Origin of the sequence: Actinacidiphila yeochonensis CN732, from assembly GCF_000745345.1 — a bacterium.
GTDB lineage: Bacteria > Actinomycetota > Actinomycetes > Streptomycetales > Streptomycetaceae > Actinacidiphila > Actinacidiphila yeochonensis.
The window spans coordinates 1-54,211 of record NZ_JQNR01000002.1; the positions used below are offsets into that span (position 1 = coordinate 1).

At 73.0% G+C, this 54,211-nt stretch carries 73 protein-coding genes and 2 tRNA genes (1 of these 75 cut by a window edge); 50 read left to right on the forward strand and 25 right to left on the reverse strand.

What is annotated here, in order from left to right; all coding sequences use genetic code 11:
* The coding region (locus BS72_RS00260) for a transcriptional regulator (protein ID WP_232792163.1) at positions 1-752 on the reverse strand (752 nt) is incomplete at its 3' end.
* 515 nt (positions 753-1,267) lie between these two features.
* Between BS72_RS00260 and BS72_RS00265 the strand changes: the two genes are divergently transcribed.
* The 10 genes from BS72_RS00265 (at position 1,268) to BS72_RS00310 (ending at position 6,846) form a co-directional block, all read left to right on the forward strand.
* Positions 1,268-1,666 (forward strand): hypothetical protein, encoded by a 399-nt coding sequence (locus tag BS72_RS00265; protein ID WP_037905094.1) that lies wholly within the window; start codon positions 1,268-1,270, stop codon positions 1,664-1,666.
* Between the two features lie 17 nt (positions 1,667-1,683).
* Positions 1,684-1,923, forward strand: a complete 240-nt coding sequence (locus BS72_RS00270; RefSeq protein WP_037905097.1) for a hypothetical protein — start codon at positions 1,684-1,686, stop codon at positions 1,921-1,923.
* 104 nt (positions 1,924-2,027) lie between these two features.
* The gene (locus BS72_RS33400) at positions 2,028-2,525 is read left to right on the forward strand and encodes a hypothetical protein (protein WP_051950316.1); all 498 of its coding nucleotides are present in this window, start codon (positions 2,028-2,030) and stop codon (positions 2,523-2,525) included.
* A 294-nt stretch (positions 2,526-2,819) separates the two neighbouring features.
* On the forward strand, positions 2,820-3,227 hold the full coding sequence (locus BS72_RS00280) for a hypothetical protein (protein WP_037905099.1): 408 nt from the start codon (positions 2,820-2,822) through the stop codon (positions 3,225-3,227).
* Between the two features lie 115 nt (positions 3,228-3,342).
* Positions 3,343-3,537: a hypothetical protein gene (locus BS72_RS00285; protein WP_037905102.1), complete on the forward strand. Its 195-nt coding sequence runs from the start codon at positions 3,343-3,345 to the stop codon at positions 3,535-3,537.
* Positions 3,538-3,644: 107 nt separating this feature from the next.
* The gene (locus tag BS72_RS00290) at positions 3,645-3,914 is read left to right on the forward strand and encodes a hypothetical protein (RefSeq protein ID WP_037905104.1); all 270 of its coding nucleotides are present in this window, start codon (positions 3,645-3,647) and stop codon (positions 3,912-3,914) included.
* Between the two features lie 107 nt (positions 3,915-4,021).
* Positions 4,022-4,387, forward strand: coding sequence for a hypothetical protein (locus BS72_RS00295; protein ID WP_037905107.1), 366 nt, complete (start codon positions 4,022-4,024; stop codon positions 4,385-4,387).
* A gap of 224 nt (positions 4,388-4,611) precedes the next feature.
* Complete coding sequence (locus BS72_RS00300) at positions 4,612-5,307, forward strand: hypothetical protein (protein ID WP_037905109.1); 696 nt, start codon at positions 4,612-4,614, stop codon at positions 5,305-5,307.
* Between the two features lie 379 nt (positions 5,308-5,686).
* On the forward strand, positions 5,687-5,935 hold the full coding sequence (locus BS72_RS35030) for a hypothetical protein (RefSeq protein WP_037905111.1): 249 nt from the start codon (positions 5,687-5,689) through the stop codon (positions 5,933-5,935).
* Positions 5,932-6,846, forward strand: a complete 915-nt coding sequence (locus BS72_RS00310) for a hypothetical protein (protein ID WP_037905113.1) — start codon at positions 5,932-5,934, stop codon at positions 6,844-6,846. The genes BS72_RS35030 and BS72_RS00310 overlap by 4 nt, the downstream gene beginning before the upstream one ends.
* Positions 6,847-6,943: 97 nt before the next feature.
* Here the strand turns inward: BS72_RS00310 and BS72_RS00315 are convergent, their stop codons facing one another.
* The 10 genes from BS72_RS00315 to BS72_RS00355 all read right to left on the reverse strand — a co-directional run bounded on the left by BS72_RS00315 (position 6,944) and on the right by BS72_RS00355 (position 16,609).
* Complete coding sequence (locus tag BS72_RS00315; RefSeq protein WP_157856093.1) at positions 6,944-7,171, reverse strand: hypothetical protein; 228 nt, start codon at positions 7,169-7,171, stop codon at positions 6,944-6,946.
* A gap of 5 nt (positions 7,172-7,176) precedes the next feature.
* Positions 7,177-7,719 carry a hypothetical protein gene (locus BS72_RS00320; protein WP_157856094.1) on the reverse strand — a complete coding sequence of 181 codons (543 nt, stop codon included), beginning with the start codon at positions 7,717-7,719 and terminating at the stop codon, positions 7,177-7,179.
* A 434-nt stretch (positions 7,720-8,153) separates the two neighbouring features.
* The gene (locus BS72_RS36950) at positions 8,154-8,987 is read right to left on the reverse strand and encodes an endonuclease domain-containing protein (protein WP_198545726.1); all 834 of its coding nucleotides are present in this window, start codon (positions 8,985-8,987) and stop codon (positions 8,154-8,156) included.
* A 137-nt stretch (positions 8,988-9,124) separates the two neighbouring features.
* Positions 9,125-10,357, reverse strand: coding sequence for a hypothetical protein (locus BS72_RS36955; RefSeq protein WP_157856128.1), 1,233 nt, complete (start codon positions 10,355-10,357; stop codon positions 9,125-9,127).
* Positions 10,358-10,465: 108 nt separating this feature from the next.
* A complete protein-coding gene (locus BS72_RS00335; RefSeq protein ID WP_037905125.1) occupies positions 10,466-10,702 on the reverse strand; it encodes a hypothetical protein in 237 nt (78 codons plus the stop codon).
* Between the two features lie 279 nt (positions 10,703-10,981).
* Complete coding sequence (locus BS72_RS00340; protein ID WP_037905128.1) at positions 10,982-11,191, reverse strand: helix-turn-helix domain-containing protein; 210 nt, start codon at positions 11,189-11,191, stop codon at positions 10,982-10,984.
* 47 nt (positions 11,192-11,238) lie between these two features.
* A complete protein-coding gene (locus BS72_RS37605; RefSeq protein ID WP_232792164.1) occupies positions 11,239-11,772 on the reverse strand; it encodes a hypothetical protein in 534 nt (177 codons plus the stop codon).
* A 201-nt stretch (positions 11,773-11,973) separates the two neighbouring features.
* Positions 11,974-14,490, reverse strand: a complete 2,517-nt coding sequence (locus BS72_RS36960) for a hypothetical protein (RefSeq protein WP_232792165.1) — start codon at positions 14,488-14,490, stop codon at positions 11,974-11,976.
* Positions 14,491-15,593: 1,103 nt separating this feature from the next.
* Positions 15,594-15,884: a hypothetical protein gene (locus BS72_RS00350; protein ID WP_037905131.1), complete on the reverse strand. Its 291-nt coding sequence runs from the start codon at positions 15,882-15,884 to the stop codon at positions 15,594-15,596.
* 134 nt (positions 15,885-16,018) lie between these two features.
* A complete protein-coding gene (locus tag BS72_RS00355; protein WP_037905134.1) occupies positions 16,019-16,609 on the reverse strand; it encodes a hypothetical protein in 591 nt (196 codons plus the stop codon).
* 355 nt (positions 16,610-16,964) lie between these two features.
* On the opposite strand from BS72_RS00355, the gene BS72_RS36130 reads away from it, so the two are divergent.
* Complete coding sequence (locus BS72_RS36130; protein WP_157856096.1) at positions 16,965-17,102, forward strand: hypothetical protein; 138 nt, start codon at positions 16,965-16,967, stop codon at positions 17,100-17,102.
* A gap of 109 nt (positions 17,103-17,211) precedes the next feature.
* On the opposite strand, the gene BS72_RS36135 is transcribed toward BS72_RS36130, so the two are convergent.
* The 9 genes from BS72_RS36135 to BS72_RS31805 form a co-directional block, all read right to left on the reverse strand.
* Positions 17,212-17,481, reverse strand: a complete 270-nt coding sequence (locus BS72_RS36135; RefSeq protein ID WP_157856097.1) for a hypothetical protein — start codon at positions 17,479-17,481, stop codon at positions 17,212-17,214.
* 686 nt (positions 17,482-18,167) lie between these two features.
* Positions 18,168-18,755, reverse strand: coding sequence for a hypothetical protein (locus tag BS72_RS00360; RefSeq protein WP_037905137.1), 588 nt, complete (start codon positions 18,753-18,755; stop codon positions 18,168-18,170).
* A gap of 39 nt (positions 18,756-18,794) precedes the next feature.
* Positions 18,795-19,319, reverse strand: a complete 525-nt coding sequence (locus tag BS72_RS00365) for a hypothetical protein (protein ID WP_037905139.1) — start codon at positions 19,317-19,319, stop codon at positions 18,795-18,797.
* 205 nt (positions 19,320-19,524) lie between these two features.
* Entirely contained in the window at positions 19,525-19,869 is a 345-nt protein-coding gene (locus tag BS72_RS00370; RefSeq protein WP_037905142.1) for a hypothetical protein, read from the reverse strand.
* A 50-nt stretch (positions 19,870-19,919) separates the two neighbouring features.
* On the reverse strand, positions 19,920-20,216 hold the full coding sequence (locus BS72_RS00375) for a hypothetical protein (protein ID WP_051950320.1): 297 nt from the start codon (positions 20,214-20,216) through the stop codon (positions 19,920-19,922).
* Between the two features lie 727 nt (positions 20,217-20,943).
* Positions 20,944-21,019, reverse strand: a tRNA-Glu gene (locus BS72_RS00380).
* 174 nt (positions 21,020-21,193) lie between these two features.
* Positions 21,194-21,262, reverse strand: a tRNA-OTHER gene (locus BS72_RS00385).
* Positions 21,263-21,556: 294 nt separating this feature from the next.
* Positions 21,557-21,847 (reverse strand): hypothetical protein, encoded by a 291-nt coding sequence (locus tag BS72_RS00390; protein ID WP_037905143.1) that lies wholly within the window; start codon positions 21,845-21,847, stop codon positions 21,557-21,559.
* Between the two features lie 130 nt (positions 21,848-21,977).
* Positions 21,978-22,406: a hypothetical protein gene (locus tag BS72_RS31805; protein WP_051950323.1), complete on the reverse strand. Its 429-nt coding sequence runs from the start codon at positions 22,404-22,406 to the stop codon at positions 21,978-21,980.
* Between the two features lie 312 nt (positions 22,407-22,718).
* Here BS72_RS31805 and BS72_RS31810 point away from each other — a divergent pair, with 312 nt between their 5' ends.
* From BS72_RS31810 to BS72_RS00425, 6 genes are all read left to right on the forward strand, one after another.
* Positions 22,719-23,453 (forward strand): hypothetical protein, encoded by a 735-nt coding sequence (locus BS72_RS31810; RefSeq protein WP_051950325.1) that lies wholly within the window; start codon positions 22,719-22,721, stop codon positions 23,451-23,453.
* 97 nt (positions 23,454-23,550) lie between these two features.
* Positions 23,551-23,916, forward strand: coding sequence for a hypothetical protein (locus BS72_RS00405; protein WP_157856098.1), 366 nt, complete (start codon positions 23,551-23,553; stop codon positions 23,914-23,916).
* A 55-nt stretch (positions 23,917-23,971) separates the two neighbouring features.
* Entirely contained in the window at positions 23,972-24,331 is a 360-nt protein-coding gene (locus BS72_RS00410) for a hypothetical protein (RefSeq protein ID WP_157856099.1), read from the forward strand.
* A gap of 93 nt (positions 24,332-24,424) precedes the next feature.
* Positions 24,425-24,694 (forward strand): hypothetical protein, encoded by a 270-nt coding sequence (locus tag BS72_RS00415; protein ID WP_037905150.1) that lies wholly within the window; start codon positions 24,425-24,427, stop codon positions 24,692-24,694.
* Positions 24,695-24,899: 205 nt separating this feature from the next.
* Entirely contained in the window at positions 24,900-25,490 is a 591-nt protein-coding gene (locus BS72_RS35045; protein ID WP_037905153.1) for an LPD29 domain-containing protein, read from the forward strand.
* Positions 25,491-25,585: 95 nt separating this feature from the next.
* Positions 25,586-25,975 carry a hypothetical protein gene (locus BS72_RS00425; protein ID WP_037905157.1) on the forward strand — a complete coding sequence of 130 codons (390 nt, stop codon included), beginning with the start codon at positions 25,586-25,588 and terminating at the stop codon, positions 25,973-25,975.
* A 272-nt stretch (positions 25,976-26,247) separates the two neighbouring features.
* Here BS72_RS00425 and BS72_RS00430 read toward each other — a convergent pair whose 3' ends face one another.
* Genes BS72_RS00430 through BS72_RS00435 form a run of 3 tightly spaced genes read right to left on the reverse strand, consistent with a single transcriptional unit; the run spans position 26,248 to position 27,153 of the window.
* A complete protein-coding gene (locus tag BS72_RS00430) occupies positions 26,248-26,688 on the reverse strand; it encodes a hypothetical protein (RefSeq protein ID WP_037905160.1) in 441 nt (146 codons plus the stop codon).
* 56 nt (positions 26,689-26,744) lie between these two features.
* A complete protein-coding gene (locus BS72_RS36140; RefSeq protein ID WP_157856100.1) occupies positions 26,745-26,918 on the reverse strand; it encodes a hypothetical protein in 174 nt (57 codons plus the stop codon).
* A gap of 28 nt (positions 26,919-26,946) precedes the next feature.
* On the reverse strand, positions 26,947-27,153 hold the full coding sequence (locus BS72_RS00435; RefSeq protein WP_037905162.1) for a hypothetical protein: 207 nt from the start codon (positions 27,151-27,153) through the stop codon (positions 26,947-26,949).
* A gap of 269 nt (positions 27,154-27,422) precedes the next feature.
* Here BS72_RS00435 and BS72_RS00440 point away from each other — a divergent pair, with 269 nt between their 5' ends.
* The 16 genes from BS72_RS00440 (at position 27,423) to BS72_RS00515 (ending at position 37,565) form a co-directional block, all read left to right on the forward strand.
* Positions 27,423-27,689, forward strand: a complete 267-nt coding sequence (locus BS72_RS00440; protein ID WP_232792166.1) for a hypothetical protein — start codon at positions 27,423-27,425, stop codon at positions 27,687-27,689.
* Positions 27,690-27,760: 71 nt separating this feature from the next.
* Positions 27,761-28,021, forward strand: coding sequence for a hypothetical protein (locus tag BS72_RS00445; RefSeq protein WP_051950327.1), 261 nt, complete (start codon positions 27,761-27,763; stop codon positions 28,019-28,021).
* A gap of 170 nt (positions 28,022-28,191) precedes the next feature.
* The gene (locus BS72_RS00450; RefSeq protein ID WP_037905166.1) at positions 28,192-28,623 is read left to right on the forward strand and encodes a hypothetical protein; all 432 of its coding nucleotides are present in this window, start codon (positions 28,192-28,194) and stop codon (positions 28,621-28,623) included.
* Positions 28,624-28,759: 136 nt separating this feature from the next.
* Positions 28,760-29,020: a hypothetical protein gene (locus BS72_RS00455; protein ID WP_037905169.1), complete on the forward strand. Its 261-nt coding sequence runs from the start codon at positions 28,760-28,762 to the stop codon at positions 29,018-29,020.
* A 77-nt stretch (positions 29,021-29,097) separates the two neighbouring features.
* Positions 29,098-29,508 carry a hypothetical protein gene (locus tag BS72_RS36145; protein ID WP_037905171.1) on the forward strand — a complete coding sequence of 137 codons (411 nt, stop codon included), beginning with the start codon at positions 29,098-29,100 and terminating at the stop codon, positions 29,506-29,508.
* A gap of 63 nt (positions 29,509-29,571) precedes the next feature.
* On the forward strand, positions 29,572-30,057 hold the full coding sequence (locus tag BS72_RS36150; RefSeq protein WP_037905174.1) for a hypothetical protein: 486 nt from the start codon (positions 29,572-29,574) through the stop codon (positions 30,055-30,057).
* A gap of 26 nt (positions 30,058-30,083) precedes the next feature.
* The gene (locus BS72_RS00470) at positions 30,084-30,338 is read left to right on the forward strand and encodes a hypothetical protein (RefSeq protein WP_037905177.1); all 255 of its coding nucleotides are present in this window, start codon (positions 30,084-30,086) and stop codon (positions 30,336-30,338) included.
* Positions 30,339-30,461: 123 nt separating this feature from the next.
* The gene (locus tag BS72_RS00475; RefSeq protein ID WP_051950329.1) at positions 30,462-30,746 is read left to right on the forward strand and encodes a hypothetical protein; all 285 of its coding nucleotides are present in this window, start codon (positions 30,462-30,464) and stop codon (positions 30,744-30,746) included.
* Positions 30,747-30,900: 154 nt separating this feature from the next.
* A complete protein-coding gene (locus BS72_RS00480) occupies positions 30,901-31,410 on the forward strand; it encodes a hypothetical protein (protein ID WP_037905181.1) in 510 nt (169 codons plus the stop codon).
* 1,733 nt (positions 31,411-33,143) lie between these two features.
* The gene (locus BS72_RS00485) at positions 33,144-33,344 is read left to right on the forward strand and encodes a hypothetical protein (RefSeq protein WP_037905183.1); all 201 of its coding nucleotides are present in this window, start codon (positions 33,144-33,146) and stop codon (positions 33,342-33,344) included.
* Between the two features lie 47 nt (positions 33,345-33,391).
* On the forward strand, positions 33,392-33,610 hold the full coding sequence (locus BS72_RS00490) for a hypothetical protein (RefSeq protein WP_037905188.1): 219 nt from the start codon (positions 33,392-33,394) through the stop codon (positions 33,608-33,610).
* Positions 33,611-33,617: 7 nt separating this feature from the next.
* Positions 33,618-33,878: a hypothetical protein gene (locus BS72_RS00495; RefSeq protein ID WP_037905190.1), complete on the forward strand. Its 261-nt coding sequence runs from the start codon at positions 33,618-33,620 to the stop codon at positions 33,876-33,878.
* A 262-nt stretch (positions 33,879-34,140) separates the two neighbouring features.
* A complete protein-coding gene (locus tag BS72_RS31815; RefSeq protein WP_051950330.1) occupies positions 34,141-34,998 on the forward strand; it encodes a DUF4097 family beta strand repeat-containing protein in 858 nt (285 codons plus the stop codon).
* 83 nt (positions 34,999-35,081) lie between these two features.
* Positions 35,082-35,930: a hypothetical protein gene (locus BS72_RS31820; RefSeq protein WP_051950333.1), complete on the forward strand. Its 849-nt coding sequence runs from the start codon at positions 35,082-35,084 to the stop codon at positions 35,928-35,930.
* Positions 35,931-35,973: 43 nt separating this feature from the next.
* Positions 35,974-36,531 (forward strand): hypothetical protein, encoded by a 558-nt coding sequence (locus BS72_RS31825; RefSeq protein WP_051950335.1) that lies wholly within the window; start codon positions 35,974-35,976, stop codon positions 36,529-36,531.
* A gap of 125 nt (positions 36,532-36,656) precedes the next feature.
* The gene (locus BS72_RS00515; RefSeq protein ID WP_037905193.1) at positions 36,657-37,565 is read left to right on the forward strand and encodes a hypothetical protein; all 909 of its coding nucleotides are present in this window, start codon (positions 36,657-36,659) and stop codon (positions 37,563-37,565) included.
* 179 nt (positions 37,566-37,744) lie between these two features.
* On the opposite strand, the gene BS72_RS00520 is transcribed toward BS72_RS00515, so the two are convergent.
* A complete protein-coding gene (locus BS72_RS00520) occupies positions 37,745-37,969 on the reverse strand; it encodes a hypothetical protein (protein WP_037905196.1) in 225 nt (74 codons plus the stop codon).
* Between the two features lie 183 nt (positions 37,970-38,152).
* On the opposite strand from BS72_RS00520, the gene BS72_RS00525 reads away from it, so the two are divergent.
* The 16 genes from BS72_RS00525 to BS72_RS00600 all read left to right on the forward strand — a co-directional run bounded on the left by BS72_RS00525 (position 38,153) and on the right by BS72_RS00600 (position 51,186).
* Positions 38,153-39,157 carry a DUF932 domain-containing protein gene (locus BS72_RS00525; RefSeq protein ID WP_037905199.1) on the forward strand — a complete coding sequence of 335 codons (1,005 nt, stop codon included), beginning with the start codon at positions 38,153-38,155 and terminating at the stop codon, positions 39,155-39,157.
* A gap of 77 nt (positions 39,158-39,234) precedes the next feature.
* Positions 39,235-39,585 (forward strand): hypothetical protein, encoded by a 351-nt coding sequence (locus BS72_RS00530; protein ID WP_037905202.1) that lies wholly within the window; start codon positions 39,235-39,237, stop codon positions 39,583-39,585.
* 25 nt (positions 39,586-39,610) lie between these two features.
* Positions 39,611-40,306, forward strand: coding sequence for a hypothetical protein (locus BS72_RS00535; protein WP_037905206.1), 696 nt, complete (start codon positions 39,611-39,613; stop codon positions 40,304-40,306).
* A 128-nt stretch (positions 40,307-40,434) separates the two neighbouring features.
* Positions 40,435-40,890: a hypothetical protein gene (locus BS72_RS31830; RefSeq protein ID WP_051950337.1), complete on the forward strand. Its 456-nt coding sequence runs from the start codon at positions 40,435-40,437 to the stop codon at positions 40,888-40,890.
* A 44-nt stretch (positions 40,891-40,934) separates the two neighbouring features.
* Positions 40,935-41,420, forward strand: a complete 486-nt coding sequence (locus BS72_RS00545) for a hypothetical protein (protein ID WP_051950339.1) — start codon at positions 40,935-40,937, stop codon at positions 41,418-41,420.
* Positions 41,417-41,686 carry a hypothetical protein gene (locus BS72_RS00550; protein WP_037905211.1) on the forward strand — a complete coding sequence of 90 codons (270 nt, stop codon included), beginning with the start codon at positions 41,417-41,419 and terminating at the stop codon, positions 41,684-41,686. Before BS72_RS00545 ends, BS72_RS00550 begins: the two co-directional genes overlap by 4 nt.
* A 95-nt stretch (positions 41,687-41,781) precedes the next feature.
* On the forward strand, positions 41,782-43,062 hold the full coding sequence (locus BS72_RS39060) for a DNA polymerase III subunit beta (protein ID WP_037905214.1): 1,281 nt from the start codon (positions 41,782-41,784) through the stop codon (positions 43,060-43,062).
* A gap of 74 nt (positions 43,063-43,136) precedes the next feature.
* Entirely contained in the window at positions 43,137-43,490 is a 354-nt protein-coding gene (locus tag BS72_RS00560) for a hypothetical protein (RefSeq protein ID WP_037905228.1), read from the forward strand.
* A 51-nt stretch (positions 43,491-43,541) separates the two neighbouring features.
* Complete coding sequence (ligA, locus tag BS72_RS00565) at positions 43,542-45,575, forward strand: NAD-dependent DNA ligase LigA (protein ID WP_037905230.1); 2,034 nt, start codon at positions 43,542-43,544, stop codon at positions 45,573-45,575.
* A 169-nt stretch (positions 45,576-45,744) separates the two neighbouring features.
* Complete coding sequence (locus BS72_RS00570; protein ID WP_037905233.1) at positions 45,745-46,545, forward strand: hypothetical protein; 801 nt, start codon at positions 45,745-45,747, stop codon at positions 46,543-46,545.
* A 105-nt stretch (positions 46,546-46,650) separates the two neighbouring features.
* Positions 46,651-47,484, forward strand: coding sequence for a toxin glutamine deamidase domain-containing protein (locus tag BS72_RS00575; protein WP_157856101.1), 834 nt, complete (start codon positions 46,651-46,653; stop codon positions 47,482-47,484).
* A gap of 95 nt (positions 47,485-47,579) precedes the next feature.
* The gene (locus tag BS72_RS00580) at positions 47,580-47,873 is read left to right on the forward strand and encodes a hypothetical protein (protein ID WP_037905238.1); all 294 of its coding nucleotides are present in this window, start codon (positions 47,580-47,582) and stop codon (positions 47,871-47,873) included.
* A 171-nt stretch (positions 47,874-48,044) separates the two neighbouring features.
* Entirely contained in the window at positions 48,045-49,463 is a 1,419-nt protein-coding gene (locus BS72_RS00585) for a hypothetical protein (RefSeq protein WP_037905241.1), read from the forward strand.
* An 84-nt stretch (positions 49,464-49,547) separates the two neighbouring features.
* Positions 49,548-49,859, forward strand: coding sequence for a hypothetical protein (locus tag BS72_RS00590; protein WP_037905244.1), 312 nt, complete (start codon positions 49,548-49,550; stop codon positions 49,857-49,859).
* Between the two features lie 240 nt (positions 49,860-50,099).
* Positions 50,100-50,519 (forward strand): hypothetical protein, encoded by a 420-nt coding sequence (locus BS72_RS00595; RefSeq protein ID WP_051950341.1) that lies wholly within the window; start codon positions 50,100-50,102, stop codon positions 50,517-50,519.
* A 325-nt stretch (positions 50,520-50,844) separates the two neighbouring features.
* Positions 50,845-51,186, forward strand: a complete 342-nt coding sequence (locus tag BS72_RS00600) for a hypothetical protein (protein WP_037905246.1) — start codon at positions 50,845-50,847, stop codon at positions 51,184-51,186.
* Between the two features lie 138 nt (positions 51,187-51,324).
* On the opposite strand, the gene BS72_RS00605 is transcribed toward BS72_RS00600, so the two are convergent.
* Positions 51,325-53,337 carry a hypothetical protein gene (locus BS72_RS00605; protein ID WP_037905248.1) on the reverse strand — a complete coding sequence of 671 codons (2,013 nt, stop codon included), beginning with the start codon at positions 53,335-53,337 and terminating at the stop codon, positions 51,325-51,327.
* A gap of 317 nt (positions 53,338-53,654) precedes the next feature.
* Here BS72_RS00605 and BS72_RS00610 point away from each other — a divergent pair, with 317 nt between their 5' ends.
* Positions 53,655-54,211, forward strand: the 5' portion of a protein-coding gene (locus BS72_RS00610) for a hypothetical protein (RefSeq protein ID WP_037905250.1). The gene runs 136 nt beyond the window's last position; 557 of the gene's 693 nt are visible here — the first part of the coding sequence; its start codon is at positions 53,655-53,657; its stop codon lies beyond the right edge, outside the window.

Genomic DNA, 54,211 nt, shown 5'->3' on the forward strand with positions numbered 1-54,211 from the left:
GTCGGTGGCGGCGCGGGCCGGCGCTCGGCGGTGGGCAGCAGGGCGGGGCGCAGCCGGCGGGCGTGGGCGAGGGCGGTGTCGAGGTCGCCGAGGTGGCGGTGGATCCCGATCCGGTACAGGGCGCACTGAACCGCGGTCAGCTCCCGTCGGGGGCCGGCGGCATCGGGGCGGCGGGCGAGGTGGTGGGTGATCTCCTCGGCCTGGGCCGCGAACTCGTAGGCGGTGGCGGGCCGGTGGGCCTGGGCGGCGGTGTAGGCGGCGGTGAGCGCCGCCATGCCCGCTGCTTCCAGGCCGGCCGTGGTGGGCCGGGAGCCGGCCGTCAGGTGGGCGCGGGCCTCTTCCAGCAGGTGCAGGGCCTCGTCGGTGCGGCCGGTACGGCGCAGCGGGGTCGCGGCAGCGCGGGCCGCGGCAGCGAGCGCCACCGGGTCCCCGGAGCGGCGGGCCGCGGCGCCGGCCCGTTCCGCGTAAGTGCCGGCGGGCTCGGTGCGTCCCTGCTTGACGGCGAGCTGGGAGGCCAGCACCCCCTGGGCGGCACCGGCCGGGCCCTGCTCGGCGCTGCGGGCGGCGGCGGCCAGGAGCAGCGGCAGCACCTCGCCGAGCCGCGCGTAGGCGCTGGCGGCGAACAGCCGGCGGGCCGCGGCGACGTCGCCGGCGGACAGCCCCGGTACGGGAGCAGCCCACGCTGCCGCGGGCGCGGCGAAGGCGCCGGCCCCCAGCCCAACTCCGGCCATCAGTACGCTCCGTCGCTCCACTCGGGCCTCCTTCACCTCCTGGCGCAGCGGCGCGGCGCCGCAACGACGCTACGGCCGGGCGGGCGGTGCGGAACAGGGCGCACGCCGCTGGCCGCGCGCGCTCCGCGGCGGCGCTCCAGCGGCGCCCGGGGGCTCCGTGGTGCCGAGACGGCCGAGGCGGCCGGGAGCGGCTCACCGGCTCGCGTGGCCTGCGCGTGGAAGAGCCGGAACGTGTCGTTTTCGCAGTTCAGAGGGGGGACACCACGGGGGGCGACGGGGCGGTGCGCGTCCTTCGGACTCGGGCGTGGCCGTGCTGGGCTGGCTCCGCGCTCCGCGGCCATCCCGCCGGCTGAACGGGCGCCGGGATGGCCGCACTTGGACGGCTCGGCAGCGAGGCGAGCACCACCGCATGACACATAAAACTTGACCGCGGCGACAGTCTGGAGGTAGACTAATGAATACATCGGCGGGGGTGTCCGGCCCGAGCGCCACCCCGACCCGCCCGCCGCGAAGCAGCCATCCCCCCGGAGGTTCACGTGCCCCTGTTCTCCCAGGCCGAGATCGACGCCGCTCGTGAGCGGGAAGCCGCACGCAACGCCTCCCTGCGCGCCACCACCGCCGGGGAACTGCGCACCTGGCTCACCGCCCAGGACGACGTCGCCGACGCCGTGATCCGCCCCGCCGCCCCCGGCACCGTCGCCGTACGGCTGGCCGACGGCCTGCTGGCCGCCGTCACCGTCTCCACCGGCGACGTCCTCCCGCCCGCCACCGCGTCCGGCGCTGCGGCGCACCAGGCGCTCGCCGAGCGGATCCGTGCCTGGCTCACCGGCGAGGCGGGCATCGGCCAGACCTGGCTCATCCCCAGCACCGCCGCCCTCGGCGTCGAGCTCGAAGACGGCACCGACTTCACCATCACCGTCAGCCCCCGCACCTGACCTGCCTGGAGACTCCCGTGCTGAACCCCGGCCCCAACTTCCGCCGGATCACCTGCCCCGACTGCCAGAAGGGCACGATCGTCCTCGCCTCCACCACGGCGCGGTTCCAGTGCAGCCGCCTGCGCCAGGTGATCGACGGCTTCAAGGTCGGCAACTGCGACTTCGCGACGCGCGACCGCGCCGAGATCCCCGTCGAGCCCAGCGAGCAGGTCGTCGTCGTGGACTTCACGCCCTTCGCCAAGCTCACCACTCCCTGAGACCCGCCGCGCGCGTCGGCGCCGGATCGCCCGGCACGGCCGGCTTCCGGCACCGAGCACCACGACCCGCCGGGGACGTCCCCTACGAGAGCGAGGAGCGCACCATGTCCGTCACCTTCACCGCCGCCCACGTCGCCGGCTCGGCATTCATCATCAGCTGCGTCTGCCCGGCGGCGAAGGCGGCCGCGTTCCCGTACGCCACGTACGACGCGGCCCAGGCGGCCTACCCGGCGGAGCCCCTCCTGGTCGAACTCCCCGGCTGCGAGTACCCGGGCCGCTGCCGCCCGTTCATCCTCAGTCTCGACCCGGCCGGGGACGACATCCCCGAGATCAATCTCTCCAACAGCAACGCGCGCCGCATTCTCGACGCACTCGGCCTGAACAGCGACGACCTGTCCGGCAGTGGAATGGCCGAAGACTTCCTCGGCCGCTGCCTGATCGCCCTGGCCCTTGAGCCCGCCGACGCAGGAGTACCGCCCGTGCAGGACGGCAACGTCATCGACTGCGGCCGCCCGGCCGGATACCTCCAGACCCGCCTCACCGAACTCCACGCCCTGGCCGTGTGGTGCGCGGGCCAGGGGCGCGCCGTGTCCTGGGCCTGAAGCCAGCCCCGCGAAGTGCCGGCCGAGCTTCGAGAGGGGCACCGAAGGAGTCGGTGTTTCCGCACTTCAGCAGCATGGACGCCGCGGATGGCAGACGGTTCGGCCGCGGACTGGGGGCGCGGCCGAGGTTCGGTCCGCGTTCCATGGTCGTGACCCACACCCCGAATGACACATAAAACTTGCCTTCGAACATCCCGTGAGGTAGAATAATGAATATAGCGGCAAGGACGGACACCCGGTCTGACAACCGCCAAGTCCCCACCGGCCAGCACCTACTTCCAGCAAGGAGCAGCCATGCCCCGCACCACCGCCCGCCCGGTCGACATCGCCAAGCTCGTAGAAATGCTGGAGACGGCGCGCGAAACGGTGGCGCGCGGCTCCGACGCGGACTACTACCCGCGCCACCACTCCGAGCGCGGCGAGATCGACGTCGTGTTCGACGAGCTCGTCGAGTGGGCACGCGGACACCTGGCGCAGGACGAGCTGCGCAAGACGGCCAAGCCGATCTCGGACCCGGACCTCCAGCCCGGAGACCTCGTCCTGGTGGACGACGTTGCCGTGACCGTCCGTGAGATCCACTTCCGCGCGCCCGGCGAGCACCGGGACTCGGGCCTGCCCTCCCACCGGCCCGCGACCGAGGTGGTCACCGCCCTGGGCAGCCAGTGGCTCGCCCTCGTCCCCCACCCGGCCCCCGCCCGCTAGACCCGCTCCGGGGTGGCCCTGTGCGCGGGGCCACCCCGGCCACCACCGGGCACGACGAGCCGTACACCATCCCGCCGGTGGCTTCCCGGCACCCCGCCCGAGAAAGGGGCGCAGCATGAGGTCCGCACCCGTACCGCGCACCGGCCGCGCGAAGAGCCGCAAGTACCGCCAGGCCCCGACCGGAACGGTGGGCAGCAAGGTGCTCTCCCACCGGTACGGCGACGAGGGCGAGAAGGGTCCCAAGCACCGCCGCCAGGTCCGCCGCTGCGAGGAGCGCCTCTGGCGCCGCGAAGTGGCCCGCACCGCCTGACCGGCTCCCTCCAGCAGGCGCCCGCCCGCCGCGCCCCGGCCGCTCGGCCGGGCCGGGCGACGGCGGGCCGCCGGCACCACCCCGCACAGAACCGGAGCGCCCATCCGATGGACACCACCACGAAGCCCGACACCGCCCTGTGGCAGAACCTCGCGGACGCCCTGAACGCCCTCGCCGACGCCGGCCTCCACCCCGACTTCCACGACCGCTACGGCACCTGCAACAACTGGCAGCACCAGCCGTACGCCTCCAGCAACTTCGGCAACAGCCCGTGGGTGGTCTTCGACCTGCGCGAACGCGAGTACACGGTCACGACGCGCGAACGCACCCTCGCCGGGGAGCACTCCCGGCCCCGCCGCCGCCGCAAGCGCCGCTGACGCCCACCGCGCCCCGCCATGCCCGGCCACTCGACCGGGCCGGCCTGGCGGGCATCCGCCCCTCCCCGCGTTCCCGATCCCGCCAACTCCTCCAGGAGCCGCCCCACATGGGCCCGTACGCCAGCCCTGCCCAGCCCCGCCGCACCCCCGCCGTCGACACGCTGCGCGCCCTCGTCCCCGACGACGCCGACGTGATCCGCGTACGCGCCGCCACCCCGACCGCCGCCAACGGCTGGACGTGGACGCAGGCCGAGGTGCTCGGCGCCTACCAGTGGCCGCCCTACCCCGGCGAAGCGCTCCGCCCCCTCGACCGCACCGCCGACGACAGCACGCACGCCAGCCTGACCGTCTGCCAGTTCCTCGCCACCCACCAGTACGCGCCGATCGTCCGCCTCGTGCGCGCCGGCGACGCCACCTACACCTTCAGCATCCGCCTCAGCTGCCCCCGCTGGGAGGACTGGGACGAGACGTGAGCGCCCCCTCGCCCCGGGCCCGGGCGGAGCTTCGCCGCGTCCGGGGCGCTCGCTACGATGGCCGCGCACCACAGGGCAACCGCGCCGCGCCCGGTCCGACACCTCGACGCCCACACCGTCGAAGGGGACCGCAGACGTCTGAGACTCGCGCGAGCATCTGTGTCATGCCCTCCTCCAAGGCGGCCGGCGCGTGTGGGGCAGCAGGCCGGACGAGGACGGACGTCATGACCGACCCCCGCAACCGGGAGCACAACCGCGCCGTACGCGCCTACCAGCGGGCCCACCCCGGCACCACCCTGGACCAGGCCCGCCAGGCCGTCACCGCCCGCTCCGGCCGCCGGCCCGGCCTCCCCGGCCGGATCCCCGGCGCTCCCCTGCCCCGCCCCGCCGAGCGGCTCGACGACTACGTGCAGCGCGTCGCCGCCGCGGCAGGCGTCCAGCGGCACCGCGCGATGGAGCTCCTGGGCCTTGAGCCCGGCGCCTCGGCCACCGAGCGCCTGGACGACCTCGCCGCCGGCCTGCCCGACGACACCGTCCGGGCCCTCGTCGCCGCCACGGGCATGACCGCCGGCCAGGCCCGCGCCCTGACCGCCCCGTACGCCGCCGGCCGGATCCCGGACCTCGAGAACCTGGCGCGGCAGCTGCTGCTGGACAAGCACGTCCGGCCCGGGGGCGCGGGCAAGACCCGTACGGACGCGGCCGGCTTCGCCCGGCTCCTCGCCCAGACGTACGGACCGCGGGTCCTTCCCGTCGACCTGCCCGTGCACGAGCTCTTCCCTGCCCCCTACCGCCCGGCCATCGTCGATCTGGACTGGCCGTTCGACACCCCCAGGCCCGTCGACCCCGACGTCTTCGACGAGGTCGCGACGGCCCTCGGGATCCGGCAGAACACCGGCACGGACACGCCGCGGCCCGAGTAGCAGCCCGCGCGGCCCAGCGCGGCGGACAGCCACCCGCAGACCCCACGACGACGCCGGCGGGCGCAGCGGGCCTGATCCGGCCGGCCGCGTACGGAGGGTGCCTGCTCAGGCCTCAGACCCGCACGGGCTCGGCCCGGCCCCCGGCCGGCGCCGGCCTGGCCGTCCACCGCCGCCGCAGGCGAGGTGGACGGCTCTTTGTCCGTTTCTCGGCCGCGACCTGCGACGCGCGCGCGGGAGGCAACCGACGTACCTTCCGGGACCGGCGGCGGCCGGGTCGCGTCCCGGGCACCGGCGCTGCCACCATCGTCGTCACCGCGCCGGACGGCAACTCCCCCGGCCTGGCCCAGCACCCGCGCACCCCCTCCCTGGAGGCACCGCCATGCCCACCGCCCCGCCGGACGAGCCCGCCCTGCCCGAGACCGCCCTGGCGCCCTCATCGGGCACCGGGCGCCTGGGCCCGGGGGAGGCGGCCGTCGTCGTCACCGCGATCACCGCGGTGACGGTGCTCGCCGTCCTGGAGCGGCCCATCCCCGCCGTCCTGACCGCGATCGCCTCGGCCGCCGGCTGGCTGCTGCTCCCCCACCGCGCGCACCAGCTGCTCGCCGCGCTCCTCGGCGCCGGCCGATGAGCGCCTCGGCTGCCGAAACGGTCGAGCTGGCGCTCCTGCGGGGCTGGCTGCGCGGCATCAAGGGCGCGTTCACCTACGACACCCTCGTCCGCCGCGCGGGCGAGCACGGACAGCACGTCTCCGAGCGCACTCTGCGCCGGGCCGTGCGCCAGACCCTGGACGGCCGGCTTCCCGCCCTCCGCGTGGTCGTGGCCTTCGCGCACGGCGCCGTCCACGCACAGGCCCACGCCGCCGGAGCGAGCCGCGGCGCCGACGCGCTCGAGGTGCACAGCGCCGAACAGACGGGCCGGGCCTTGTGGGAGGCCGCCGCCAGCGCCGTTCGCCGGCGAACGCAGCCCCGCCCGCGTCGCGTTACCTGGGTGCCGGGCCACATCACCACCCAGGCCGGGCTGACCCGGGCCATGCAGCGGATACGGGAGGAAGCCGGCAACCCGTCCCTGCGCGAGCTCGCGGCGGCGCCGCAGACCGCCGGCCGCCTCTCCGCCAGTGCGCTCCACCTGGCCCTGACCGACAAACGGCTGCCCAGCGAACGGCTGCTGACCGCGTTCGTCGCCGCCTGCCACGCGAGCGAGGCCGCCCTGCAGGCGCTGCTCTCGGCCCGCCGGCGGATCACCAACCCGCTGGAGGAGGACGACTTCACGGGCGTCGGCTACCCGTGCGAGATCATCGACCTGGTCGAGGAGACCGAGGAGCCCGCGCGGCCCTGGATCGCTCCCGAACCGGAACTCGACTGGTACGACCAGCAGCTGCGGGACGAGGAGCAGGCCGCCACCGACAGCATGATCGCGTGGATCGACAGCCTCACCGCCGACGAGATCGAAGACCTGCAACGCCAGGCCGAGCCCGGCGACGGGCGGGACCTGCGGGCCGAACTCACCGCCCTCATCAGCCGCGCCGAGGCCGCGCAGTAGAAAGGGCGCAGGGGCTGCACGACCGGCGGCGAGTCGAGGCGCAACGGCCGGACCCGCCGGCGGCGGACGGAGGGTGCCGGTGCGGCCCGGGGACGGTTCAGCCGGCCGCGGCGTCCTGTTCCGCGGCGGGCGCCGCGTGCTGGGCCGCCACCTGCTCCAGCGCCTCGTAGAGCGCGCGGGCCCGCTGGCTGCGCGAGCTGCCGAAGTCCTCCCGGGAGGCGGTCAGCAGCAGGAGCCACTGCGCGCCGGTCACCCTCATCCGGCCGGCCGCCCGCACCGCGGCAAGCAGGCGCCGGCTCTCGCGCTTCTTCAACACCCCTTGCACGGGCGTCACCAGCTGGTGCGCCGGCCCCCGCAGGCGCTGGCGCAGATGCAGCGGCACCTCCTCCCACGACGGATCGTCCGCGCCGGGCAGCAGCCGGCCCCGGGCGGCCCGGACTCGGCCCGCACCGGCGCCGGGGCCGGGGCCGCGCTGTCGGCCGGCGCCGCGGGCCCCTGCTCCGCCACCGCCGGCTCGGCTCCGGACTCCGGTTCGGGTTGGGCGTGCGGCTGCTGCTCGTCGCCCGGCGTACCGGCGGTGCAGGAGCCAGCGCGGGTGTGGGCGGCCAGATTGGCCGGCGTACCGGCGTACGCACACCCCGGGCAGCGCACCCAGCCCGCCTCGTCGACCGCCGCCTGGACGACCGACCGCTCCGGGCCGAACCCCAGCGACACCAGCTGCTGAGGCAGCCTCATCCCCTGCAGCGCGCGCAGCGCCGCGGCCGCCGTGATGTCGTGCCCCCGCACGAACCACCGGCCGATCTCCGCCTCCGCCCCGCACCCGCAGAAGCAGTCCCCCGTCGGCACCAGCCGAATTTTCCTCGTGTCATTCACGCCCCGGGACCCTACTGGCTCCACCAGACCCAGGTCAGCCGATCCACGCCCACGACCGCAACCGACCGGAAGCGACCACCTGATGACCGAGCATGACGAGCGCGCACCCCTTACACGCTCCTTCTGCGCGACAGGGAAGCGCGTACAAACAGCGCGCTATATGAGCGCGCTTGTACTGCGTGACCAGGTAGTTCGCTGTTGTGACGTGGTGCAGGAGCGGGTGGTGGCGGCAAGCTACGAGTGCCCGACCGGCGCCCGAGCTCGTGGGCGCGCAGCGGCAGGTCGGTCGAGCTGCGGGCCCGCGCGGCGCGATGCCGTGGCGGCCTCACGGACCGCGGTGGGGCCGACTCGCACACGGTGGAAGCGAACACCGCCGAACGCCGGCGAACGTTGCCGAACGCCCTGGAGCAGCAGGCCGCGGCACCGTACGGCGGTCAGGCCCTGTACCCGTACACCGAGCAGGCGTCGCCGGTGAAGGGCTTGACCAGGCCGCGCGGGGCCGGGCTGTTGACCCCGTCGTCCGGCTCGAACGCGGTCACGACGACGTTCCCGTCTCCCAGGGCGTGCCGGAGACGGCGGTGGTGGCGGTCCGCCTCCTCGGCGTCCTGAAGCGGGCCGGTCTTCGTCCACTGGGTGTCGCGGGAGGGCGGCTGGCCGTCGTCGGTCCAGTACACGCAGGGGACGGCCAGCAGCCGGCGCACCCGGCGCAGGCCGTCCGCGAACTCCTGCTCGCTCAGGCCCAGATAGGACAGCTCCCCCCGGTACCAGGCCAGCGCGGCCGTGCCGCCGGCCTCGAACCGCCAGTGCAGGTAGGCCGCCTGCGTCTGCATCCGGTTCCGGGGCACGCACAGCGCCGCCTCCATCGACCCCAGCCAGCTGTTGCAGCTCCTGCACAGCACACCCCGCACCCGGCCCGTCCCCGCGTCGTGGTCGACGGCGGCCGACTCCCTGCGCACGCACAGCTCGCAGTCGGGGCGCTGCCGCAGCAGCCGGGCCCGCTCGGCGTTCGACATCCGCGCGTACAGCAGTTGCGGGGTACGGCGGGCCTGCCACTGATCGGCCGGCACCACCGGGACCGGGACCGCGCGGGCCGGGTGCGGCGCGGGAAACGGGCGGGGCCCGTCCGCCGTACCCGCCGAGCGCCCGCCGCCCAGGGCGCCGGCGCCGGGCGGGCGCCCGGCGGGCTCAGCGCGTACCGGGGCGTCGGCGGGGGTGCCGGTGCGGCGCCGCCTGGCCAGCGCGGCCACCAGGCGTGTCCACCCCGCCATCGCCGTCTCCTCCCGGCCCGCGCCCCCCGGCTGCGGGAGAGCGCCGCCGGCCTCGGCCATCTTCTCCCTGGGCGGGCGGGCCCCCGGGGGTTCGACGGCGCGCAGTCGGGTGATCGTCTGGGCGGTGGTCGCGCAGGTCAGCGTGGGGACACCAGCACGCCGGGCAGTGCGGCCGGATCCTTGTCGGCGTCGTCCGCGTACGCGGTGGCGTACGACAGCTCCCCCGGGTCGTCGGCCCACGCCAGGACACGGCGCGCCCGCCCGCGCCACCCCGGTCCGGCCTTCACCTGGTCGCCCCAGCGGCTGCGGCCCTCCGCGCAGACCGTGCACTTCAGCCGGCCGCTGATCTCCCACACCTCCGGGTCGGTGGTGAAGCACGTCGGGCAACACCCCTCGGACCAGGCCGGCGGATGGCACGGCGTGGTCACCCAGGCCGTGATGATGATGTGGCCGCAGTACGAGCACTCGATGCCGTACAGGGCGTTCCGGTCGCAGCGCGGGCAGTGCTTGCCGGCCGGGACCTCCGCCGGAGCGCCGGCATCCCCGGACGTCTTGGCCGGGGCCGGCTCGACCGCGTCGGCGGGCTCCGCCGGAAGGCCGGCAGGCGGCACGTAGCCGCCCTCCGACTCCCATTCCTCGACCGGGTCGCCGGCCGTGGCCACCACGTCGAACAGGCCCTCGGACGCGCACCGCGGGGCGATCACCTCGACGTCGGCGCTCCCGTGGGCCGTGGCCACGAAGGCGCGCGGGTGCTTTCGGCCGTGCAGGAGCGGCAGGCACACCGCCTCGTCACGCCGGGCCCGGCGGCCGCCGACCGTGGCCACCACCACCGCCGAGGTCTGGCCCCGGTGGCCGTTCCAGCGCCCGGACTGCACGCGGTTCGCCCACACCTGGCCGGTGTACCGGACCCCGTCCACGGACCACGCCAGCATCACGCCCGGGGCGTAGCCGGCCGGGGCGAACTCCTCGAACTCCTGCGGCTCGCCCGGCCACATGTCCACCGGGCGCTCGCTGAACTCCGGCGTACCCGCACCGCGCTTTTCGACTTCACCGGCCAACTCCCGGGCCAGCGCCGCGAATCCGTCCCTCGCCTGCTGGTGCGCCCAGTCGGGCACCGTGGGCAGCGTGTAGGCCAGGCGGCCGTCCGCCGACTCGATCCGCAGCCGGTCGCCGCTCCCGGTCGCGTACGCGCGCCCGGTGCCGCTCGCGCCGATCAGCCGGCGCGCGTTGTCCGGGGTGCCCTCCGGCGCGGTCTGAGGCGTCTGCACCGGCTCCTGAAGCGGGGTGTCCAGGACCGGTCCCGCCGGGGCGTGCCGGTCCCGCGTCATCCCCGCAGCAGCCGGAACAGCCATGGCGGTGCGCTCGGTCATCAGGTGTCCATCTCTACTCGCAGGGTTGGCCGTTGGGGGTGGCGGGACGCCCCCGTCACCCGTGTGTGCCCGGGCCCGCGGAATGCCGCCGGCCCGGGCCCGCGGTGCTCACATCGCCATCCCGGCCCATTCCCGGTTGGCGATCTGCCGGGCGGCCTCCTCCGTGGCCACGAGGTCGAACATGAACGCGGTCGGGCGGCCCATCACCGGCGCGATGTTCCACACGCCGAACTTCTCGCCCTGCCGGGTGATCATCAGCCCCGTCGCGCGGCGCTTCCTGCTCCAGTGCAGAGCGACCTTCTCGCCGCGCTTCGGGCTTGCGGGCATCTCGCTGAACCGGCTCACTGGTCACTCCCCTGCGACGACATCACCCCCGCTCGGGGCGTTCATTAATCTACCCATCAAGATGTTGTGCGTCAAGTTTTATGTGTCACTCCCGGCGGGGGCCGCCCACCGGCACGGCGAGCGCCCGCCGAAGGCGCAGGCCGCGGAGCCGATTCGGCGCACCGCGGTGCGGCAAGGCGCCCCCGGACCCGTCGGCCGGCGCACCCCAGCGCCGGGCGGCGCCGGGCGGGACGGCAGGCCCGGGACCCGGGAGCGCCGAGCCCCGCGGCCGGCCGCGGGTCAGCGTGCCGCAGAACGGCGGGAGTTCGCGCCGCCGCGGGTGCGCATGGTGGTCCCGGCCTCGGTGAGCAGGCGGTGCACGAACCCGTACGACCTCCCGCAGCCCTCGGCGAGCACCCGGACCGAGGCCCCCCTGTCGTACGCCTTCTTCAGCTCGGCCCCGAGCTTGAGCCGGGCCGGCCCGGTGACGTGGACGCGGCGTCCCAGCACGTCGGCTCTCCTCTCCTCTCTCCCGGCGGCGCCCGGGCGCTGGCCGGCTACGGGTGGCGTGCGGCGTCGACGTCGCCGGCGTTGACCAGCGCCTCCCTCAACTCCCGCCATGCGTCCGGGCGATCGGCCCCGGGCAGCACGGCTGCGGCGTCCAGCAGGGCGCGGGCGTGCCGCCGTACGGCCGCCTCCCGCCAGGTCCCGGGCGCCTGGGAGACCAGCACCGCGGCGAGCAGCAGGGCATCCGGCCGGCCGGGGTGGGCGGCGGCGCGCTCCGCGACGAGGTCGGCGTCGGTCAGGGCCGGGGAGTGCTCGGCGCTGGAGCGCATCAGCTCCAGCCACACCGCCTCGTCGAGGTCCGCGTCGGCGAACGCGCCGGCCCCGGCGAGCGCGCCGGCGGGCAGGCCGGCGGCGAGCGCGGCCCGCCACAGGACCACCGCCGCCCCCGCCCGGGCCTGCCCGGCCGGCGGGAGCGGGCTGCCGGCGCCGGTGTGCGGCGTGCCGGCGGCGATCGCCTCTAGCAGGCCCGAGACCGTGGCAACGCCCTCAGCGCTGTCGTCCCCGGCGCCGGTGGCGCCCGCCAACTCGGCCCACCAGGCGGCGGGTTCGCCCAGCAGGGCCGGATCGGCCAGCAGCGCGGCCGCGGTGCGGCCGGCAGCGCCCTGGGCGAGACCGGGGCGTCGCGCAGCGCGCCGATCAGGCCGGCGCGGTCCAGGGCGGCGAGCAGCGGCGCACTGGGCGGCCCCAGCGCAGCCACGACGCGGCCGGCGAGGGCCGGCCCGGGGTCAGCCGGTACAGGGCGGCGTGGTGCTCGGCGGCGAAGGCGGGGGCGTAGCGGTGCAGGGCCGGCAGCCGTACCCCGATCGCGGTGGCCACCGCCTCCTGGCCGGCGGCCGCGGGAAGCGCGCCGGCCACCGCCCGGAGCACCTCGGCCGGCATCTCCCCGTGGGCGCGGGCCTGGCCGGCGGCGTACTCGAGCAGGCACCCCAGCGCCCGCACCCGCGCATCCGACCCCAGCAGCGCCGGCTCCCCCGAACTCCCCGCCACGGGGCGCCGTCCGCAAAAACGCCCGCGGCCCCGTCGCCGGCGGGAGCGGCGGGAGTGCTCTGCGCGGCGGGCCGGGTGAGCTCGGCGGCCAGGGCGTACAGGTGGTCCAGGACGTCCTTGTCCTGGCCCGCGTCCAGGACGGCCCCGGTGCGCCACACGGCGGTCAGCAGGTCGGCCAGGGCCTGGTCGGCGAAGAGCAGCCCGTCGCCCCGGCCGGCGGCCGTCCTCTGGCCGGCGCCGGGGGCCGGGCCGTCGAGGGCGCGGCGCAGGCCGAGCGCCGCGGTGACGGCGCCCGTGAGCGTCCTTCCGGGGAAGGCGCCGGGGCGCTCCGCGTGGAGGGCGGCCGCGGCGAGGTAGAACGCGCCGAGCTCCGGCAGCTCCAGGGCGGCCAGGACGGCGGACGGATCGGCGGTCCAGGCGGCCGGGTCGGCGGCGACGAGGCGGTGCAGGACCATCGCGTAGCCGTCTGCGCCGGCATCCGGTGCCGCGGCCAGCGCTGCGGCGGCCGCGAGCGGGCCGCCGGCCGTCTGCTCCAGGTCCCCGGCGGCCAGGACGGTGCTCTCCTTGACCGGTTCCAGGACGGGGGCGGTGCGCGGGTCGGACGGGCCGGCGGGCTGCAGCCGGCGCACCGCGTGAAGCACCAGCTCCCAGCCGGCCAGCACGCCCGCGGGCAGCACCGGCGACCAGTCCCACACCCGCAGCCACGAGGCGAGCGGCTCGGCGAGGCCGTCCGCCCGGTCGGCGCCGGCGGGAAGGACCTCCTCCACCGCGGCGGCCGGCGGCGGGGCGCCGAGCGCGGCGCGCACCCGCGTCTCCAACTCCCCGGCGCGCCCGGGCGGGCAGGTCCTGAACACGAGGTCGACGAGGCGGGCCGGCTCCGGGCCGGGCCCGGCGGCCACCAGGCGCGCCGTGAGCTCGAGGGCCCGCTCCCACCACTCGTTCACGTCCCCGGCGGCGGGCGTCGGGGACTGCCCGGCAGGTGCGGGCGGCCGGGCGGCGAGATGAGCGGCCACCAGGCGGTCGTGCAGCGGAGCGTCGACCGCGGCCAGCCGGGCCCAGGCGCAGGTGCGCAAGCCCAGGCCCACGCCGGCGTCCGCGTCGGCCGCGGCCAGGTCCAGGACGGTGCGCGCCAGCCCGGGACCGCCGTACGCGGCCGCATCGCCCGCGTGCACCAGGTCGAGGTCACCGCCGAACACCAGCGTCCGGGAGGCCCCGGGCAGCAGCGCGACGTCGCGGGCGAGCAGGCCGGCCAGCACCGCCCGGATCATCGCGACGTTCGGGTGCGCGCTGGCGGCGGGGCCGGCCGGGTAGGCCGTGCGCACCAACTCGCGCAGCAGCACCGCGACCTCGTGCCCGGGCAGCCGTGCCGCGCTCTGCTCGGCGATCCGCTCCCGCATCTCCTCCTCGGCCGCCAGCGCGGCCGCGACCAGCTCCTCGGCCGCGGCGCCGTCCCCGGTGCCGGCGGCCCGGGCCTCGGCGTCGGCCACCCGCTCGACGACGGCCCGCAACGCCAGGTGGCCGGCGTGCTCGTCCTCGACCGCGCCGGCCAGCAGTCCCTCCACCACCAGGACCCACTCCCGCCCCCGCCCCGTACGCGGAACGGCACGCGCCCACCGCGCCGCCAGGCGCAGCGTCGTCCCCACCGCCGGGCCCCCGCCCGCTCGCACCGCCGCGGTGTCGGCCAGGACGGCGCGCACCTGGTCGGCGCCGACGACGTCGGGGTGGGCCAGCGCGAGGCCCAGCAGCGCGTCAAGGGCCAGGCGGCCGGCCGCGGAGGCCTTCTGCGCCCGGCTGACCGCAGGGTCCTCATCGTCCGGCGCCGTCAGCCACTCCCGGACCGCGTCCGGGTCGACGCCGGCGACGTGGTCGAGGAACGCAGCGGCCGGCCACCGCCCGCCGGCAGCCCGGTCCGGCAGCAGCAGCTGCGGCGCGTACTCCTGCAGCACCCCCAGCCACAGCGGCGCCGGCTCGGAGCGGAAGAAGAAGTCGACGGCGCGCAGGTCCCACCAGCGGGCCAGCTCGGCGGCATCCGCCGCACCCGGGCCCTGGAGCGCGGCGAGCTGAAGGACCCGGGCAGCACGCTCCGGCAGCGGCACCAGCAACTCGCGCGCCGCCCCCAGGAGTTCGGTGTAGAGGAGAACGGCGTCACCGGGACCGGCCGCCCGGCCGTGCAAAATGCCCGACGCCAGCCCGTACACCTCGCCCCACACATCCAGCGCCCGCTCCTGCGCCCCGCCCACCGAGACACCCGTCAACCGCTCGACAATCCCGCGAGCCCGCCCCCGGTGATACCCACCCGGCCGGGCCAGCTCCCCGCGCAGCACCTCCGCCGCCCCACCACCCGACCCACCCCGCACCCGGCAGACCCCGCGGATCACCGGCACCGGTCCCGGCAGCACCGGTCCCGGCGCCCGGCACCTCCCGGCCGGCGGCCTCGACAGCCGACGCCCGCACGAAGCAGCGGCACCCGGCGCCCCGACAGCGTCCACCGCCGCCAACACCTCCTCCGCCGCGGCCTGCAGGCCCACCGACCGCGGAGCCCCCGGCAGGCCCAGCAACGCGTCCGCCGCGGACCGCACACACGCCGCGGCCACCTCCGCCGGCCGCTCGAACCCCGCCCCCGTCAACGCCCGCCGCGCATCACGCAGCAGCCCCAACGCCCGCACACCCGCATCACCCTGCGCCGCCAACGCACCGGCCAGGACCTCATCAACCTCCGCCAGCACCACCCCGGACAACTCCGCCCCAGCCCGCACATCCCCGCCGACCGGCGGCATCTCGATACCCACCGGTGCACCGTAGAACCCCCACACCACACCCCGGACCCCAACCCCAACAACCCACCAACGAACCCACAACAACCACGACCCCGCGGCACCGGCACGGACGGCACGGGCACGGGCGGACAGGCCCGGCGGCACGGGGCGGAGGCGCGGACGAGCGGCCGGAGGCGGCGCAGGCAGGCCCGGCGGCGGGACGGAGGCGGGACCCGGACGGCGGGGGCGCCAGCCAGAGGCGGGGCGGCCGAACGCGCGGCGGGCGCCGGGAGCGGCAGACGGCAGCGGCGCGGCGCGGGCGCGGGCGCGGCACGGGCGCGGCGCGGGCGCCGGGAGCGGGCAACGGCCAGGGCGGGCCGGAGGCGCGGGCGCGGGCCGGGCGGCCGGAGGGCGCGGCACGGCGGGCCGGAGGCGCGGCGGCAGGCGGCGGGCGCGGCAGGCGCAGCGGCGCGGCGGAGGCGGGCCGGCCCGAGGGCGCGGCACGGCGGGCGGCCAGGGCGGGCAGAGGCGCGGCACGGGGCGCGGCGACGGCAGCGGGCGCGGCGCGGCCGGGACGGCGGGCGGACGAGGCGGCGGGCGGCTTACTTGTCGGAGACGACCATGCGGCCGTCACCGGCGAAGTGGTCCTCCACGGTGAAGCGCTGCTCCAGGTGCTTCCGGACGGCGTTCAGCTTCCTCGTCCGGAGCGAGCCGTCAGAGCCCCACGTGGCGTGGCTCTCCACGTAGTCCACGACCACGCCGAGCGTGTGCGAGGTACGGACCTGAACTCCTTCGGACCAGCGCTGCCCGGAACGGCGCCCGGTGGAAGTCCGGCTCAGGCTGAATTCCTTGCCGAGGTAGTAGCGGACGGCTGAGTAGGTGGCCTTGGCCATGATCGGTTCCTTGTCTCGACGGCAGAAGCGTGGCGGACGCGAACAGGGCGCGCGCAGGCGGAGGTGGGAGCGGCCCGGTGGACGGGAGCGGCGCCGTCCGCCGGGGCCCGGCGGACGGCGCGGACGCGGCGGTCTCAGACGTTCATGCTGCACTCACGCCACACCTCGGCCCCCCTCTTGTCCTGCGAGGTCATGTGCCAGCGGCGAGCGTCGGCAGGGCAGCGGTACACCCGCTTCTCCGACTCGACACCCTCGCTGCTGAGCCGGGCGAGCTGAACCCCGACGAGCAGACGAAGCGCGCGCCACTGCGTGCCCTCGTGCACCTTGCGGCAGCGGCACTTGGAGCTGCGCACCGGCCAGCGTCGAGCATCCTGGGGCAACTCTCCGGTCTCAATGAAGGCCATCAGGCCCGCGCGGCGGACCTTAGCCCACCCCGTCCATCCGTCCTCGGGTGTGCCGATGACGTAGAAGCTGAGGTCCCAAGGACCTTCGGAACGCGGCTTCCCGGTCACCATGACAGCCGAACCGCCACGCCGCGCACCCTCGATCCGGACGCCGTCCCCCTTCAGCTGGCGCGACACCGACCAGCCGTGTTGATCCATCAGGGCAGCGATCGTCTCGCACGAGGAGTTGTTGAGGGCGGATGCGGTAATCACAGCGGCTCCAGTCCGGTCGAAGTGCGTAGCGGCCAGACGAAGCGCTTGCATCACCTCGCCCGGCGTCATTCATTAATCTACCTCACAGGCTCGCATTAATCAAGTTATATGTGTCGATCGGTGGATGGAGATTCGCGACTCTGGACGGCGAAGCGGTCCGACAGGGCATCGGGTGTCACGCTGTCACGCCCGAACAGCGGTGGGCCTAGCATCAGCTATTCATGCAGGTCAGAGCGCATTCCTATCGGGCGTGACAGCGAGCGTGACACCTCAGCGTGACAGCGAGCGTGACACTCGATGATCTTCGCCGCGTGCCGGAGTCCAACGAAGATGACTCGTCAGGCTGTGGTGCACCAAGAGGACTGAGGCGTGTCCCGGATTCGGGGGCCGGGCTGCTCTCCGCGCCAGCCGCTACGGTGAGCCGGTGAACAGCTCCTCTGGGGGCCGGCACGGTCAGGCCGCCGAGCGCGAACCTGCGGATCTGCCGTGGAAGGCGGCGCGCGCGTACGTCCAGGACGTCAACCTGGGCCGGCTGCGTCAGCAGCACGCGGGCGCGGCCTGAACGGTCTTCACCGAGGCCCTGGTCAATGCGACGTGATGCACCGCTCGGCAAGTTGGTTCATGCGTGCGGGGAGGCGTAGCACGCAGTCGGACCGCATCAACCTGTTCCATCAGCTGATCGACGGCACCAGCGACCGCGACACCCGTACGCCGAGCAGCAGCTGCAGCGACAGCGGCCCGACGGTGTCGGGTGCAGCATGCAGCGGTACAGCGGTGCAGCGCTCCCCGGACAGCCGCAATTGGGACAGCAGCCGGTGCAGCGGCAGCACGTGCAGCGGCGGGTGTGCAGCAGTCGCTGTGCGGGCCTTGGGGCGGTGCAGCAGCCTCTCGCAGCGGCAGCGGCAGCGGCAGCGGCGCTCGTTCGGCAGCGGGTGCAGCATCCCGCCCCAGGTAGCAGCAGCGTTGCAGCAGCCCGGAGCAGGTGGAGAGTTGCAGCACGGAGGCAGCCAAGTCGCGTTGTCGAGTCGCATGCAGCAGGGTCGCTGGCGCCGCGTCATGGCGACGCGCTGCACCTCGACGGGCGGGGCGGCGGCCGTCGCGGGCTCCCGTTCGGTGGCGGAACCGCAACACCCCGGGCCGAAGTCGGCAGCACGTGCGGAGCGTGGCGGGACGGGCGGGAGCGGGGCGACGATGCAGGCAGTACGGGGCCCGGCGGACGGGCCTCGACTGTCACTGACGGATGAGCAGGTCAGCAGGGGGACACCACTTGGGCGGGCGAGCGACGCCGAAGTTCGCCGGACAGGTTCGGACGGTGCCGGACACCAGCGGACAGTGTCGGACGGCGCCGCCCGGGTCACGGGAGCGGATCTCCGGTAGCGGATGACCACGTCTGGCCAGCACGGGGCTGGAGCGGAGGGGCCGTGGTGCGCCATGTGCGGAGGCCACCGTGCCGGGGGAGCGTCGGCGTCCGCCCAGCGGGACGGTGTCCGCCGGACGAGGTTCTCCGCGGCCTGTCGGCGTTCGATGGTGCTGCCGGTCAGGAACACTCCAGACCAGAGCCCGTCCGTGCTCCTCGCACGTTGCCCGGACGGGCCGCCCTCTCCCCCTGCCGCGTGGGCAGCAGGTCTCACCGTCCGCTGGCGAGATCCTCGTAGGCGGCTACCGCCCTGCCGGCCAGCTCCTGCTCGACGGACTTCACGACCTTGAGCGCCTCCTGGTCCAGCCGCTCGGGGTTCAGGACCTCGAAGAGGTGGTCTCCGTCGAGCGACAGGCGCAGCCGCTGCTCAGGCAGACCGCGAAGGGCTCGGCCGGCGAATCCCGTGGCCGCCGGAGAACGGGCCTCGTCGTCGGTGAAAGCGGCCTCGTCCAGGTGCTCCAGCGCATCCCGGGCCAGTTTGAGGTCCTGGTTCTCAGGAGGCGGGTCCTCGCCCCGCTCCCGTGCCAGTCGTCCGCGCCACCTCTCCAACTGGTGGGCACACCACACCAGGAGGTGCTCCTCGGCCCACTGCGTACGGAAGTCGAGCTCGAGTTGCTCGGAGCCGGGGCTGAAGTCTTCACCCCGGTCGTGGGCGCGCACGTTGTCGGCGCTGACCTGACGGGCATCCCGGGTGCGCCGGGCCTGACGGATGACGGCTTCGGCCCATACCCGTACGAAGTGCCGGGCGGTCTCCTCGGCTTCCGTCGGCTGGTCCGGCTGGAACCACTGCTTGTCCATCTGGGAAGGCTAGACGCCTGCTGGCGGTCGACGGCGTGACTACCGGCGCCGCTGCTGGTCGAAGGCGTCCATCATGGCCGCGAAGGTCTGGTCGCTGGCCGCGGTGTGCGCGGGCGAGGCCAGGTACGTCTGCAGTTCGTCGTAGTCGCGGCGACGCTCGGCGGCCCACCGACGGCGGAAGGCGGAAGTCCGGGGGCTGGCTGCGACGCGCGCCGCTTCCTCCGCGGCCGTGGGGTGCGGTGTCTCCATGCCGTGTTCCAGTTCCAGGGTCGCCAAGACGTCCTGGCCCTGCGCTCGGCGTTCCAGCCACAGCGGCAGCCCCGGGTGTTCGGCGAACATCAGCCGCAGCCGCTCGCGCCCCTGGGCGACGGCCGCCAGCCGGGCCAGCTCTGACGGGAACTCGGCCACGGGGCCCGGCAGAGCCAGGGACGGCAGTTCCTCGTGACCGGCCAGTCCCAGTGCGGCTTCCAGCCGTGCGGCCTCGCGCTCTACGTCGAGGGGGCGCGACGACGCGGGGTCCTCCCCATTCTCGCCGTCTGCCGCCTCGGCCTGCGGGTCCTCCATGTCCGTCCCACCCTTCCCGACAGCCGCCTGACCAGGTCGAAGCGTAACGGGCGGCGGGATGACGGCCGCGGCCCGGGCAACGTCCGTCGGCGGCTGGCGGCCGGCGGCCGACGGCAGCGGTCGTCCGCCTGTGAGCGCAGGGCTGACCGTCGGGGCGGGGCCGCGGAATGCGCGCCCGGGTTGGGCAGAGCCGAGGCATCGTGGGTCAGTAGTCCGAGAGCGGGCCGTAGTGATGCTGGTGAAGGTCGATGGTCTCGTGGATGTCGGTCTCGGTGAAGCCGCACGTCTCGGGCGAGAGCGTGCCGCTGGAGAAGTCGATGGAGATGTCCAGCAGCACGCCGAGCAGGTCGTGGAGGTCGCGCGGCGGCAGGGTCAGGGTGTGGCGAGCGCTGCCGGGGAAGAGTTGCGCGGTGACGAGGTGGGCCAGGAGGTGCCATTGCGGATCCCACCGGCTGAGGAGGTCGGCGCACAGGTGGCGGGCGATGGCGGTGGGCAGGATGACGATCGGCGCGGCGAGCATGACGTTCGGCCGGCAGCGGTAACGGGCCACGGAGCGCTCCTTACGGGGACGGCGGAACGGGCGGGGGCTGGGATGCGGGGTCACGAGGAGGCGTAGCCCACGAACAGCCAGGTGCCGTCGTCCACCGGGATCGCCCCGGCGGGGCCCCACTTGTCACGGATGCGCTCGTCGTCGCTTTCCAGCAGGTGCTGGGCGTACTGCTCGGCGGCGGCCGGGGACATGGGGCTATCCGCGACCAGCACGAAGTCACTCTTCTCGGCGATCGTCCCGGTGTATCCGCCGTGCCCGAACTCCCAGGCAGCTTCTTCCTTGGCGCCGAGGAACGCGTTCTCGACGTCCTGGTTCGAGCCGGAAGTGATGAAGTCGTAGGCACCCATGCGTGATGACTCCTATCCGGCAGCGCCGTGGTAGGGCCGCCCGGGGACTGCGGGACAGATTCCCGTGACCTGCACAGCAAGCGTGAGGGCGTGCGCGCGGCGGGGCGGGAAGCGAGTCGGTGCGCGGTCCTCGGACCGGGCGGGTCGCATGTCCTGCCCCGGGCGGAGCCTGCCGGGACGGGGAGCAAGTCCGTGCGCGGTGTGAGGGGCCGCGCGGCTCACATGTCCTGTCCCGGCAGGCCGGGGTCGGGCGATCGCGCCCCTCGCGGGGCCATCGCCTCTGGGCACCGCTGGGCGGCGCGTCAGCGGGGAACGGCTGCTGCTCCCTGCCCCGGACGAACCGGAGCGGGGAGCAGCGCGGGAAGACACTCGCATCGCTCCGGTCCCGGGGCCATGACGGGCCGGCGCCGGCGCACCGCCGGAAGGGCGGGGGTTCCGGGCCTGGCGGCCTGTCAGAGGGTGTTCCGGGCCGGGACTGCGAAGCGGGGGCCGTCCGATGGCCGTTCCCAGGGCCGTACGGCCCCGCCCAGGTGGGGCCGGGAAGGCCGTACGACGCCGTGAGCTTGCGGGGCGTGATCCCGCTCCTCCCCCACACGGGGGCGTGCTACCAACACCAGAGCTCCAGAGAGGAGCTACCCCTCCTTCGACCCGTACCGGTGATATCAGGCCGGGCGAGTCCGCTTGCCGCGCCGGTGCGCCCTTTTCGCAAGGGCGCACCGGCGCGTAGTACCCCCGGCGGGATTCGAACCCGCGGTCTTCCCCTTGAGAGGGGGACGAGTTGAGCCGGACTACTCCACGGGGGCGTGGATTCCCGCCGTCGGCCGGGGACCGGATCAGGTAGGGCCCGCGAAGGGCTTGCTCGTCACCTTCCCCGGCCGACGGCCGGGCCGCGCGTGGCCCCTTCCCCAGGGACCGCGTGCGGTGCGTGTCGACAGGCCCGGCTCGGCTGGGGGAGCCTCGCCTTCCCGCTGACACGTCGTGAACGGACGGGATTCGAACCCGCATCCAACCCCGCAGGGTTGCTCTGCCAATTGAGCTACCGCTCCAGAGGGAGCGTTCCCCCCTCCTTCAACCCGTCCAGTGATCTGCTGGGCGGGTCCATCTGCCGTGCTGGTGTGCGCCCTCTCAACGGGGACGTCGCCTCTGGAGGGGCGCACACCAGCACTTCGTAATCCGAGGGGAGTTGAACCCCTGCCCTCGATACCTCAAGGGCAGCTCCGGTAGCTGCGGACCTCCCGGACAGCCTGAATCGGCCGCTTCTGACTGTCCGGCGTCTTGCGGGGTCGATCACCCCCTCTGACACATAAAGAGTACCCCAGACTCAGACCCTAAGTCAAGTTTTATGTGTCATTGCTGGTCTGAGTCATCGCCGATTCCGAAGCCAGCCGTGCGCTGCGGCGGGCGAGCATGCGCGCCTTGATCTGGGCCTGAGTGGGCCGCTCCCACCGGTGGAGCCCCTTGCCCGGCATCCACCATCCACCATGCACACCGCCGGCCCGGCCACACCAGCGGCAGCCGTACGGGACAGGCGGGTGACCGTCCGGGTATCGGATGTGCCCGCGCAGCATGCCGGTGGCTTCATCGCGGCGCCCGTAGCCGCGCAAGTGCTTCGTCGGGTCGTTCGTGGACATGGGGGCGACTCCTGGAGCAGTCGGATGGGAGGCGGGGCAACCGCCGAAGCGGCGGTACGGCGGGTGGAGGAAGCAGAGCCGGCCTGCTGGCAGGCGCCGGGCCGTGCACGAGACCCAGGGAGCCAGCCGCTCAGCAGGCGGCGGACGTCGCTTCGGGCCGGTAGGGACCACGGAAGCGGTGCGGGATGCCAGCGGCCGGAGTGCCCTCGGCGGGCAGCCCCTCGCGAGGGCCGTTTCCCGCCCACAGCCAGACGCCCAGGGCGAGTTCGTCGGTCGCGGCGTCGCGGGCCTCGCGGGACCCGTAGGCGGTCACGAATACGTCACCCTCGACATAGAGGGCGAGCCCGTAGGTCACGTCGAGGAAGTCGTCGAAGTGGGCGACGACCTGGTACGGCGCATCACCCAGGTCCCAGCCCTCGGTTCCCCACGCGTACACGGCGCTCCATCCCGCGGGCAGTTCGCGCGCCCAGTCGTAGCCGTCGCCGGTGTGGTCCTCCTCCGGGCACGTCGGGAGGACGCTGGCGGGGAACTCGTCATCAGGGAACAGCGGGTGGGGCATGGGAGCGATCCTCCAAGGGCGGGTTCGTGTATTCATTAATCTACCCATCAAGACACCTTGAGTCAAGTTTTATGTGTCATCACCTACGCTCGACGCTTGCTGCATCGGGGCGCCGACACCCCGAAACGGCCGCAGCGCCTTTCAGTCGACATCGACGGGCACTTGACCCGGCACTGACGGCCGGACGGGAGCCGTGATCTCCTGGCGCCACCCCCGCATTGACACATAAAACTTGACGCACGACCGACCATTGAGGTAGATTAATGAACACACCGCGAGGGCGTGCCGCCCTCGCCTCGCCAGGGAGAGCCCATGAAGCGCAGCCTTCGCCGCCACCTCGAACGCTCGGTCAACGCCACGTGGGGCAAGAACCCCAAGTCCCGTGCCGGCATGGTCGGCGCGCTGCTGCTCTTCCCCGACGACGCTTTCGCCGACGCGCCCTCATGGCACCCGGGCGAGGGTTTCGAGAACTGCACCGGCTACTCCTGGCTGCGCTCCAACGGCGACGGCACCGCTACCGCCGTGGTCGCCGGTGTCGGCCCCAAGGAGCGCCCGGCGTACGACGGCGGAGTGTGGACCGAGGAGGAGGTGTGGACCGTCACCGCGCCGGAAGAGCGGCTGCTGGAGGTCTCCTCCCTGTGGGACAAGCCGCACCGCATCACCTGGATGCTGGACGAGCCCGGTGCGGTCATCCACCGTGAGCCGTACGCCGCCCACCCGGTCGCGGCCGCATACGCCTACTGGGAGCGGTTCGAGAAGACCTGGGGCTTCGCCCCCTTCACCCTCGAATACGGGCGCAACCCGCTCGGCGACGGCCGCCGGTGGCTGCTGCTCACCTCCGAACCGGGCTGGGACAACATCCCTGACGAGTCCGACCTGCTCAAGGTCACCCACACGCTCGCCGGCCTCTTCGGCGCCGAAGTCCGCGTCTACCGCTACAACTCCGCCCGGCGCCAGGTCAACGGTCCCATCGAGCGGCAGATCTTCCACACGCCGCTGGCTCTCAAGCCGATCATCGCCGCTCTCAACGACCTCGGGCGCCCGTAGCGGGGGCGCGGGCCCGGCTCGTCGCCGGGCCCGTGATCCGGACGCACCCCCGAAGGCCACTCGCCCACCGTCACGCCCGACCAGAACCGAGGACTCCATGACCTGGCCTGTGGCCTTGCACCCCGGCGTCGACATCCGCCTTGAGCGGCTGATCCTGCCCGACGAGGCACTGGGCGGCGGACTCCTCATCACCCCGCCCGACGTCGCTGCGGCCGCTCGCCGGCGCCGGGCCCTGTTCGTGACCCTCACGGAGCGGCTCGGCCGGAACCCGTACGACGCGCGGCTGGGTACCGCGCCCGCCCGGCTCCCGGGCCACCGCGGTCCCGCGTACGCCTCCGTCGTCCAGGACAACACCGAGGCGCTTCACGTCTGGTGGCGCTGGAGCGGCCTCCGCTCTTCCGTCGAGGTTCTCGACGTCGCCCTCACCCCGCACCTGCCCCCAGCCCCGGCGTTGGGCCCGTGAGCCTCCGAGCCGGGCACGGATGCAGCAAACCCCTCTCAGCCGATCGGAGCTCGCGTTGAACCTCGTACAGCAGTACGTCCACCTCGACCTCGACGCCGTTGCGGCCGTCACCCCCGAGCAGATCGACGCCTACCTCTGCCGCACTCGGTGGGTACGCGGTGAAGTTCTCCCACCGGATATGCAGGCATGGACGCGGCCCGGCAGCGAGCCCCTCCCCGACCACCTCCAGGCCCTGCGTACGGTTCCCGCCCGCCGGGCACGGCTCATCTGGCCTGGGTACGTCTCCTCGCCCATCCGCCGGCGGCGCGACTACGCCGCCCGCGTCGAGGAACTTCTGCTCGCCCTTGGCCTGTTCGAGCGCCGCCTGGCCTCCGCCGTCCTCTTCGATATCGCCGCCGGGCCCGGCGCTGCGTGACACATAAAACTTGACAGCCTTCCGTCCGGAGAGGTAGATTAATGGAAGAAGGGCGGGCGCCACCGCCGAAGACCTCCAGAGACGGAGACTCCCGTGTTTCTCGACATCGCCACCACCGACGGCACCGCCGCGTTCGTCCGCACCACCACCGGCGAGCGCTTCGAGCGGGACGTCGACGTCCGCGTCACCAGCCCCGCCCACGACCGCTACAACCACACCGGCACCATCACGCTCGTGTACATGAAGGACATCGAGGAGATGGTCAACGGCAAGCCCACCATCATCCTTTCCATCCCCAGCGCGTCCGTGGTCTTCCCCGGCGGCACCATCGAGATCCCGACCGCCATCCTCAGCATCAACTAGGGCGGCCCGCTCGCCGCGGGGTCCGGCTCCCCCGCAAGGAGTGCGGCACGAGGGCCGATCGGGCTCACCCCGCCGCACTGGCGCCGGTGGCCCGGACACCCTTCCGGCGAGTGACACATAAAACTTGACCTACGGCAGCACTGAAGGTAGATTAATGAATGCGCAGGGAACGCCGGCGCAGCAGGACACCGGGAGGGACCACACCATGAACGACACCGTGATCACCATTGCCGACATCACCGCCCCCGCCTACCGCGCGCTGCGTCTGCCCCCCGGCACGGTCATCGACTACCGCGGCTCCGTCACCGACGCCCACGGAACCTGGACGGTCCAGCCGTGCGCCTGCGCCGGATGCGCAGCCGGCGTCCTGCTCGGGCGCTCCGCGACCCGCTACCAGCTGCGCGGCACCGATGGGCGCACGCCGGGCCCGGGCCATGTGCGGCACACCTCCGTCGTGCCGGTCATGAGTGAGGAGGAGCGCAACTACGCCGGGAGCCATATCTCCACTCGCGTCACCGCCATCCACTTGCGGCGCGTACTGCGCGCGGCCTTCCCCGGCGTGAAGTTCTCGGTGCGCTGTGGCCGTCGTGACGCCAAGGGTCTGACGCCGTACGAGATCACCGTCACGTGGTCCGGTGGCCCGACCCGCACCGCCGTGGCCACCGTGACCTCCCCGCTGCTCGCCACCTACGGCACCGCTGAGGAGCGGCGCGCTCGCCGCATCAGCGTCACCACCGGCGGCCGCACGCACAACGGCTCCCCCAGCGTCTACGCGATCCACCTCCGCCGCCGCTGAACTGCCCAGTCCGGGGCCGGTTCGTCACCGGCCCCGGTACCCGCGCTCACCCCACGGCGCCGCTGCCGGCCCCGAACTCCAGGAGGACTTCCGCCATGACCCATCGCACGAGCGACGCTCTCACCCTGCGTACGCCTCTTCCCGCTATCCCGGGAGCCGGGAGCCTCGGAATCCGCGTCACGTACCCCACCAACGGCCCGGACGGCTTCACCACGGCGCTGCTGCGGCTGCCGAACGACTACACCGTCGCGGTCGTTCACTCCCCCCGTCGGCAGTGGGCCGTGGCGCAGCGCCACTACGTCGTCCCCGGCACCGGCGTCACCGACCCCCGGCCGCTGCTCGTCGATCCCTTCACCGGTGTGCGCGTACCGCACGGCATCGTGTGGGACTGGCAGGGCGGCCGCGGCATCTCCTCCGTCCTGCGCGCCCTTGCCCCACTCGATCGCGCGCCCGACCTCTACATCGGCAAGAACGAGACCTCCTGACCCGGATGTCCCGGAGGCCGCCGCCTCGCACTACGGCGGCGGGCGGCACCGGATAGGGCGCCGCGCAGCGCGGCTGAGTGGAGCCCGCCAGGCAGTCCAGCGAGCACCGAACCGGGGCAGCCAGCCAGAGCCGGCGCGAGGTGTCACGCTGTCACGCTCGCCCGCATCTCACTCCGCACGCACCCTTCCCCCAGGTCAGAGCGTTTCTTGCGTCTCCGTGACAGGCGGCGTGACACCGGGCCCGGGGGACACCACGGCCCGGCGGCCCTCGGTCAACTCACGAGGGTGAACCGGTCCGTGGTCCGCTCGCGGCCCCGGCGGTCGCGGTAGGCGAAGGTCGGGGTGCCGCCGTCGACGCGGGAGACCTTGCCGTCGTAGTGCCACCGTCCCACCTTGGCGCGGGTGTACTCGATCTCAATCGTGACAACGCGATCGCGCGGGCCCAGCCTCGCCGCGTTCGCAGCGTCCTCGGGCGTGGCGTAGAGGATCGCGGCAGCTGCGGCGTCCGGCCGGTAGGCGTTCGCGAAGCGCTCGGCGGACATCGCGCTGTGCGTGACGAGCGGCTTGCCGCGCCAGTCCGTGCCGTAGATGTCGAAGGCGACGGCGGGCCCCGTGTCGGTCTCCCAGATGCGGGTCACCTTGACGCGCGGCCAGTGCGCGGCCCCGTCCGCACGGTCATAGGCCAAATTCTCGTGGATGTCGTTGGTGTGCACGGTTCCTCGTCTTCAGTGGCGGCAGTGCGGCGGGTGACGTGGCCGGTGGGCGGCGCTCATCCCGACAGGGACGAGTACCGGATGGCGGCACGCTTCGCGCCGCTGCGGTCGCGCTGCCGGTTGGTCCCGGTCGCGTGGGTGCCGCTCGCGGCAGAGCGTCGGAGGTTCTGAACCGCAACCATGCGGGCGTGGTTCTTGCCGAAGCGGGTGTGGCTGTTCTTCTGCTTCACGGGTCTGCCTCCTTGTCGGGTTGGGTTTCTACGGCGTGCTCAGACGGGCGAAGACGAGGCGGCCTGCTGCCTCGTCGGGATGCCGGTTGCCGGTCAGGGCGTCGAGCGCGATGTACAGCCCTGCGAGTTCGCCGTCGTTGCGGGCGTCTGCACGCGGCGATCCGGTCCGTGCCCATCCCTGGCGGTCTCGGATGGTCTCCATGAGGGTGTTCACCGCGGCGGTGAGGTCGTCCACGGTCGGTTCCTTCGTTCGTAGCGGCCGGCGAGTGCTTGCTTCACCCGCTCCCAGCTATTCACTAATCTACCTTGAGGGACGCTTACTGTCAAGTTTTATGTGTCACTCGCGCAGCGCCGCACCCCCTCACGGAAGCCTCGGGCCCGTCGATCGAATGACACATAAAACTTGACCTCAACCCATACGGTGGGGTAGATTAATGAATGTCGGAACGGGGTGATGCAAGCGCCCCGAACGCCGCTACGGAACCCCGCAGGACAGGAGCCACCATGACCGCCATGCTCGCCGAGGCCCCGACCACCCCCGCCCGGCCCCTGGAGGTCGTGGACTTCGACCGGATCGTCTGCGACCAGTGCGACCGCATGTCCGCCTTTCTCGACGACGAGGACGAGGGCACCGAAGCCGCGCACGACGCCGGTTGGCACGTCTACAACCGGGACGACTGCGGCTGCCCGATCCTGTGCGGCGACTGCGCCGAGGACTGGTGCGGGGCGCGCGACGACTCCCCCCGACTGTTCGGGATGAGGGTCGTCTGACCCCTCCCTGGCGGGCCGTACCTGGCGGCCCGCCCCCGCCCCGGCTACACCCCACCTGACGAGGAGCCCACATGCACCCTGACCAGCGCCAGCAGCGAATCCGTTCGCTCCTCCTCACCGCTTCGCCCGAGCAGCTGCGGGCCGCGCTGGAGTCGGTCCTCTTGGCGACTGCATCGGCCCAGCGCGAGCGCGACGTTTCCGACTACGGCATCGACGGATGGCGGTCGTCGCAGGTCGTAGACGCCGAGTTCGAGGCGCGCAGCGGTGTGGGTGACGAGGTCGACGGCTCGGTGCTCACGGCCCTTGAGGCCGAGACCGGCACCGGCGCCTGAGCGGCACGCGGGGTCCAGGCGGCGCCTCGCCGTGCGCCTGGGCGAGAGCACGGGCCCCGCCGCAACGGGCCCGCCACAACCCACCGTGCGAGTGCCGCACACGATCGATCTGCGGGCCGCAGGTTTCCATCCGCCCCCACCGTCCGCCCTTCGCGCATCCGAGGAGTTCCATGGCACACGAGAGCAACCGCCGCGAGCAGCCGGCAGTCGGCGCCCGTCCCGCCCCCACGCTGGTCGGCGTGAGCGCGCTGTTCATGCCCGACGAGTTGGAGTGCCTGGTCCGCACGGCGGCCGAGGCGATCTACGGAGACGCGGACGACCTCAGCGTCCGTCAGCTCGACATGGCGGCGCGCGCCCGCCACCTGATGGACCTGGAGGCGGGCGACGGCGAGCCGCCCGCCGTGAGCGGCGCAGCCGTCCTCGCGGCCTCCCTGCGCGCCCTGGCCGTACAGGGTCAGGTCGGAGTGGACCTGTACGCCGATCACTTCGAGGTCGTCGGCCCCGACGACGTGTCCCTGTACGCCGCGCGTTGCCACGTCACGGCGGCGGACCTGGCAGCCCTCCTCGGCATCCCGGAGCACGTGATCCACGACGCCCGCTGACGTGATGGGCCGACCAACCATCAAGTGACACATAAAACTTGACTGTCACCCGTCCGGTGAGGTAGATTAATGAATGTCGGGACGGGGTGATGCAAGCGCCCCGGACGGCCGCTACGGAACCCACCGAAGGAGTCTCATGTCTCTCGCCATCTCCCCCGAAGGCACCTACGACGTCCGCCTGGACGAGCCCGCCCCGTTCAACTACGTCGTGGCCACCAAGCGCAGCGTGCCCGGCTCCCAGGTGGCCGAGGTGGCCCGCGAGCTGATGGCGAAGGACGCGGTGGACCACGCGGAGGTGTGGAGCCAGATCGAGCGCGCCTACATCCCGTCCGCCTACCAGGTGAAGGTCTTCGACGTGACCGGCGAGTGGCCGGTGCTGGTGCCCTTCCAGTTCTGACGGAACGGGCCGCGCCCCCGGACGGGGCGCGGCCCGGCCCCGCCCGCATCTGCCTCACTTCCCGGAGGGACTTCCCGATGAACAGCAATCCGCGCGCCGTCCGCCTCTTCCCGCACCGTTGGTGCACCTCCGTCGGCCGCCTGGTCGTGGTCGCCGGGGTTCTGCCCGCTCTCTTCGGCGGGGCCGCCTCGGTCATGCTCCTGGCGCTCGTCCTGGTCGGCGGCCTCGGGGCCCTGATGCTCGCCTGCGCGCTGCACGAGAGCCGGTCCGGTCACCACCGGCCCGCGCGGGCCGTGTTCGCGCTCACCACCGACGCGCTGCTGGTGCTGGTGGCCACCGGGCTGCTCCTGGGCGCCCTGCTCGCGGGCACCGGCACCACGCCGCTGCTGTCGGCCAGCGGAGCCGCCACGTTCCTCGCGGGCATCGCCGCCCTGTGCACCCTCCAGCACCTCGCGCACCGCCGCTCGCACCGGCGCCGCTACCGCTGAACCCGCCCCGGCCGGGCGCACCGAGCGCCCGGCCGGTCACGCCTCCGACCCCAGGAGTCCTGGTTGAGCCTCCCTGAGCCCACCGAAGAACTCTCCCCCGGCCTCCCCCATCGCCTGTGCGGCAGGCTGCACGAAGCCGTCCTGGTCCTCGGCGTCCCCGCCGTGGTCGTGGCCATCGCCTACGGCGGCCCCGCCATGTGGGCCCTGCTGTTCTACCTCGGCGTCATCCAGCTCGCCCTGGTCCTCCTCACCGTCTCCACCGCACTGCCGCCGCAGGAAGCGGCGCCGACCCTCCGGTCCGGGTGGGCAGCCGTCGCGGCCGGGACGGACCTCCTGGTCCTCGGCGCACTCGCCTGGTTCCTCCTGCGTGCCTGGTTCGACCCCGGTACGGCCGCCGCCCCCGCGCCGACCCCCTCCGCCTTCTGCGCCGTCTTCTCGGTCCCCGTCCTCGGCGCGCTCCACCACGTCGCCCACGACCGCGCCCTGCGTCCCGTCGCGGCTGCGCCGGGAGGGGACGCCCACCCCGGCACGGACGACGCGCAGAACTGACGCGCCCCTCGACCCGAAGGAAACCCATGCCCCTTCAGCCCAGCGCCCGCCGCTTCAACGCGACCGCCGGCTACCTCCCGCCGGACCTCCAGGACCCCGACACCTTCCCCGTCGTCGTGCTGGCCGGGTTCCGGATCGGGGCCTTCGTCACGGACGAGGGCACCGTGTACATCGGCGTGGACAGCGAGTTCGCGGACTCAGAACTGCGCTCTCCCGACGGCACGATCGCCGTCGAGTTCCGCGTCGACAGCCACCCGAGCCAGTACAACTGGTGCGCCTGACGATCAACAGAACGACACATAAAACTTGACTCGCAGCACGACGTCGAGATAGACTAATGAATATAGAGGGGGTGGTCATTCCGATGGGGGTGACCACCCTGCCGTCACCGAAGGAGGAACTGGATGCCGCAGCCGCTCCGCGAGAGCCTCGCAGATGCCCCCGGATACGTGTGGATCATGTCGCGCGGCGAGCGCAGCGAGGGCAGCGAAGTGGTGGAGGTGTTCACGGATCCGGCTTTCGCCCTGGACGAGTTCGCCGCCGAGGCGAAGCGGCAGGGCTTCCCGCGCTCGGAGAAGGTGCGCGTCATGCTCGAATTCCACCTCTTCGAGCGCGGCGTGGACTACCTGGAGCTGCGGCGGCACCCGGTGCGGCAGCGCACACCCGGACCCCGGCAGGCTTCGCGCTGACGGGAGTGCGCCGCGGAGGCCGGCTCAACCCGTTCACACCTCCACCGCCTGACACATAAAACTTGACCAATGGGCACCCCGAAGGGTAGACTAATGTTTATTGGTGGGGAGGCAAGCCCTGCCGGCGGACGCTACGGAAGGCCGAGAGAGCACTGTGTCGAACACCCGACTGACCACCACGCACATCCACCGGGCCCTGCACGAACTCCTGACCGCCGCCCCCCAGCGGGCCGACGACGGACACCCTGAGTACCCGTTGTTCGTGTACCACGGCCGCCCGGCCTGCCTGAACGCCGAGCTGCTCGCCGGCTTCGGCGCGAGCATCAGCCAGCTGAAGTCGCTGGCCTCGGCACTGGACGCCGCCGAGCAGGAGTGGGAGGACGTCAAGGACCCGCTCCGGCGCCGGTTCACCCCGCTCGCGTGGACGTGCCTGAGCCGTCTGAACGGCGGCGACACGGCAGGAGCCTGGGCGAACAGCCACCGCCTGGTGTTCGGCCCGCAGCAGCATTCGGGGAACGCCGAGTTCAATCGGGCGATCGACCGGCGCAGGCGCCCCTGGCTGTACGACCCGGCGGAGTTCGAGCAGCCGGAGGAGTCCCGGGCACCTCACCCCGGGTGCACCGAATACGACGTTCCCAGGGCGGCGCGCTACGGCTGGATCTAGGAGTGTCACGCGGGGCGGAGCGCATCCCAGATGCGGCCGTTTCTACAGGTCAGAGGTGTCACGGTGCCCAGCGTGACACCTGCCGTGACATCCAGCGTGACAAGGGAGCGTGACAGCGCCGGGCCGGTGCGGGTCCCGGGGTGACCGGTCCGGGGCACCGTGCGCCGGGGCCGCATTGCCGGTCGCCTCTGCCGTCGCTCGCCGTTGCCCCCGCTTGCCGATCCGGCCTCCGCTTCAAGACGCAGGAGCCATCCGCCCAAAGGGGTGGGCGCTTTGCGCGGGCTGTCCGCGGGCCGCGGTGATCGCCGCCGGATTGACGCTGCGCGTATCCCTTCGTCCGTCCCGGGAGGGATACGTCGGGCCTCGCCGGCCGTCGGCTCGCCGCCCCGGGGTGGACGGGATCCGTCTGGGCCGCGCGCTCCCGGGCGCGGGAGCGGCGCCCGTCCCTCGTCGCTCGTCCGGCGAGCCGCGCCGCTCCGTATCGGCACACGGTTCGCCTCGGGCAGATCCGGCGGTGTAGGCCGCGGCCTCCCGAGGCTCTCCAGGGCGCGCCTCCGATCGCAGAGCGCGCGGGTGCTGGGCGCATCGCGCCGTGCACATCGCCCCCACCGACGAGCGACCCGCCCAGCAGATTAATGGATTCGGGCTGATCTGGTGTCCCCTGCCCCCAGCCGGAAGAACTCCCCCGTCGCCTTGCCTCCTCTCCCTACGCGCAGCCCGATAGGCCCCCCGTCCAACGGCATGCGTCCCTGGGCCGCGCGACGACGGCAGCCACCCCCAGCCGGGCCCCCGAAGTCCTCGCCCCCCCATGGCCCATGAGCTTCTGCGCGGCATCCGCCCAGCAGGCAGCCGGCCCGTAGCGGTGAGCCTGTCGGACAACGGTCCGGCTCGACCGCCTCGCCTTCGCAGTGCGTAGGTGCATAGGGACGACGAGATCGGCACCGGCTTCCGTGCGCTCCCTGATCTCGTCGTCGGTCGAGAAGCGCGCTGCTGGCGTGACGCCGCACCTTGCAGCAGCGCACCCTGGGCGGTCGCCGCTGCCCTCCTGTCCACGATCCGGCTGTGCAGCGCTGCCCGGGGCACCGGCGCCGGTCTGCCGGGGCAGCACAGCAGCACCCCAGCCGGCAAGGGTCAGCAGCACGCGAGCAGCAGGCCCTTCGGCGGTGCAGCGCTGCCAGGCGAACGGGCAGGTGAAGCGGGCAGCGGCAGCTTCGCTGCGTGCAGCCGGCTGTCCCCCGGTGCTACTGCTGCCCGCGGGCAGCAGCAGCACGACCGCGGTCGCAGCGTGCTGCCGGCAGCGCTGCCCCTGGACCGCGGCGGGCAGCGCCTTCGGCGCGCGTACCGCCCTTGCAGCCGCTGCACGGTGGTTGCGGCTGCTGCGGCCGCTGCACGCCGCCCTGGTCGACGAGGCCTCCGGCGGGGTGAGGACCTGGCAGCGCTGCAACGGCTGCCGTACCGCTCTCACCCGCTCGCGGACCGAAAGGCGTCGGGGCCACACGGCCGGACCGGTCCCGGCGAGTCCTCCGGCAGGCGTGTGAGGCAGTGCCCCCAACCAGCCTGAGTGACACATAAAACTTGACTGGCGATCCGTTCGGCATTAGACTAATGGATATAGAGGGGACGGACTCGTTCGCGACAGATGAGCCACGCGCGACTGGCTGCGGCTCTGCTCTGCGCAGTGGCCTGCAGTCATGGTCGAGTGCTCCGTCCCGGCCCACCGTGGAGAGGAACGCGTGACCGAAACCCTCGCCGGCACCGGCCCGGGCATGCTCCAGCACTACGTTCTGAGGGCAGCCGCCGATCCGGTCAAGCAGGACCTGGAGCTGATCCACACGACCTGCGGGTCCCACGTATGCGACGCCGAGCACGACGACAGCCTGGACGTCCTGGTCCACCTGGCGGGAGCACACGCCGCCGGCTGCGACCGTCCATAGACCCTGCCGGGCGCGTCCCCGCACCCGGCCCGTCCGAGGAGGCAGCCGTGCCGATCGGCCACAACGGCATCAATCACGTACACGCCGGCCGCGCCTCGTGGGTGCCGGGCGGGGTCCTGTACCGCGGGGCGGCCGTGCCCGCGCGGATCGACCCTGCCGACTGGAGTCCGCGCGGCCGGTATCAGCTGCGCGCCTGGCGCACCCGGGTGGACGCCCGCCTTGCCACGATCGCGTTCCTCGCGACAGGAGAGACCCATCGCCCGTGACATTGGCATGACTGCCGAGGCCCGCCTGTTCCGCGCCGTGATCAGCAAGACGTACGCCGACGGCGAGTCCTTCACCGAGTACGAGGGGCCGTACGCAAAGTTGGGTCAGGCCCGCGGCCGCGTGACCTTCTGGCGCCGCCACTTCGCCGCGACAAAGCCGGGTGCCTCGGCGGACGGCTACGTCGAGGAGTGCCAGCCCCAGTGGCATCGCGTCCCCGACAAGGCGCCGAAGGCCGGCCCGTCGACGCCGGGGGATCCCACGGGCTGACCGCCCCCCGGCCCCTGCCGAGTCGTGGGCCTACGGGGCACGCGCTCACTTCCGCGAGCAGGTCCTGAGCTCCGACCCGTGCTTCGGCGCCCCGTGGCGCCCACCGCCTTGCGCCGCCCGAGAGGCGACAGGCGGCGGCCGCTCCGCGGAGCCCCGCCCTTAATGACACATAAAACTTGACTTACAGCGACCCGCGAGATAGATTAATGAATGAAGGCGGCGAGCAAGCGCCGCAACACGCTACGGACTTTCGAGGACCTCCATGAGCACCCTTCGCACTTACCAGGCTCCCTCTCCCGGGGCCCTCGTCGTGCACGTCACCAGCTCCGTCGGCAAGGTGAAGGCCATCGTCGACTCGCGGCTGCGGCACGCCCAGGTGTCCGTCGAGACCAGCGAGGACTCGGGGCGCTTCGCCGAGGCGGTCGCCGCCACGAAGTTCACCGAGGAGCGGGTCAACTACGGTCGGCAGGTTCGCGTGGCGGTCCCCGAAGTCCGCTCCGTTACACGCCGCAGTGGTGGGTCGAGCTACAGCTCCGGCGGGTCGAGCTACCACTTCGGGGAAAATGTCACTTTCGCTGGCGGCACGTTCTCCGGCATCCAGACCACGGCCGAGGGCGACGTGTTCATCGGCGGCCAGAAGGTCGTCCAGGACGGCCGCGTGGTCGCTGACAGGGGCACGGTGGTCAGCGGGCCTTCTGCCACCATCACCGTCACGATCCGGCTCCCCCGCGATTGCGCCGTGCTGCTGTCAACGACCAGTGCCGAGCTGGAGGTTGTCGGCGACCTTGCCGGTGTGGGCGTCACCAGCGTCAGCGGCGACGTCGAGCTCGGCGGGACGGTCGGGTGGCTGACCGTGAACACCACCTCGGGCGATGTCACGGCCGATCACGTCAGCCGCAGCGTCTCGCACAACTCCGTCTCCGGCTCCCTGGAGGCGCTCGCCTACAGCGGCGAGGTGTTCGAGTCGGCGAGCGTGAGCGGCAACATCCGTGTCACCGCGACCGAGAAGGCATCCGGCAAGCTCCGCGCCAGCTCCGTCTCCGGCGATGTCACGACCATCGGTGCCCAGCACCTGCACCTGCGGACGACCTCGCTGTCGGGCCGGACCCGCAACCGCTGACCGCCTCGTACGACGCCGGGCGGGTCCGACGGATTCCGCCCGGCGCGGTACTGCCTCCCCCTATTTGCCCAGGAGGGCTCTGCATGTCCGACGAGGACGAGATGATCTACTGCGGCCGTATCGCCTTCGACGTCCCGGTCCCGCTCAGCGAGCTGGAGTCCGGGATCGCCGAGCGGCTTTCGTTCTGTCCCGTGGCCCCCCTGTACGCCGACTCGCCCCAGGGCCGGGCGCTGGCCGGCGTTCGCGGAGCGGACGAGGAGAACGGCTGGGCGTCGTCGTCCATCTGGTTCCGCATCCTGAACACGCTGGAGGCGATCGCACGGCGCCACCAGCGGACCCTGGAGACGAACGCGACCTTCGATTCCGATCAGCGCGGGCGCGGCCTGCTCGTGGTGGACGCCGGCGGCCGCTTTCACAACTGCACGCCAGACGACCAGCCCGAACAGCATCGCCTCCGGAACTGTGCGTGCTTCTCCACACCCGCCGACAGCCCGACTCTCTTCGCCATCGCGGACGTCACCGTGGACGAGCGGGTCGCCGTTCGGCCGATGTCGGCCGGCCCGTGGACCGACTACGCCGTCGTCTGCGAGGAACACAGCGAGATCGCCTGCACCGTGACCGAGAAGGAGGCTGTCTTCCGCCGGGAGGCCCACATCGTCGAGGCGCACACGGCGCGCCCGCTGCCGCTGGGCCGCACCGCGGCTGCACGCGGCCTGCCCCCGGCCGTCCTCGAACCCCTCCGGGCCGCGGGCGAGGAACTGCGCCGTGCCCGCTCCTACGCCGCCCCGCTGGCGATCCGTCACCGGGACGCAGCGCGCGAGCACGTCCGTCACGCCGTAGCCGAGCTGCGCGACCTGGGCCCCTCCGACCCCACGGACCTGCTGATGCGCCTCGCGGCCGAGCTGCTCGCGAGCGCCGGCCCTGACGCTTGACGCACCCCCTCCACTCCCGCAAGCACCCCGAAGGAGCGAACCCGTGAGCATCGGCAGTGAGGACGAGGACGTGATGAAGGTCGAGGTGGACCTCCACGCCCTGGCGCTGCAGGGGGACACCACCTTCCGCGACCTGCGTGAGGGGGCCGTCATCCGCCTCGTCGAGGACACCCTGGGCATCCCCGCCGGGTGGTGGCAGGCCGGATTCACCTACGGCAACGGAGGCGGCGACCACCGGTACTCGTGCCGGCTCCTCACCTCGCTTCCCGGTCCGGTCGAGGGTGCCGTGGTGGCCCGCGTCGCCGACGGGTGGACCTCGTCCTGGCCGGTCCAGGTCCGGGGGATGCGGCTTGGAGAGCTCCGGGCCCGGCTCGCCGAGCTGCCGGACGTCGACGACGCGCTCGTGGTGATCGCGCCGCCGGACCACGGCGGCGACGGGGGCGAGTTCTCCCCGGTGTGGTTCGTGCGCCCGGGCCTGTACGTACCGGACTTCACCGGCCGTGGCCCGGTCGGAGGGCTCTACGAGGCGCATCCGCGCAACCCCGCCGACGCGGCGCCGGCCGATGCTCTGCCGGCCATCGCCTTCTACGTGTCCAGCTGACCACGGCAGCACATAAAACTTGACAGCAGAGATCCCCGCAGTATAGATTAATGAATACCGTGGCGGGTGGTCCGCCTCGTGTGGGCCTCTGCGCCCGCCCTGCCTACAGCTACTGGAGTCACCCCATGAAGAGCCGTCAGGAGGTCATCGAGGCATTCGCCGAGCTTCCCGAGGACGTCACGACACGCGATATCGCGGGCGCCACGGGCCGCGGCGTGCCCGGCGTGCAGAACTGGATCACGCACGACAAGACGTTCCCCGGCGAGTCCGCACCCCCGAAGGGCCGCACGAAGTACCGCAACAAGGCCGAGGTGCTGAAGTGGTACCTGAAGCAGCCCTTCGCCGGGGACGACCGGCTCGGCCCGCGCGCGATGGGCCAGACCGCCCGGCAGGTCCAGCCCGAGCTGGAGCGCATGAACATCAAGGAGCTCGCCGAAGTCCTGGGCGTCACCCCGGCGGCCGTGCGGCACCACATCACGGCCAATCAGCCGGGCGAGTGCGCCGATCCCTTCCCGGCAGCTGGCGACGACGGCAAGCGGTCCTGGCCGCAGGTGCGTTCGTGGCTGCTGCGCCACGACGACCCGCTGCCCGAGCCCGGGGACGCGGGGACGCGGGACTGGACCGAGGTGCGCGGGTGGCTGCTGCGGAACGCCGAGGACGGCCAGGAGCAGCCGGACGCCGAGGGTCTGACGCTGGGGCAGCTGGACCTCATCGAGCGGGCCCGGGCCGCGAAGGCGGCCGGGGTGAAGATCCCGGCCGAGTGGCTGTCGGAGGTGCTCGGTATCGAGGACACCCGCCAGGTCAGCCGGCTCCTGCGGGGAGCTCCGGCGCAGAAGCGGCCCGCACGGCTGCGCCCGACGGCTCTGGCCCGGTCCTTCGGCCTGACGCTGAGCCAGGTGAAGCATTTCGAGCGCACCTACGTCGCCCGGTCGTACGAGGACCCCTTCCCCGGGAAGGACGAGAACGCCGCGCGGGACGTCGAAGAGGTTCGGGCGTGGCTGGCCAGGAACAACAAGGTGCCGGCCGACTCGTGACGGGTCGGCGGTATCCGCCGATACACTGCACTTCACGGCTCCGGTTCGCCGGTCCGTAGCGTGGGGCCAGACGATCTTGCAAACCGCCTCTTCGGAGTCGGAGGACTTCGGTCCTGTCGTCTGGCCCCGTCTTCATGTCCGCGTGTCACCTCCGCCGGCCCGCACCCGGCCGCGGAGCGTCAGCGGCGCCGTCCGGCGGCCCTGGCGGCCCGCTCCTGCCGGTGCCGGTGCCAGCCGTCCCAGGCGAGCCACGCCGTACAGACAGCCGCGCACGCCGCGGCCGCGAGGCTGAGCCCGTCCGCGTCCTTCGATGCCGCGACCAGGGCCACCGCCAGGGCGGCAACTCCCGCCGCGATCACGGCTCCGGCGCGGGCGTTCGCCCGCCTCGCTCCACGCTCGTCCATCTCTTGCCCTCCACTCGTCCCGCCTCGACCGGGTCGCACTTCCCGCGCTTCGCTGCGCATTCTCGCGAACCCGGGGCCACCGTCTCTATGCTGACACATAAAACTTGACTCGATAGCCTCTCGTGGGTTATATTATATGTGTCAGGAGGTCGGACGGGGCCTCCACTGGACGAGGGAGACGCTGTGACTGTTCTTGAGATCCCCACCACCGAGGGAACCGCACGCCGCGCGCCGGGCCGCCCCGACGCCTGGACCATCCTGGGCACCGACGTGTCGGCCGCCGACACCGCCCGCGAGGCCCTGGACATGGGTCACATGCGCAACTGGAACGTCCGGCTGTGGACCGACACCCGCGCCCGCCACATGGACGAGTCCGGCGTCACCGAGCTGGCCATGCCCGACACCCGGGCGGCCATCCGCACCAACCCGCTGACGGGTGACGCCGAGTACGTGGGCCGCGTCGGCAATCAGTACACCGCCGTCCAGATCGAGGACCACGAGGACATCCTCGACATGGTCCGCCGCGAGTCCGGCGCCACCTTCCACAAGCTCGGCGCCTACGGCAACAACGGCAGCCGGTACTTCATCTCGATGACCCTGCCGCGCGTCGTGCGCATCGGCGGCATCGACGAGCACCGGATGCACCTGACCCTCTTCGGCAGCCACAACGGCTCCTCTTCCAACTCCCTGCACATCGGCTCGACCCGCCTGGACTGCGGCAACATGCAGCGCCTGATCATCTCCGGCGCCAAGCACAAGTACTCGATCCCCCACACCGTCTCCGCTCCGGCGCGGCTGGCCAAGGTCCAGAAGTCCCTGGCCACCCTCTTCGACTGGCAGGACGCCTTCGAGCGCGAGGCGCAGCGCCTGCTCGACACCCCCCTCACCCTCGGCCAGTTCGAGAAGGTCGTCACCCGCGTCTTCGACGACCCGGCCCTCCCGAGCAAGACGCAGCACAAGAACATCACCGCCCGGAACAACGCGCTGCGCTCCCTGTTCGAGGACGCCGCGACGCAGGAGACCATCCGGGGCACCGCCTGGGCGGGCTGGAACGCGATCGGCGAGTACCTGGACCACGTCGCCCCGGCGAAGTCCAACTCCAGCCGCGCCGCCCGCTCCCTGGCCGACTCCGGGGCCGTCACCGAGCGCAAGACCGAGGCGTACAAGCTGCTGGCCCTCGCGGCCTGACAGGCGCCTCACCGGGGGGCCGCTCCGGCCCCCCGGTGAGCCCCGGTCCGTCCCGCCGTCACCCCCCAGAGGAATCCGTGGCCGTCGAATACGTCCTCACCGGGCAGTCCGCCGAGCGCCGCATGGTCTACCGCCTCACCGCGCCGGACCTGGAGCCGGACCAGACCGAGTACCCGTTCGCCATCCGCCCGCAGACCATCTGCCTGACCTACACCAGCAGCAACGGCGGTCCCTGGACCCTGTACTGCCTGGAGATCGCCGGCCTGCGGGTCCGCAAGGACGGCACGGTCAACCCGGCCTCGTTCGCGCACAACACGCGCTGCTACCCCGACAGCGAGCACTTCCAGCGCTCCAAGCCCGCGTGGCTGCGCGAGTTCGCCGAGCAGCACCGCGTCCCCGCCGCCGTCGCCCCCCGCCCGTCTCTCTGAACACCGCCGCCCGGAAGGAGGCCCCGTGCCCGAACTGTGCCTGACCCACGAGCACGGCGAGCGCACCGTCACCTTCGACGTCACCGGCGCTCCGGACGTCCCGCCGCAGTACCTGTGCGACGATCCGACCGCCGTCCCCCCGATGCGCCCCGCTCAGGTACGCGCGGCCTACCGGAGCCGTGCCGGAGCGCCGTGGGCACTGGACACCGTCCACATCCGGGGCCGCTACGCCCCGGACGACCCCGCCTCGCGGTGGGTGGACCTTCCTGGCGGTGGGCTCTGGCTGTACCCCTCCAGCCCCCACTACCCGGACCACCCGAAGCCGCCGTGGACGGCCGACCTGGCCTGCGCCCTGGCCGTCCCCGCTCCCGAGGTCGCCGCCGGGCCGGTGCGCGCCACCGTGACGAGCGACCGCGCCAAGCGCACGCGGTTCTTCACCCTCGACGGCCTGGACGAGATCAGTCACTGGCCGATGCCCGCCCCGCTGCGGCCGGACAAGGTCCGCGTCACCTATCTCAACAGCGGGGACACCGCGTGGGGATTGGACGAGATCCGGTTGGAGGGGCCGTACGTCGCCACTGGCAAGACGCCCGGACCGAACCAGAACCGGGGGCGCCGGAACTACTACCCGGCCAGCCTCCGCGACGCGCCCGCCTGGGTGCGCGACCTCGCCGACGCCCACCGCGTCCCCGATCCGCTGCCCGCCGGACAGCGGCCCTGAACCGGCCGTACGGCTGACCGGCCCGTCCCCGGATGCCGTACGGCCCCGGTCCGGCCCGCCGTCTTCTCCCCGGCGGGCCGGACCGCCCCCCTTGCTCCTCCGCCCCCCCTGGAAGGACCCCGCTGCACGTGACCACCATGCTCGCGCCCCAGGAGGCGCCGCCGTCCCGCGTCAAGGTCAACGATCTTGAGGTCATCGAGGTCGAGTTCGCCGAGACTCCCCTGAGCACCCCGGACCGGCCGGTGCGCTTCAAGCAGATCGTCAAGATCCTGCTGGAGGACGGTTCGGTCACCTACGGCTGTGCCTGGGCCGGCTGCGGATTCACCGGCAAGACGGCCATCGCCGTCCGCCCCCACCTCAAGGCCCACAAGCCCGCGGCCAACGCCGTGGACGTCACCTCGCTGCCCGTAGGCGAAGTGCTCGAACTGGCCAGGTCCGCCCAGACGCTGCGCACCGACCTGGAGCGCACCACCCGTGAGCGTGACCGCCTGTCCACCAGCCTCTACGACGAGTGGAAGCCGCGTGCCCTGGCCGCCGAGCGGCAGCTGAACAGCATCCAGAAGGCGCTGGCACCCGTCAGGTGAACACCCCCGATCCCCTGCTCCCGACGGAAGGACGCATCGCTTCCATGACGGCACCGACCGTCCAGCTCATCACGGTGGAGTCCACCGCCTACGGCCCGTACGCCGGGCTGCTGCCGAAGGAACTCGGCGGGTACGACGCGCCGTTGTTCACCCGCCGCGGCGCGCAGCACATCGTCGACGACCTGCATCGCGACGCCTGCGGCCTGTCGGCCGCCTGGGAGGGCGAGAGCCTGCGCTTCACCTGGACGAAGGCCTACCGCGGGGACGACGGCACGGAGGTCGTGCATCCCGACCGGCACGGCCGGTACGCGATCGGCGGCCTGTGGCCGTGGATGGAGTGGGACGAGGAGCTGCCGCACACCGCCGGGCAGCGCGCGTTCGCCGACGGGGTGCGGCAGGCCCGCGCCCCGCGCGGCCCCGTCCCGCCGGAGGGGCTGCGGCACCTGTACGACCAGGGCCGCGCCGAGGCGCAGAGCCTGACGCTGCTGCCGCTGCTGACCGCCGTCCCCGCCGGGTGCGGGGACGGGTGAGCGGCTCACCCGGCCTCGCCCCCGCCGACGTCGGGCGCGTGGCCCGCCACTTCGGAGCCGCCGAGCACGAGGTCGCCGCAGCCGGGTGGCGGTTTCGCTGCCCGTCCTGCGCGGGGTGGGACTTCGGCCCCACCCTGCCGCTGGTCACCTACGTCCGGATCTGGCTGCACGGCGGCCGGCTGCCCGGCGGAGTCCTCGGCGGCGCCGCGTGCCTGGACTGCGGACACATCACCTCGCCCGCCGCGGTGGACGTCCCGCTCCCCTGACGCCCGGCCGCCCGCCCCTCGACCTGTACGACTGGCGGCGCAACGGCGCCGCCGGCACCCGACCTGATCCCCCCTGCCAAGGAGGCAACCTCTTCGTGTCCCCCGCTACCGCGACCGTCACCGTGACCGACGCCCCCGCCGCTCCGGCCCCGGCCAAGCCGACCGCGCGCATGATCCTCGACCACGGCCCGCTCACCCGCGCTCTGAAGATCACCGAGTTCGGTGTCGGCGCGAAGTCCCCCTCCGAGGCGCAGCGCGGTGTGTTCATCGAGACGGGCCGCGGCCGGGCGACGCTCACCACGTTCGACTACGAGACGGCCGTGTCGGTCTCCGTGCCGGGCCGCGCACGCAAGGGCGGCAGTCTGCTGCACTTCGGGCAGTTGCAGAAGGCGCTGGCGGCCATGGTCGCAGGGGAGACGAAGGCCCAGGCCGAGCGCACCTCGGTGTCCCTGGCCGGCGACCTGCTGTCCACCGAGCACCTGACCGTGCCCATCGCCGCGCTGGAGGTGGAGGAGTTCACCCGGCCGCCGGAGCCGGTGCCCGCGATGGCGACGGTGGACGCCGGGGAGTTCTTCGCCGAGCTCAAGCGGGTCCTGCCGGCCGCCGGACGCGACGACACCCTGCCGGTGCTCACGGCGGTCCACCTGACCCTGTCGGGCCAGACCCTCACCATGGCCGCGACCGACCGCTACCGCCTGGCCGAAGGCCACGTCCGGGCCGAGGCGACCGTCCGCCCGCTGGACGCCCCGCTGAGCGTCCTGTTCCCCGCCGACGTCCTTACCGCGCTGCTGAAGCGGTTCACGTCCTACGACGGCCCGGTCGGCGTCGGCCTGCTGGACGCGGCCAGCAGCGACATCCCCCGCGCCACGCTGTCGCTGGGGGACACCACGGTCACCGTGCGCGCCCGGGAGGGGAAGTTCCCCGCCTACTCCTCGTTCTTCCCCAACGAGTTCGTCACGAGCGTCCGCATGGACCGGGCCACGCTGGTCAAGGCGGCCAAGAAGGGCCGGGCCATGGCGCAGGCCGTCGGCGGCACGCACAGCCCCGTCGCGCTGCGCTGGAGCGGTGAAGGCGCCCTCGCCCTCGCACCCGTCATTGGCACCGCCGCGCAGCAGGCCCGCGTCAAGGGCATGACCGTCCCCTTCAGCCTCGACCACGGCACGACCGCGGACGTCGCGGGGATGAGCGTCCACTTCAACCCCGCCTTCCTGCTCGCCGCGCTCGACGCCTTCACCGGCCAGGACACGGTCACCCTGCACATCCGCCAGTTCGAGGAGGGGCAGTCCCGCAAGCCGGTGCTGCTGACCGACGACCCGGCCGCCAAGGACCGCTACCGGCACCTGCTGATGCCGATCCGGCTGGACCCGCCCAAGTAGCCCTGCCCGCCCCGGCCCCTGGGGCGCCGCCCGTCCGCGGCGCCCCGCCCCCCCATGCCCAGAGGAAGTTCACCGTGCGCCACCAGCTCACCGACGCCGCCCTGGCCCACATCGCCCTCGACGCGAACGTCCGGCACGTCCCGGCGTGGCTCTACGTGCAGGACCAGGGGGACGGCACCGTGTCGTTCGTCGGCTCCAGCCGCGTTCCCGGCGGCGGCGCCCATCCCCTGCGCTACGGCAGCGACCGCACCCACCAGTTCCTCGTCGGCGAGCTGCTGGTGCGCCCCCACTACGCACTGGACACCAACGTCCTGCGCGGGCAGGGGCTGGGCGGCCTGGTGACGCAGCATCCCGATCTCGGCCGGTTCCTTCAGGACGGCGAGATCCTCCTCAACCCCCACGGGCTGTGTCCCGTCGCCCCGCGCTGACCTGCACGCACGGCACGGCCCGATGTCAGACCTCTACGTAAGGATCACCGCATGAGCACCGCAACCGCCCTGGCCAGCCGCACCGACTACGACGCGGCCGTCGGCACCGCCCTCGCCGCCTGCGCCGCTTACTACGGCGACGGGGACACCGCGCTCGACGACGCCACCTACGACGCCCTCGTGCGCCAGCTGACCGACTACGAGCGCGAGCACCCCGACCACGTCCGCGCCGATTCCCCGGTGGGCAAGGTCGCCGGCGGCGCGGCACCGGCCGGCGACGTGCCCCACACCGTCCCGATGCTCTCCCTCGACAATGTCTTCAACGCCGCGGAGCTGGCCAAGTGGGGCACCTCGCTGGCACGCCGCCTCGACGCCCCGGTGCGCGGCGGCTACGCGGCCGAGCCGAAGCTCGACGGCATGGCGGTGGCCGCCCGCTACTCCAGGGGCGTGCTGACGAAGCTGGTCGGCCGCGGCGACGGACACCACGGCGAGGACCTGTCTGCGGCCATCGGCAGCATCGTCGGCCTCCCCACGCGCCTGGACAGCGAGGCGACCGTGGAGATCCGCGGCGAAGTCCTTCTGACCAGGGCGCAGTTCGAGGCCGCCAACGACCTGCGGGCCGGGCACGGCGACAAGCCCTTCGCCAATCCGCGCAACGGCACCGCCGGCACGCTGCGCGGCGCGAAGTCCCGCAACTACACGATCATGACGACGTTCTTCGCGTACGGGGCGGTCAGCCTCGACGGGGTGGACTTCCTGCGCGGGGACACCCACGAGGCCGTCATGACGCAGGTCGCCGAGCTCGGCGTGCAGACCACCGCGGCCACCGAGGTCGGTCTGCGGGTGTTCTCCACCCTGGAGGACGTCCAGACCCGCGTGGAGGAGATCATCGCGCTGCGCGGCGAACTCCCGTTCAACATCGACGGCGTTGTCATCAAGGCGAACAGCTTCGCCGAGCAGAACACGGCCGGGTTCGCCACCCGCCACCCGCACTGGGCCGTTGCCCGGAAGCTGCCCCCGGTCGAGCGGCAGACGAAGCTGATCGGCGTCGAGTGGCGCGTGGGACGCACCGGCATCATCGCGCCGCGCGCCGTCCTGGAACCGGTCGAGGTCGACGGCAGCACCGTGCAGTACGCGACCCTGCACAACCCCGAGTTCATCACCAAGAGCGGCATGAAGATCGGCGATGTGGTGACGGTGTGGAAGGCCGGCGACATCATCCCGCGCATCGAAGCCCCGGTCCTGGACCTGCGCGGCGAGGACGTCTCGCCGATCCTCTTCCCCGACGCCTGCCCGGGGTGCGGCGGCGAGGTCGACAAGAGCGGCAAGCGCTGGGAATGCGCCGACTCCTCCGGCGGCGGCTGCGGTCTGCTGGCCGCCCTGCGCTACGCCGTCGCCCGCGACATGCTCGACATCGACGGCCTGGGCGAGGTCTTCCTGGAGGCCCTCGTCGAGGCCGAGGCCGTCGGCGACGTCGCGGACCTGTTCACCCTCGACCGCGACCAGCTGACGGCGGCGGCCCGCAGCGAGAAGCGGGCCGACACCATCCTCGGCCAGATCGCCGCCGCCAAGGACAAGCCCCTTAACCGGGTCTTCTGCGCGCTGGGCATCGTGCGCACCGGCCGGACCCTGTCCCGCGAGATCGCACGGCACTTCGTCACCATGGACGCCATCCGCGCGGCCGACGCCGACGACCTGGCCAAGGTGAAGAAGCTGCCGCCCGCCAACGCGCCGAAGATCGCCGCCCACATCGCCGTCATGGGGCCGGTCATCGACAAGCTGGCCGCGGCCGGGGTGAACATGAGCGAGCCGGTCACGGACACGGCGGGCGGCCCGCTGTCCGGTCAGACCGTCGTGGTCACCGGGGGCATGCGCGGCTCGATGGCCCACCTCCGCAACCGCAACGAGATCCGGGAGTTCATCGAGAACGCGGGCGGTACGTCCTCGGGCTCGCTGTCGAAGAAGACGACGCTGCTGGTCGCGGGCGAGAACGCCGGATCGAAGCTGGCCAAGGCCCGCGAGCTGGACGTACGGGTCGTCACCGAGGAGGAGTTCGCCGAGATGGTCGCCTCCCCGCAGTCCTGACAGGCCGTCCCTCACGCCCGGGCCGGTGCTCCGCACTTCGCGGGGCACCGGCCCGGGCGTGTTCGGTTTCTGTCTCTGTCCACAGGTCCGGGCCCTCACGCTGCTGCCCTGCGGCCCCGGCCCCCGGGGGACACCACACGGTCCGCCCGACCCCGACGAGAGGGAGTTCATGAGCTACACCCGGTTCCAGGACGCGCGTTCCGCCGCCCACCTGGGCGGCAGCGAGCGGCCGTGGCTGCACAGCCTGCTGCACGAGCATGCGGCCGGCGTCCTCCTGGACCGCCCCGACTCCGCCCAGGTCGCCGCGACGCTGTACGAGTTGCTGCCCGCCGGCCACGACCTGCGGCAGGTGCCGCTGCACTCCGGCCATCAGGCCCGCCGCTGGCTGCACCTGTACGTGCGCTGCTTGATCGGCATCTTCGACGACCCGGTCGCCGAGCACCGCGGACACGGCATCGGTCCCTTCACCCTCATGCTCAACACCGCCATGGAGTCGGGCGGCGACGCCCTCCGGCTGGCGGCGCGCCTGCACGGGCAGTGCGAGGTCAACTGCTGGGTCGACGGCCCCAACCGGGGCTGGCTGGCCGGCATCATCACGGCGGCGCTCACCAGCGGCCTCTACCGCCCGGACTGCGGCTGGGAGAAGGTCCGCGACCTGCTGCGCGAACGGTCCGACCTGCCCGTGGTGGTCTCCTTCAGCGACTCCTTCCCTACCTTCTGGAGCGCCCGCTCCGGCGACGCCGACGACGACCCGGACGAGGCCGAGCAGCGATGGGAGACGCTGCAGGCCGACGAGCGGTGGCAGCAGGGCATGGCCGCGCTGCACCGGCGCCCCCAGGACCGGCTCGAACTTCGCCCCGACTGGGCCGGCTACCGCTTCGGTCACGAACTGTCCTTCACCGACCTGCTCGCCGAGGACCGGGCCGAGCGGCTGGAGCGCGCCTTCTCCCCCGGCGCGCCGCCCGCCTGAACCAGCGCGCCGGCGGGCTGCGGTCCCGGTCTCTGTCCACAGGTCTCACCGCGCACCGTGTGGGACGAACGGCCGCGCGTGAGCGGCCCGGAGCGAGGAGGACCCGTGTGTAGATCGCAGGCCCAGGGCGGCCGACGCTGCCGTGGCAGCAGCCTGGCGGTGCGGCGGGCGACGTACGCCGTGAAGTCCTCTGCCGCGTCCAAGGCCGTGAACAAGGCCCTCGCCGACGGAGAGCTCGACCAGAACTCGGAGGCGTACCGGCAGTTCGAACTGGCGCACTCATCGGCGATGCGAGCCCGGCGGCTGGCGCAGGAGGGGGACCACGACGGCGCGGCGGATGCCGCCCTGGACGCCAAGAGCGACATGAACCGCGCCGCGCGGCTGCTCAAGGCGCATGCCGCGCGGCGGACCGAGCCGCCTGCGCCCGCGCAGAGCACCGACGAGCAGATCAACGGGACGCTCGAGAGGATCAACACCAAGTACAAGCGGGGCGATCCGGCCTACTCGCACAACTGCACCAGCGTGGTCCAGGCCTACGAGCTGTCGAGGCGAGGGCAGAACGTGAAGGCCGGCCCGCTGGAGCCGGGCAAGACCGGAGGCCGGCCGCTATCGGTGATCGAGGAGGCGTGGGGGACGACGTTCACCACCGCCTACTCCTCGCTGTCCTCGGACTCCGACGGCGGGCGCGCCGAGGTGGAGGAGGCATTCAAGGAACCCGGCTCCCGGGGAGTCGTGTTCGTGGCGTGGCGATCGGGCGGCGCGCACGTTTTCAACGTCGAGAACGTCGGCGGCACGGTGCGCTTCGTCGACGGCCAGCCCAACCCGCCGGTCACGAACGCCGGGTACTACTTCCGCCGCAGCATGGCGACCCAGTGGGTACGGCTCGACGAACAGCCCACTCCTTCGCCGAGCGCGACGGCCCGCTATCTGGAGCCGTAGTCGGCCCACACCACAGCCCGACACATATAACTTGACATACTGCACCCTGTGGTGTAGATTAATGAATACCTGAAGAGTAGAGGATGGGGTTAGTCATGACGCTTTCGTACACGGAGGCCCGTGCGCGGGTCATCGACGCGACCAAGCCCGGCTGGGACAACGGCACGTTCTGCCTGGACGACCGGGAGATCACGGAGAACGACGACATGTTCGTCTTCAACGTCGGGGCGCGGGAGTTCCTGGTGGGCAACGACGCCTCGTTCGCGGTCGTCGGCGGCGTCTGGGTGGTCTACAAGTCCGACGGGCGGGTGGCCACGGTCCCCTCCGTGGAGGTGGCGATGGACCAGAGCATCCGGACCCGGCCGAACCCGGAGCCGACGATGAGCTGACGACCGCGAGCAGCCCCACGGCGGCACGGCGCGGCGGCGGCGCCCCTGAACGGGTGGCCGCCGCCGCTTCGTGCTCCGTCTCTGTCCACAACCCGCTCCGACCAGCATCAATGCCGCTGGCCACCACGGTGGCCGGCCGGTCAGTGAGCAGGTCGGGAAGGAGCGGGCACCGTGTGCAGGTCGAAGTCGAAGGGGGGCCGGCGCTGCACCGCGTCGCACCCGGCCGTGCGGTCCGCGCAGCGCGCGGCTTCCTCCGCGTTGGCGCAGAGCGTGGCGGACGCGGGCACTGGGCACCCCGCTCAGGAGGCGTTCGACAGCGCGCGTGAGTGGGCCGACCGGGCCCGGCTGGCCGCCGAGGCGGGGGACGACGAACGCGCGCGGCGGTGCGCCGAGCACGCGAAGGCGTGCGCCTCTGCGTCGCGGGAGATGCTCGCGGACTCCCGGCGGCAGGCGCCGTATCCCCCCACGACCGACCCGCGCAGCGCGTTCGCGATGACCACCCCGCGCCGTCCGGATCCCCAGCCGCCGGCCGAGGAGTGGACCGCCCCGCCGATGCCGGAGTACCCCGAGCACGTGCGGGCCGCCGACGCGCTGGCGGCGGCCACCGGTGCCGGCGGCCGGGCCACGTTCATCCCGCGTGAGGACGGCGGTCAGACCGTCGCCTGGGGAGGGGAGTCGTACGCCGGGTCGGCCACGGTCTACCCCGGCACCGACGAGGAACCCCCGCACGCCCGGGTGGTCTTCCACCGCCTGGACCGCGACCGCTACCAGGCCCTGGCCGACTCGCCCTGGCCCTACCGGGTCGAGGGCGGGCAGGTCATCTACGACCGTGTCCCCGCCGACCACGCCGAGCAGATCATCTCCGCGGCCGCGTCGGGCACCGCTGCCCGGCCCTGGGAGCGACATGGGCTGAGCGACGCCCGTGAGCGCCAGGACCTCGACCGGGACGCGGCGGGCCGCCTGCAGGAGGAGTCCGAGCGGTGGGCGGCGAAGTTGAGCCGGCCGCAGCGCGAGTGGACCCAGACGTACACCGGCAGCTCCGCGATCCGGGACCTCAACGGCCACCTGTACCGGGGCGAGGACCTGGACAAGCCCGCCGGCACCATGGACGTTCCGGCCCGAGAGATCATCGGACACCTGGACGGCGCGATCGCCGCGGCGGGGACGTCGGAGCAGGCGCAGATCGGCTACCGCGGGTACACGCCTCCGGCGGAGGTCCTGCAAAGCGGCCGGGTCGCCGAGTGGGCCCGGGAGAACTTCCGGGTAGGCGCCCGGTACCGCGACGACTCCTACATGTCCATCAGCCACTGCCCGCGGGTGGCGGCGAGCTTCGCCGACACGTACTGGAAGGTCGAGGGCGGGCCCAGCGGCCGGGCGTCGACGGGGGTGATGTTCGAAACGGTCTCCCGGCGGGGCGCACCGGTCGCCGCCGTCGCCGCGTTCGGGAACCTGGAACGCGAGCGCGTCATGCCGCGCGGGATGAACTGGACGGTCGTCGGCGTGCAGGAGGGAGTCGTGGTCGACGGGAAGCCGCACGTGGTGATCCAGCTGCTCGACGAACGGGAGTCTCCCCGCTACCACCGCACGTAGATTGCGAGAACGCTGTGAAGAATTGCCACCAGGGCGAGGCCATCGACGCCGTCCGCCCCCAACCGACCCGGCAGGGAGACCGAGATGAGTGAGCAGCACGATCCCGCCTCGCGGCTGGCCGGCCAGAGCGCGCCGCGCCCCCTGGGGCCGACGCCCGCCCCGCTGGAGCGCCGCCCGTCCTTCGACGAGCTGATGCAGCAGGCCGGCCAGGTCGACTACGGACCGGTCGCGGAACACCTGGACGACGACGCCCGCACGGCACTCGGCCTGCCGGCCCGCCCGCATCCGGTGCAGGTGGACCGCGGCCTGGCCGACCGGGCCCGGAACTACTTCCTCACCCGTCCCGACCAGGCCGCAGGTCTACCGGCCGGCGTGCGCGACCTGCTCGCCCTGTAGGCGGTCTGCACCGCGGGGCCGCGATCCACTCGCTGCCGGGGTGCAGTGAGACGGGCGTCACCTGCGGTGCGGGCCCAGCGAGCGGACAGCAACTCCGGCGCGGGACACGATCGTCAGGTCACCGAGGAGGGGAACCCGCCGATGCCCGTACCGCGTTAGATCACCGCGTGCAGCGAACCCGCGACCCGAGGAGTCATCGAGCGGCGCAGAGGCGTAAAGGGCCGTCCCGTCGACTACCGGATGTCGCTGTGCCGCTGGCACCGCTGGCTCGCCTGGCCCGGAGGGCAGCGGGCGGCGGCCGGGAACGCCGGCCGCTGCGGAACCGTCATCGACTACCGCCCCTTCCGGCAGATCGTGGACAGTCACGTCGCCGAGTGGCTTCGGCCGCGGTTCCAGGAGACACCGCAGGATCACGGCGACGACGTGGCGGCTGCCCTGCGGGCGGCGCACCGCGGCCTGCTGGCCGGCCTGGCCCTGCCGATCGGGCGGCGGCCCGCCCTGGAGATGGGCTACGCCCTCGCCGCGTCCCTCGACCACGCCGTCCGGCTCGCCGAGGCCGTCGCCGCAGGAACGCTGGACGTCGAGGCGGGGCAGGCGCACCTGCTGACGGCCCTGTCCGTCGCCGAGGCGATCGACGCGACGGAGCGCGGGGTGAGCTGAACACCACCGCCCGAGGACTCGCCACCGTGAACGGGCTGCGGGCCTGAACGTCACCTGCACCCGGCCGAGCCGATGACGCCCGCCGGCCGTCTCGAGCCGGCCTGCGCTCCGTGACACGGCGGCGGCCCATGCCCTGGCGCCCTCGCCGGGCCACCCGACCGACGCGGGCCCACCAACCACGGCCGGCCTCCCTCCGAGGCGGCCGGGCCCTCTTCCCTGCGCGGCACATCCTTCGTCGTGTCCCCTGCGGAGCTGTCTCGGGCGTCTGCCGAGTGGTCACGCGCCCCCTACACCTACGACCCCATTTCGGCACGAGAGGACTCGCATGGACATCGACCCCGAGATCACCACCGCCAACGGCTTCCACATCGAGAACGTCCCCACCCGGTTCGTCAGCGGCTTCACCCGGTGGATCGAGGAGCACGCCGATCTGCGCCGTCCGGACGCGGCGGTCCTGATCGAGATGTCCGGTTACCTCGCCCGCACCGAAGGACTCGACGAGGAAGCCCTGCACATCGTCGCCGGGCTGACCGGCGCCGCACCGCAGGAGATCGTCCGTATCTACCGCAGGGACAACACCAGTTGGGCGGAGACGCAGGCCGTCCTGGACGCGCAGGGCCTCACCAACCTCGACGAGCATCTCGACGGGATCGGCCGGTGGGGGTGAAGCCCCGCCCACGCCGCGCGGCTGCGGCCCCGCGGCGGCGGGCGGCGCCTCCTGTCGACGGCCGGTGATGGGTTCGGTCGACGATGCGGCGCCCTGGTCCGGCGGTGCCGCGTACCCGCGGACCAGGACGGCCGCAGGTCAGCGCTCTGCGGCGCTCTCGCTGGTGGTGAGCTGATCGGTCACGGCGACGGCCAGGCGCGCGCCGGCGGCGACCTGCGGGCCGCCCCGTTCGGCCAGGACGGGGGTGTCCCAGGACGGATCGGCGAGTTCGGGCAGGTGGGGCACGAAAACGACTCCCCGGATGCCGCGCTCCCCCAGGACGCGATCGACGTCGGCGAGTTGCTGCGGCTCGATGTCCCCTCGCACCCGGTTGAGCGTGATCATCAGGCGGCCGGCGGGCAACCCGTGGACGGACCGCAAAAGAAGGTCCACGACGTCGGAACTCGGGCGCGGGATGTTGACGTGCTCGATCAGGTCCTCGTACGGCTGAAGGAGGGGCACGTCGTCGGCCGCTGGGGCCGCCCACTGCCCGCGGTGGTCACGCCACAGGTCGGCACCCCATCGTGCGATCGCCTCCGATTCGACCATCTCCAGCAACGCCCAGCAGCGGGCCTCCTGTTCGGCGGCCTCCGGCTGCGTCGCCAGCAGACCGGCCCGGTTGCGGCGCCGGCTGCGCTCCGGCCACACGGCCGAGACCTGCGGCCACAGGGCTGGATGGCGCCGTGTCCCCTCGGTGTCGATGGCGGCGAGGAACTCGGTCCGCCACCTGCCGAGGTCGGGCTCGTCGTCCTCGGTGGGCAGCTGCTCGATGTCGCGAGCCTCGAGTTCCTCCTCCTCCAGTTCGGCCAGGAGGGCCCAGTCCGGCTCCCAGTCCGAGCCGACACCGTCGTCGTACCAGGTGCGCTGCTGAACCCAGTCGGCGAAGACGACATCGAGGAAGTCGAGCAGCAACTGCTCGCGGTTCCGCTCGCGGCGGGGCCGGCGCAGGAGGTATTGCTGGTCAAGCCAGGCCCACATCTGCACGTGCTCGGGCCGCCGGTCGACGGTCTCGGTGTCCGTGATCCAGTGCCGTTGGTCGTAGCGCGTGACGGCCAGGACGAGGTCGGCCTCCTGCACCAGGTGCTGGTGCGGGTAAGCGCCGTTGCCGGTGTCGATGAGGACCACGTCGGCCTGCGTGCGGGCGAGCTCCACGAGAGTCCTGGCCTCCTCCCGGTCCTCCGGCAGAGCGGCGCCGCGCAGGGTCGGCAGGCCTGCGGCGACAAGGTGCCAGGGGCCCTCGTCTCGCTGGTCCTGCCTACCGAGCGGGGACGACGGGTCACTTCCGTCCGCCAGCAGCCTCACGCGGGTGCCGCCGCGGGCCAGGGCGGCGGCGAGCTGCAGGGCGACGGTGCTGCATCCGACGCCGCCCTGGGCGACGGGGGTGATGGCCACGACGCCTCGGACGCTTCCGGCGAGGGGACCGACCGGGCGGGGAAGCAGTTGCTGGGGCTTGGGGCCCTCAAGTTCGGGAGCGAGCGGCGCGCGGCCGGCCCACGGGGTGGACTCCGTGGCGCCGGTCAGGGCGGGACGGCGCAGCGCCCGGCTCCACAAAGCGCTCTCGCCCGGCGCGAAGACGTCCACGAGGGTGCCCCAGGCGCGCCGCTCCCCCTCGGCCGCCGCGCGCTGGTCCCACAGCGGTTCACGGCCGGCCGTGAGCGCCGCGGCGCGGGCCCGCTCGACGTCGGCTCCGGTGGCGCGGACGGTGATGCGCGCGGACCGGCCGAGCAGCCGGACGACGAGGTCCTGGTAGGGGCCGGTGGCAGCGCGCAGTGCGGGCACTCCGGCGATGCCGCCGGCGGCCCGGGTGGGCAGCAGGTGCAGCAGGAAGTCGGTCAGGTGGTCCGGATGCGGCCACAGCACGAGGCTCTCGACCCCGGGGGACGCGGCGCTGATTCCCAGCATCGCGTCCGGCGTGTCCAGCGGGCCGAGGGCGGGGTGGGGGCGGGCCAGGGTATGCAGCACCGCGGCCTCGAAGGCCTGCTGTTGCGGGTCGTTGCTGTCCGGGACGAGCCCGAAGTGCATGCCGTGGCGGCGGTAGAAGGCGAGAGCGGCCTGGTGGCCTTCGCCGGTGTACTGCCGGCGCAGCCGTACGGCCTGGCGTTCGGTGGACATGGAGAGGTCCGTCCTGCGGCGCGACTGCCCGGACCGGCGCGCCGACAGACGCAGGTGAAGTCGGTGCGACTGACGTGGCGTTCGCCTCTTCCCGCCGGGTCGCATCCGTGGGTCCGGGCCACTCGATGCGGACGGTGGCAGCAGTTCCTGCCGCGGGCAACGATAGCGCGCCACGCCCCCGGAGATCTCCGTCGGCCGGCCGAGCACAGCCAGGTGCACCCACCCAAAGGACGACACATAAAACTTGACTCACGTAGCCCTTGAAGGTAGAATAATGATTACCACGTCAGGCGGCAGGACCCCGAGGAGCGCACCGGATGACCATCAAGCGGATGCCGTTGAAGGCCAACGGCCACGTGCTCTCCCGTTCGGGAGAAGTGGAGGCGAAGTGGCTGTTCGACGACATGGACCCCATGGTCTCGGGTGCGGAGTACGCCTGCCGGGTCTGCAACCAGCCGCCGACCTACCGGTTCACCGATGACGCGGTCCACGTGGTGGAGCCGTGCCCCTACCCGGACGGGATCACCACGACGATCACCATCGCCGTTCCGTCCGGGAAGCTGCTGGTCAGCGACGACCTGCGCCCCGTCTTCACCTGGGTCGACGCCGACCCGATGAGCTACGAGTCGACACTCGGCAAGGCTCAGGCGATCCGGCAGATGGCCGATGCCGGGTGCGCCTTCGGTCCCGCCGACAACTGCGGCCTCGGCCTGTACCGCACCGGGCCGGACACCTACATCATCGCCAGCCCCCGCTTGGACGAGGACGACGAGCCCTCCCTCGCGGAGAGCGACTGCCTGGCGAGGATCTGCACGGACCTGTGGGCGTACTCCTGCGCCGACTTCGAGCTCTGGCAGGCCCGGGGCGGCGACCC

Coding starts and splice junctions, on each gene's coding strand:
- BS72_RS33400 (WP_051950316.1), top strand. CDS start 2,028: ATGTCCGTCACCTTCACCGCCGCCCACGTCGCCGGCTCGGCATTCATC.
- BS72_RS00280 (WP_037905099.1), top strand. CDS start 2,820: ATGCCCCGCACCACCGCCCGCCCGGTCGACATCGCCAAGCTCGTAGAA.
- BS72_RS00285 (WP_037905102.1), top strand. CDS start 3,343: ATGAGGTCCGCACCCGTACCGCGCACCGGCCGCGCGAAGAGCCGCAAG.
- BS72_RS00290 (WP_037905104.1), top strand. CDS start 3,645: ATGGACACCACCACGAAGCCCGACACCGCCCTGTGGCAGAACCTCGCG.
- BS72_RS00295 (WP_037905107.1), top strand. CDS start 4,022: ATGGGCCCGTACGCCAGCCCTGCCCAGCCCCGCCGCACCCCCGCCGTC.
- BS72_RS00300 (WP_037905109.1), top strand. CDS start 4,612: ATGACCGACCCCCGCAACCGGGAGCACAACCGCGCCGTACGCGCCTAC.
- BS72_RS35030 (WP_037905111.1), top strand. CDS start 5,687: ATGCCCACCGCCCCGCCGGACGAGCCCGCCCTGCCCGAGACCGCCCTG.
- BS72_RS00310 (WP_037905113.1), top strand. CDS start 5,932: ATGAGCGCCTCGGCTGCCGAAACGGTCGAGCTGGCGCTCCTGCGGGGC.
- BS72_RS36950 (WP_198545726.1), bottom strand. CDS start 8,987: ATGGCGGGGTGGACACGCCTGGTGGCCGCGCTGGCCAGGCGGCGCCGC.
- BS72_RS36955 (WP_157856128.1), bottom strand. CDS start 10,357: ATGACCGAGCGCACCGCCATGGCTGTTCCGGCTGCTGCGGGGATGACG.
- BS72_RS00350 (WP_037905131.1), bottom strand. CDS start 15,884: ATGGCCAAGGCCACCTACTCAGCCGTCCGCTACTACCTCGGCAAGGAA.
- BS72_RS00355 (WP_037905134.1), bottom strand. CDS start 16,609: ATGACGCCGGGCGAGGTGATGCAAGCGCTTCGTCTGGCCGCTACGCAC.
- BS72_RS36135 (WP_157856097.1), bottom strand. CDS start 17,481: ATGCTGCACCCGCTGCCGAACGAGCGCCGCTGCCGCTGCCGCTGCCGC.
- BS72_RS00360 (WP_037905137.1), bottom strand. CDS start 18,755: ATGGACAAGCAGTGGTTCCAGCCGGACCAGCCGACGGAAGCCGAGGAG.
- BS72_RS00365 (WP_037905139.1), bottom strand. CDS start 19,319: ATGGAGGACCCGCAGGCCGAGGCGGCAGACGGCGAGAATGGGGAGGAC.
- BS72_RS00375 (WP_051950320.1), bottom strand. CDS start 20,216: ATGGGTGCCTACGACTTCATCACTTCCGGCTCGAACCAGGACGTCGAG.
- BS72_RS00390 (WP_037905143.1), bottom strand. CDS start 21,847: ATGTCCACGAACGACCCGACGAAGCACTTGCGCGGCTACGGGCGCCGC.
- BS72_RS31805 (WP_051950323.1), bottom strand. CDS start 22,406: ATGCCCCACCCGCTGTTCCCTGATGACGAGTTCCCCGCCAGCGTCCTC.
- BS72_RS31810 (WP_051950325.1), top strand. CDS start 22,719: ATGAAGCGCAGCCTTCGCCGCCACCTCGAACGCTCGGTCAACGCCACG.
- BS72_RS00405 (WP_157856098.1), top strand. CDS start 23,551: ATGACCTGGCCTGTGGCCTTGCACCCCGGCGTCGACATCCGCCTTGAG.
- BS72_RS35045 (WP_037905153.1), top strand. CDS start 24,900: ATGAACGACACCGTGATCACCATTGCCGACATCACCGCCCCCGCCTAC.
- BS72_RS00425 (WP_037905157.1), top strand. CDS start 25,586: ATGACCCATCGCACGAGCGACGCTCTCACCCTGCGTACGCCTCTTCCC.
- BS72_RS00440 (WP_232792166.1), top strand. CDS start 27,423: ATGACCGCCATGCTCGCCGAGGCCCCGACCACCCCCGCCCGGCCCCTG.
- BS72_RS00445 (WP_051950327.1), top strand. CDS start 27,761: ATGCACCCTGACCAGCGCCAGCAGCGAATCCGTTCGCTCCTCCTCACC.
- BS72_RS00450 (WP_037905166.1), top strand. CDS start 28,192: ATGGCACACGAGAGCAACCGCCGCGAGCAGCCGGCAGTCGGCGCCCGT.
- BS72_RS00455 (WP_037905169.1), top strand. CDS start 28,760: ATGTCTCTCGCCATCTCCCCCGAAGGCACCTACGACGTCCGCCTGGAC.
- BS72_RS36145 (WP_037905171.1), top strand. CDS start 29,098: ATGAACAGCAATCCGCGCGCCGTCCGCCTCTTCCCGCACCGTTGGTGC.
- BS72_RS00470 (WP_037905177.1), top strand. CDS start 30,084: ATGCCCCTTCAGCCCAGCGCCCGCCGCTTCAACGCGACCGCCGGCTAC.
- BS72_RS00475 (WP_051950329.1), top strand. CDS start 30,462: ATGCCGCAGCCGCTCCGCGAGAGCCTCGCAGATGCCCCCGGATACGTG.
- BS72_RS00495 (WP_037905190.1), top strand. CDS start 33,618: ATGACTGCCGAGGCCCGCCTGTTCCGCGCCGTGATCAGCAAGACGTAC.
- BS72_RS31815 (WP_051950330.1), top strand. CDS start 34,141: ATGAGCACCCTTCGCACTTACCAGGCTCCCTCTCCCGGGGCCCTCGTC.
- BS72_RS31820 (WP_051950333.1), top strand. CDS start 35,082: ATGTCCGACGAGGACGAGATGATCTACTGCGGCCGTATCGCCTTCGAC.
- BS72_RS00515 (WP_037905193.1), top strand. CDS start 36,657: ATGAAGAGCCGTCAGGAGGTCATCGAGGCATTCGCCGAGCTTCCCGAG.
- BS72_RS00520 (WP_037905196.1), bottom strand. CDS start 37,969: ATGGACGAGCGTGGAGCGAGGCGGGCGAACGCCCGCGCCGGAGCCGTG.
- BS72_RS00545 (WP_051950339.1), top strand. CDS start 40,935: ATGACGGCACCGACCGTCCAGCTCATCACGGTGGAGTCCACCGCCTAC.
- ligA (WP_037905230.1), top strand. CDS start 43,542: ATGAGCACCGCAACCGCCCTGGCCAGCCGCACCGACTACGACGCGGCC.
- BS72_RS00570 (WP_037905233.1), top strand. CDS start 45,745: ATGAGCTACACCCGGTTCCAGGACGCGCGTTCCGCCGCCCACCTGGGC.
- BS72_RS00580 (WP_037905238.1), top strand. CDS start 47,580: ATGACGCTTTCGTACACGGAGGCCCGTGCGCGGGTCATCGACGCGACC.
- BS72_RS00590 (WP_037905244.1), top strand. CDS start 49,548: ATGAGTGAGCAGCACGATCCCGCCTCGCGGCTGGCCGGCCAGAGCGCG.
- BS72_RS00595 (WP_051950341.1), top strand. CDS start 50,100: ATGTCGCTGTGCCGCTGGCACCGCTGGCTCGCCTGGCCCGGAGGGCAG.
- BS72_RS00600 (WP_037905246.1), top strand. CDS start 50,845: ATGGACATCGACCCCGAGATCACCACCGCCAACGGCTTCCACATCGAG.
- BS72_RS00605 (WP_037905248.1), bottom strand. CDS start 53,337: ATGTCCACCGAACGCCAGGCCGTACGGCTGCGCCGGCAGTACACCGGC.